This window comes from Nocardia sichangensis, from assembly GCF_047200615.1.
Lineage (GTDB): Bacteria > Actinomycetota > Actinomycetes > Mycobacteriales > Mycobacteriaceae > Nocardia > Nocardia sichangensis.
Genome location: NZ_JBJZOK010000010.1, coordinates 169,082 through 224,344 on the forward strand (window position 1 = coordinate 169,082; position 55,263 = coordinate 224,344).

The 55,263-nt window shown below is 69.6% G+C and carries 54 protein-coding genes (2 of these 54 only partly in view); 23 read left to right on the forward strand and 31 right to left on the reverse strand.

All coding sequences use genetic code 11. The features are described from left to right. Positions 1–102 carry the final stretch of a LysE/ArgO family amino acid transporter gene (locus ACL03I_RS16525; RefSeq protein ID WP_355080503.1) on the forward strand. It extends 522 nt beyond the left edge of the window, so 102 of the gene's 624 nt are visible here — the last part of the coding sequence; its start codon lies off the left edge, out of view; it ends in the stop codon at positions 100–102. A 9-nt stretch (positions 103–111) separates the two neighbouring features. On the opposite strand, the gene ACL03I_RS16530 is transcribed toward ACL03I_RS16525, so the two are convergent. Beyond that, the gene (locus tag ACL03I_RS16530; protein WP_412806372.1) at positions 112–918 is read right to left on the reverse strand and encodes an LLM class flavin-dependent oxidoreductase; all 807 of its coding nucleotides are present in this window, start codon (positions 916–918) and stop codon (positions 112–114) included. A gap of 469 nt (positions 919–1,387) precedes the next feature. On the opposite strand from ACL03I_RS16530, the gene ACL03I_RS16535 reads away from it, so the two are divergent. Further along, entirely contained in the window at positions 1,388–2,404 is a 1,017-nt protein-coding gene (locus ACL03I_RS16535; protein ID WP_412806373.1) for an NADP-dependent oxidoreductase, read from the forward strand. Here ACL03I_RS16535 and ACL03I_RS16540 read toward each other — a convergent pair whose 3' ends face one another. The 3 genes from ACL03I_RS16540 to ACL03I_RS16550 form a co-directional block, all read right to left on the reverse strand. Next, on the reverse strand, positions 2,405–2,758 hold the full coding sequence (locus ACL03I_RS16540) for a hypothetical protein (protein WP_355080497.1): 354 nt from the start codon (positions 2,756–2,758) through the stop codon (positions 2,405–2,407). It lies immediately after the preceding gene. A gap of 73 nt (positions 2,759–2,831) precedes the next feature. After that, the gene (locus ACL03I_RS16545; RefSeq protein WP_364433425.1) at positions 2,832–3,659 is read right to left on the reverse strand and encodes an SAM-dependent methyltransferase; all 828 of its coding nucleotides are present in this window, start codon (positions 3,657–3,659) and stop codon (positions 2,832–2,834) included. A gap of 145 nt (positions 3,660–3,804) precedes the next feature. Continuing rightward, positions 3,805–4,554 (reverse strand): IclR family transcriptional regulator, encoded by a 750-nt coding sequence (locus tag ACL03I_RS16550; protein WP_355080493.1) that lies wholly within the window; start codon positions 4,552–4,554, stop codon positions 3,805–3,807. A 257-nt stretch (positions 4,555–4,811) separates the two neighbouring features. Between ACL03I_RS16550 and ACL03I_RS16555 the strand changes: the two genes are divergently transcribed. Genes ACL03I_RS16555 through ACL03I_RS16590 form a run of 8 tightly spaced genes read left to right on the forward strand, consistent with a single transcriptional unit; the run spans position 4,812 to position 12,444 of the window. Further along, positions 4,812–5,846 (forward strand): NrtA/SsuA/CpmA family ABC transporter substrate-binding protein, encoded by a 1,035-nt coding sequence (locus ACL03I_RS16555; protein ID WP_355080492.1) that lies wholly within the window; start codon positions 4,812–4,814, stop codon positions 5,844–5,846. Position 5,847: 1 nt separating this feature from the next. After that, positions 5,848–6,687: an ABC transporter permease gene (locus tag ACL03I_RS16560; RefSeq protein WP_355080490.1), complete on the forward strand. Its 840-nt coding sequence runs from the start codon at positions 5,848–5,850 to the stop codon at positions 6,685–6,687. Next, entirely contained in the window at positions 6,684–7,463 is a 780-nt protein-coding gene (locus tag ACL03I_RS16565) for an ABC transporter ATP-binding protein (RefSeq protein WP_356965291.1), read from the forward strand. The genes ACL03I_RS16560 and ACL03I_RS16565 overlap by 4 nt, the downstream gene beginning before the upstream one ends. Beyond that, positions 7,460–8,485 carry an ABC transporter substrate-binding protein gene (locus ACL03I_RS16570; protein WP_412806374.1) on the forward strand — a complete coding sequence of 342 codons (1,026 nt, stop codon included), beginning with the start codon at positions 7,460–7,462 and terminating at the stop codon, positions 8,483–8,485. The genes ACL03I_RS16565 and ACL03I_RS16570 overlap by 4 nt, the downstream gene beginning before the upstream one ends. Further along, entirely contained in the window at positions 8,482–9,582 is a 1,101-nt protein-coding gene (locus tag ACL03I_RS16575; RefSeq protein WP_412806375.1) for an LLM class flavin-dependent oxidoreductase, read from the forward strand. Before ACL03I_RS16570 ends, ACL03I_RS16575 begins: the two co-directional genes overlap by 4 nt. Continuing rightward, a complete protein-coding gene (locus tag ACL03I_RS16580) occupies positions 9,579–10,748 on the forward strand; it encodes an LLM class flavin-dependent oxidoreductase (RefSeq protein ID WP_355080483.1) in 1,170 nt (389 codons plus the stop codon). The genes ACL03I_RS16575 and ACL03I_RS16580 overlap by 4 nt, the downstream gene beginning before the upstream one ends. 14 nt (positions 10,749–10,762) lie before the next feature. Continuing rightward, positions 10,763–11,470, forward strand: coding sequence for a class II aldolase/adducin family protein (locus tag ACL03I_RS16585; protein WP_355080481.1), 708 nt, complete (start codon positions 10,763–10,765; stop codon positions 11,468–11,470). A gap of 32 nt (positions 11,471–11,502) precedes the next feature. Continuing rightward, positions 11,503–12,444, forward strand: a complete 942-nt coding sequence (locus tag ACL03I_RS16590; RefSeq protein WP_412806376.1) for an ABC transporter substrate-binding protein — start codon at positions 11,503–11,505, stop codon at positions 12,442–12,444. 65 nt (positions 12,445–12,509) lie between these two features. Here the strand turns inward: ACL03I_RS16590 and ACL03I_RS16595 are convergent, their stop codons facing one another. Beyond that, a complete protein-coding gene (locus ACL03I_RS16595) occupies positions 12,510–12,665 on the reverse strand; it encodes a hypothetical protein (RefSeq protein WP_355080477.1) in 156 nt (51 codons plus the stop codon). A 377-nt stretch (positions 12,666–13,042) separates the two neighbouring features. On the opposite strand from ACL03I_RS16595, the gene ACL03I_RS16600 reads away from it, so the two are divergent. Continuing rightward, entirely contained in the window at positions 13,043–13,324 is a 282-nt protein-coding gene (locus ACL03I_RS16600) for a hypothetical protein (protein WP_355080518.1), read from the forward strand. Here the strand turns inward: ACL03I_RS16600 and ACL03I_RS16605 are convergent. Continuing rightward, on the reverse strand, positions 13,302–16,532 hold the full coding sequence (locus tag ACL03I_RS16605; RefSeq protein WP_412806377.1) for a BTAD domain-containing putative transcriptional regulator: 3,231 nt from the start codon (positions 16,530–16,532) through the stop codon (positions 13,302–13,304). The two genes, ACL03I_RS16600 and ACL03I_RS16605, sit on opposite strands and share 23 nt — an antisense overlap. A gap of 299 nt (positions 16,533–16,831) precedes the next feature. Between ACL03I_RS16605 and ACL03I_RS16610 the strand changes: the two genes are divergently transcribed. Together ACL03I_RS16610 and ACL03I_RS16615 are read left to right on the forward strand one after the other, a co-directional pair. Next, positions 16,832–17,419 (forward strand): NADPH-dependent FMN reductase, encoded by a 588-nt coding sequence (locus tag ACL03I_RS16610; protein WP_412806378.1) that lies wholly within the window; start codon positions 16,832–16,834, stop codon positions 17,417–17,419. A 137-nt stretch (positions 17,420–17,556) separates the two neighbouring features. Beyond that, positions 17,557–18,108, forward strand: coding sequence for a dihydrofolate reductase family protein (locus ACL03I_RS16615; protein WP_412806379.1), 552 nt, complete (start codon positions 17,557–17,559; stop codon positions 18,106–18,108). Positions 18,109–18,172: 64 nt separating this feature from the next. On the opposite strand, the gene ACL03I_RS16620 is transcribed toward ACL03I_RS16615, so the two are convergent. The 8 genes from ACL03I_RS16620 to ACL03I_RS16655 all read right to left on the reverse strand — a co-directional run bounded on the left by ACL03I_RS16620 (position 18,173) and on the right by ACL03I_RS16655 (position 25,729). Further along, on the reverse strand, positions 18,173–18,436 hold the full coding sequence (locus ACL03I_RS16620) for a hypothetical protein (RefSeq protein ID WP_412806380.1): 264 nt from the start codon (positions 18,434–18,436) through the stop codon (positions 18,173–18,175). 280 nt (positions 18,437–18,716) lie between these two features. Beyond that, entirely contained in the window at positions 18,717–19,697 is a 981-nt protein-coding gene (locus tag ACL03I_RS16625; protein WP_412806381.1) for a DUF5996 family protein, read from the reverse strand. A 217-nt stretch (positions 19,698–19,914) separates the two neighbouring features. Beyond that, positions 19,915–20,109 carry a hypothetical protein gene (locus ACL03I_RS16630; protein ID WP_355080467.1) on the reverse strand — a complete coding sequence of 65 codons (195 nt, stop codon included), beginning with the start codon at positions 20,107–20,109 and terminating at the stop codon, positions 19,915–19,917. 249 nt (positions 20,110–20,358) lie between these two features. Further along, on the reverse strand, positions 20,359–21,486 hold the full coding sequence (locus ACL03I_RS16635) for a TIGR03364 family FAD-dependent oxidoreductase (RefSeq protein ID WP_412806382.1): 1,128 nt from the start codon (positions 21,484–21,486) through the stop codon (positions 20,359–20,361). A gap of 469 nt (positions 21,487–21,955) precedes the next feature. Further along, positions 21,956–22,591, reverse strand: coding sequence for a lipoyl(octanoyl) transferase LipB (gene lipB / locus ACL03I_RS16640; RefSeq protein WP_355080463.1), 636 nt, complete (start codon positions 22,589–22,591; stop codon positions 21,956–21,958). 72 nt (positions 22,592–22,663) lie between these two features. Then, positions 22,664–23,659, reverse strand: a complete 996-nt coding sequence (locus tag ACL03I_RS16645; protein ID WP_412806383.1) for a sigma-70 family RNA polymerase sigma factor — start codon at positions 23,657–23,659, stop codon at positions 22,664–22,666. Positions 23,660–23,668: 9 nt separating this feature from the next. After that, positions 23,669–25,075 carry an MFS transporter gene (locus ACL03I_RS16650; protein WP_412806384.1) on the reverse strand — a complete coding sequence of 469 codons (1,407 nt, stop codon included), beginning with the start codon at positions 25,073–25,075 and terminating at the stop codon, positions 23,669–23,671. 201 nt (positions 25,076–25,276) lie between these two features. Further along, positions 25,277–25,729, reverse strand: coding sequence for a hypothetical protein (locus tag ACL03I_RS16655; RefSeq protein WP_355080459.1), 453 nt, complete (start codon positions 25,727–25,729; stop codon positions 25,277–25,279). 151 nt (positions 25,730–25,880) lie between these two features. On the opposite strand from ACL03I_RS16655, the gene ACL03I_RS16660 reads away from it, so the two are divergent. Together ACL03I_RS16660 and ACL03I_RS16665 are read left to right on the forward strand one after the other, a co-directional pair. Next, on the forward strand, positions 25,881–26,399 hold the full coding sequence (locus ACL03I_RS16660; protein WP_364433376.1) for a MarR family winged helix-turn-helix transcriptional regulator: 519 nt from the start codon (positions 25,881–25,883) through the stop codon (positions 26,397–26,399). A 2-nt stretch (positions 26,400–26,401) separates the two neighbouring features. Then, complete coding sequence (locus tag ACL03I_RS16665; protein WP_412806385.1) at positions 26,402–27,253, forward strand: EamA family transporter; 852 nt, start codon at positions 26,402–26,404, stop codon at positions 27,251–27,253. Between the two features lie 89 nt (positions 27,254–27,342). Here ACL03I_RS16665 and ACL03I_RS16670 read toward each other — a convergent pair whose 3' ends face one another. Then, positions 27,343–28,629 (reverse strand): PucR family transcriptional regulator, encoded by a 1,287-nt coding sequence (locus ACL03I_RS16670; RefSeq protein WP_412806386.1) that lies wholly within the window; start codon positions 28,627–28,629, stop codon positions 27,343–27,345. Between the two features lie 168 nt (positions 28,630–28,797). On the opposite strand from ACL03I_RS16670, the gene ACL03I_RS16675 reads away from it, so the two are divergent. Continuing rightward, positions 28,798–29,724: a class I adenylate-forming enzyme family protein gene (locus ACL03I_RS16675; protein ID WP_412806387.1), complete on the forward strand. Its 927-nt coding sequence runs from the start codon at positions 28,798–28,800 to the stop codon at positions 29,722–29,724. Between the two features lie 36 nt (positions 29,725–29,760). Here ACL03I_RS16675 and ACL03I_RS16680 read toward each other — a convergent pair whose 3' ends face one another. After that, positions 29,761–30,471, reverse strand: coding sequence for an SDR family NAD(P)-dependent oxidoreductase (locus ACL03I_RS16680; RefSeq protein WP_412806388.1), 711 nt, complete (start codon positions 30,469–30,471; stop codon positions 29,761–29,763). A gap of 25 nt (positions 30,472–30,496) precedes the next feature. Here ACL03I_RS16680 and ACL03I_RS16685 point away from each other — a divergent pair, with 25 nt between their 5' ends. Further along, positions 30,497–30,952 carry a MerR family transcriptional regulator gene (locus ACL03I_RS16685; RefSeq protein ID WP_412806389.1) on the forward strand — a complete coding sequence of 152 codons (456 nt, stop codon included), beginning with the start codon at positions 30,497–30,499 and terminating at the stop codon, positions 30,950–30,952. A gap of 32 nt (positions 30,953–30,984) precedes the next feature. On the opposite strand, the gene ACL03I_RS16690 is transcribed toward ACL03I_RS16685, so the two are convergent. After that, positions 30,985–31,740: a ZIP family metal transporter gene (locus ACL03I_RS16690; RefSeq protein WP_355080446.1), complete on the reverse strand. Its 756-nt coding sequence runs from the start codon at positions 31,738–31,740 to the stop codon at positions 30,985–30,987. Between the two features lie 131 nt (positions 31,741–31,871). Continuing rightward, entirely contained in the window at positions 31,872–32,684 is an 813-nt protein-coding gene (locus ACL03I_RS16695; RefSeq protein WP_356965263.1) for a class I SAM-dependent methyltransferase, read from the reverse strand. 72 nt (positions 32,685–32,756) lie between these two features. On the opposite strand from ACL03I_RS16695, the gene ACL03I_RS16700 reads away from it, so the two are divergent. Further along, positions 32,757–33,347: a TetR/AcrR family transcriptional regulator gene (locus ACL03I_RS16700; RefSeq protein ID WP_412806390.1), complete on the forward strand. Its 591-nt coding sequence runs from the start codon at positions 32,757–32,759 to the stop codon at positions 33,345–33,347. A gap of 51 nt (positions 33,348–33,398) precedes the next feature. On the opposite strand, the gene ACL03I_RS16705 is transcribed toward ACL03I_RS16700, so the two are convergent. Then, positions 33,399–34,325: an alpha/beta hydrolase gene (locus ACL03I_RS16705; RefSeq protein ID WP_355080442.1), complete on the reverse strand. Its 927-nt coding sequence runs from the start codon at positions 34,323–34,325 to the stop codon at positions 33,399–33,401. Positions 34,326–34,817: 492 nt separating this feature from the next. Between ACL03I_RS16705 and ACL03I_RS16710 the strand changes: the two genes are divergently transcribed. Beyond that, positions 34,818–35,222, forward strand: a complete 405-nt coding sequence (locus tag ACL03I_RS16710) for a GlcG/HbpS family heme-binding protein (protein WP_355080440.1) — start codon at positions 34,818–34,820, stop codon at positions 35,220–35,222. A gap of 126 nt (positions 35,223–35,348) precedes the next feature. Here ACL03I_RS16710 and ACL03I_RS16715 read toward each other — a convergent pair whose 3' ends face one another. Beyond that, a complete protein-coding gene (locus ACL03I_RS16715; RefSeq protein ID WP_355080438.1) occupies positions 35,349–35,855 on the reverse strand; it encodes a phosphoribosyltransferase in 507 nt (168 codons plus the stop codon). A gap of 159 nt (positions 35,856–36,014) precedes the next feature. Between ACL03I_RS16715 and ACL03I_RS16720 the strand changes: the two genes are divergently transcribed. The 3 genes from ACL03I_RS16720 (at position 36,015) to ACL03I_RS16730 (ending at position 39,166) form a co-directional block, all read left to right on the forward strand. Then, entirely contained in the window at positions 36,015–37,712 is a 1,698-nt protein-coding gene (locus ACL03I_RS16720; RefSeq protein WP_412806391.1) for a GMC family oxidoreductase N-terminal domain-containing protein, read from the forward strand. A 51-nt stretch (positions 37,713–37,763) separates the two neighbouring features. Beyond that, entirely contained in the window at positions 37,764–38,252 is a 489-nt protein-coding gene (locus tag ACL03I_RS16725; RefSeq protein WP_412806392.1) for a GNAT family N-acetyltransferase, read from the forward strand. Positions 38,253–38,581: 329 nt separating this feature from the next. Beyond that, positions 38,582–39,166 (forward strand): NAD-dependent epimerase/dehydratase family protein, encoded by a 585-nt coding sequence (locus ACL03I_RS16730; RefSeq protein ID WP_355078878.1) that lies wholly within the window; start codon positions 38,582–38,584, stop codon positions 39,164–39,166. A 7-nt stretch (positions 39,167–39,173) separates the two neighbouring features. On the opposite strand, the gene ACL03I_RS16735 is transcribed toward ACL03I_RS16730, so the two are convergent. From ACL03I_RS16735 to ACL03I_RS16785, 11 genes are all read right to left on the reverse strand, one after another. Beyond that, positions 39,174–40,319: a MarP family serine protease gene (locus ACL03I_RS16735; RefSeq protein WP_412806393.1), complete on the reverse strand. Its 1,146-nt coding sequence runs from the start codon at positions 40,317–40,319 to the stop codon at positions 39,174–39,176. 142 nt (positions 40,320–40,461) lie between these two features. Further along, entirely contained in the window at positions 40,462–43,173 is a 2,712-nt protein-coding gene (locus ACL03I_RS16740) for a fumarate reductase/succinate dehydrogenase flavoprotein subunit (RefSeq protein WP_412806394.1), read from the reverse strand. Then, on the reverse strand, positions 43,170–43,910 hold the full coding sequence (locus ACL03I_RS16745; RefSeq protein ID WP_412806395.1) for an ABC transporter ATP-binding protein: 741 nt from the start codon (positions 43,908–43,910) through the stop codon (positions 43,170–43,172). Before ACL03I_RS16745 ends, ACL03I_RS16740 begins: the two co-directional genes overlap by 4 nt. Beyond that, complete coding sequence (locus ACL03I_RS16750) at positions 43,907–44,767, reverse strand: ABC transporter permease (RefSeq protein WP_412806396.1); 861 nt, start codon at positions 44,765–44,767, stop codon at positions 43,907–43,909. Before ACL03I_RS16750 ends, ACL03I_RS16745 begins: the two co-directional genes overlap by 4 nt. Beyond that, entirely contained in the window at positions 44,764–46,191 is a 1,428-nt protein-coding gene (locus ACL03I_RS16755; protein WP_412806397.1) for an ABC transporter substrate-binding protein, read from the reverse strand. The genes ACL03I_RS16750 and ACL03I_RS16755 overlap by 4 nt, the downstream gene beginning before the upstream one ends. A 12-nt stretch (positions 46,192–46,203) precedes the next feature. Next, complete coding sequence (locus ACL03I_RS16760; protein ID WP_039797742.1) at positions 46,204–46,431, reverse strand: 4Fe-4S dicluster domain-containing protein; 228 nt, start codon at positions 46,429–46,431, stop codon at positions 46,204–46,206. Further along, on the reverse strand, positions 46,432–47,187 hold the full coding sequence (locus ACL03I_RS16765; protein ID WP_379256255.1) for a GntR family transcriptional regulator: 756 nt from the start codon (positions 47,185–47,187) through the stop codon (positions 46,432–46,434). Positions 47,188–47,423: 236 nt separating this feature from the next. After that, positions 47,424–48,419: a 1-aminocyclopropane-1-carboxylate deaminase/D-cysteine desulfhydrase gene (locus tag ACL03I_RS16770; protein ID WP_355078885.1), complete on the reverse strand. Its 996-nt coding sequence runs from the start codon at positions 48,417–48,419 to the stop codon at positions 47,424–47,426. Continuing rightward, positions 48,416–49,027: a QsdR family transcriptional regulator gene (locus ACL03I_RS16775; RefSeq protein ID WP_356969632.1), complete on the reverse strand. Its 612-nt coding sequence runs from the start codon at positions 49,025–49,027 to the stop codon at positions 48,416–48,418. The genes ACL03I_RS16770 and ACL03I_RS16775 overlap by 4 nt, the downstream gene beginning before the upstream one ends. Positions 49,028–49,073: 46 nt before the next feature. Next, entirely contained in the window at positions 49,074–50,867 is a 1,794-nt protein-coding gene (locus tag ACL03I_RS16780) for an acyl-CoA dehydrogenase (protein WP_412806398.1), read from the reverse strand. A 185-nt stretch (positions 50,868–51,052) separates the two neighbouring features. Continuing rightward, positions 51,053–54,049, reverse strand: coding sequence for a helix-turn-helix transcriptional regulator (locus tag ACL03I_RS16785; RefSeq protein WP_412806399.1), 2,997 nt, complete (start codon positions 54,047–54,049; stop codon positions 51,053–51,055). Positions 54,050–54,313: 264 nt separating this feature from the next. On the opposite strand from ACL03I_RS16785, the gene ACL03I_RS16790 reads away from it, so the two are divergent. Next, on the forward strand, positions 54,314–55,263 hold the 5' portion of the coding sequence (locus tag ACL03I_RS16790) for an epoxide hydrolase family protein (RefSeq protein WP_412806400.1). The gene runs 196 nt beyond the window's last position; only the first 950 of its 1,146 coding nucleotides appear in the window; it begins with the start codon at positions 54,314–54,316; its stop codon lies off the right edge, out of view.

Sequence of the window (55,263 nt, forward strand, 5' to 3'; positions counted from 1 at the left end):
CTCGGCCCGCTGTTCGCCCGTCCGCGCGCGTGGCGCGTGCTGGATTCGGTGATCGCGGCGGTGCTGCTCGTCCTCGGGCTGGGACTGTTGTGCATCGGGTGAAGGCCGCGCTCACAACTGCTCCTTGATCTTCGCGGCGAACTCGTAGCCGGCCTGCCACTCCGGGCCGGGAAGGGCGAGGACGACGCGCGCCGCGCCCGCCTCCGCGTAGGCGGACAGTTGCTCGGCGGCCTGACCGGGATCGGTGGCCAGCGGGGGCGCGACGACCGTCACAGTGAGCGGCGGACGGCCGTATTCCGCAGCGAGTGCGGACAATTCGGCTACGTGCGCGCCGATCTCGCTCGGCTCGAGTCCGATGGCGACCCAGCCTTCGGCATAGGCGGCGGCGCGCCGCCGCGCCCGTTCGGCGTCGCCCGCGACGAGCACCGGCGGCATGGTCGCACCTGGCGCCAAGGCGACCTCGGTGCCGTCCGGAAGGACGACCGGCCGCCCGGCGACCAGATCGGGCAGCAGACTCAACGCCTCGTCCGTGCGGCGGCCGCGCTCGGCGAAGGACGCGCCCGCGGCACGCCACCCGACATCCCCGTGCGCCGGGTTGCCGGTGCCGACACCGAGGATCAGCCGGTCACCGGAGACGTACTGCAGCGTGGCGATCTGCTTCGCGGCCCAGGCGACCGGCCGCAAGGCCAGCAGCATCACGCCGTACCCGATGCGGATGCGATCGGTCGCGGCGGCGGCGGTGGCCAGCACCACGGTGCTGTCCAGGATCGGCGCGCTGGCCACGAGATGATCGGTGGACCATACCGAGTCGAGGCCGCTCGCTTCGGCCAGGCGAGCGGCGGCTCGCGCGTCGCCGAGGATGGGTTTCGCGGGGTCCGGCGTCGAGGTGGGCAGGATGATGCCGATTTCCAAGGTCATGCTTCCGACGCTACGAACACCTCGCGTCCGAGCCAATGTTCCGCTCGCTCGAGTCGATATCCCGGACGCTCACATCGATTCGGCTGCCGCGTAGCGAGTTTCGGCGACCGCCTCCGGTGCGGGCCGCAGGCGGGCACGGATGACGTGGGCCGACCGTATGTCGCGGACCGGCCGATGCGAGTCGGCGAGCAGTGTGGTCCGCGCGACATTCCGGATCGGTCGGACTCGCGGGAGGGCAGCGCATCGACCAGCGGTCGGGACCGTAGCCCGGCCGAACGCGGTGTCGTGGCCGATATCGGCGTGGTCGCGAGCGTAGCGGGCATGACCGCGCTCGAGCGCGCTGGATCTGGAGCCGGACACTGGAGGCGAACGGCGGCTTCTTCCTCCGGTCGGAATCGCTGCGGCGGTGGTCGTCGGACACGAACCGACATCGGCGGGTGGCGCCCGCGCTCGAGGCTAGGGTGGGCGCATGGTCGAGTCGACGCGAATCGTGCTTGCTTCCCGGCCGGTGGGTGCGCCCACCGCGCAGAATTTCCGGACCGAGACCGCGGAACTCCCCGCTCCGGGCGAAGGCGAAGTTCTGCTGCGCACCCTGTACCTGTCGCTCGATCCGTACATGCGGGGCCGGATGAGTTCGGCGAAGTCCTACGCCGACCCGGTCGAGATCGGCGCGGTGATGGTCGGCGCGACCGTGGCCGAAGTGGTCGAATCCCGCGACCCGTCGCTGACGAAAGGCGATGTGGTCTTGGCCTATTCGGGGTGGCAGTCCCATGACGTCGTCCCGGCGCGCGGACTGCGCAAGCTCGACCCCGGCAGGATTCCGGTCTCGACCGCCCTCGGCGTGCTCGGCATGCCCGGCTTCACCGCCTACGCCGGACTGCGCAAGATCGGCAGACCCCAGCCGGGCGAGACGCTCGTGGTCGCCGCGGCCACCGGACCGGTGGGCTCGGCCGTCGGCCAGATCGCCAAGATCGACGGCGCCCGCACGGTGGGGATCGCGGGCGGCCCGCGCAAGGTCGAATATCTGAACGAACTCGGATTCGATGTCGCACTCGACCACCGCGCTCCCGATTTCGCCGAGCAGCTCGCGGCGGCGGTCCCCGACGGCATCGATGTCTATTTCGAGAACGTCGGCGGCGCGGTGGCGGACGCGGTGTACCCGCTGCTGAACACCTACGCGCGTGTGCCCGTCTGCGGGCTGATCGCAAACTACAACGTCGCCGGCGCCCCGGAGGGCCCGGACCGGCTGCCCGCCTACTACAGCCGGATCCTGACCAAGAGCCTCACGGTGCGCGGGTTCATCCAGAGCGAATTCGTCCGTGAGCTGTATCCGGAATTCTTGCGCGAGATGGGCGAGTGGGTCGCCGACGGACGCGTGCGGTACCGCGAGGACGTCGTGTCCGGCTTGGCCGCCGCACCCGAGGCGTTCATCGGCATGCTCGAGGGCCGCAACTTCGGCAAGCTGGTGGTGCGGGTCGCCGACTGATCAGCTCGCCACCGCGCCGCCGCCGATTCCGAGGTAGACCACCATCAGCACGAACAGGAACCAACCCGCGCCCTGCCAGATGGGCCAGGTCCGGCCGCGGCGCCACTGCACGTAGGTTTCGACGAAGGCGCCGATGCCGCCGATCAGCAGCACCACCGACGGCCCGAGCACCACGGCGACCTGCGCGGCGGTATCGCACAGCAGGTTGTCCGCGTCCGCGCACTCGCGCTGCGCGGCCCACAGCACGGCCAGCAGGAAGACCAGCGCGGCGGTGGCGAGCACCGAAGCGACGTAGGTCGCGGCGCGCCGGAACCCGCGCGGATCGCGCCAGCGTTTCTCGACGTCTTCGACCATGTTCACCACCTCGCCGTCCCTGGCCGCCGGTTCCTCCGACGTGATTGCCGAACGGCGGCGGCTCAAACGCCGCTCAGGGTTTGCGTCCGACGCCGGCCAGGTACCAGGCGGACCGCGTCGCGGCCGGGGCGACATCCGTGTCCGGGCGCCACGCGTCCACCGGAACGATTCCCGGCTCGACGAGTTCCGTTCCGGCGAAGAAGGATTCGGTCTCCGCGTGGCTGCGCGGCTGGAACGCGATGCCGGCCTGCTGAGCGGCTGCCGCCGCGCGCGCCATCGGGCGCGGGTCGAAATCGCCGGTGAAGTGGGTGAGCACCAGATAGCTGCCGGACGGGGCCGCGTCCAGCAGTCGGCCGACGACACCGTACGGGTCGTCGCTGTCGCGGAAGAACATCATGACCGCGACCAGCAGGATCGCGATGGGCCGGTCCTGGTCGAAGGTATCGGCCAAGGCGGGTGCGTCCAGGATGGCGCTCGGATCGCGCAGATCCGCGTCCAGGAAGGCGATCCTGCCCTGCGGCGTGCTCGCCATCAGTGCTCTGGCGTGAGCGAGCACGAGCGGATCGTTGTCGACATAGACCACCCGCGCGGCCGGATCGGTGTGTTGGGCCACCTCGTGCGTGTTGCCCGCGGTGGGGAGACCGGGGCCGATGTCGAGGAACTGATCGATGCCCGCCTCGCAGGCCAGATGGCGCACCGCCCGGCCGAGGAACGCGCGGTTGGCGCGGGCCATGTCGCGGATACCGGGGATGTGCATGGCGACCGTGTCGCCGAGGGCGCGGTCGGCGGGGTAGTTGTCCTTGCCCCCGAGCCAGTAGTCGTACACCCGTGCCTCATGGGGGAGGCTCGTGTCGAGCTTGGTCGACGATCCGGCGCGCACTTGCGCGTGACCGTCCGGCATGGCGACTCCTTTCCCGGCGACGCAGGACCGGCGCCGCACCCCTGTCGCCTCCAAAGGCGACCTCGCGCTACGAATTACGCGTCAAGAATAGGGTGACGCATCCACAATGAGCGGTAATTCGGCCGATTGGTCCGTTTCCGGAGAGTCAGTCGGCGGCGGCGAATCTGGCCGCGATCTCCTGGGCGGTGACCTTCGCGAGTTCGACGAAGAACGGCACCCGTTCGGGAATCATCAGTGTCGTGGGGCCGCGCAGACCGAGTGCGAACCGGCAGCGGCCCGCCGGATCGAGGATGGGCAGGCCGATGGTGCGGAAGCCCGGATCGAGTTCCTCGTCGTTGTAGGCGTATCCGCGCTCCCGCGTGGTGACCAGCTCGGCGCGCAGTTCACCGGGGCCGGATACCGAGCGCTCGGTGCCCTCGTCGTAGGGGAGTTCGCGTAACTGCTCGTCGGTGGCCTCGGACCAGGCGAGCAGGGCCTTGCCGAGCGCGCTGGCGTGCAGGGGCAGCCGCACGCCCTGCAGTTTGTGCCCGTCGGTCTCCCGCCACCGGCTGGTGCCGAGCAGCACGGCGTGGATGCCGTGGCGGGTGGCGACCGAGCAGCTTGCCCCGGTGGTGCCCGCGAGCTGCTCCAGATACGGTTCGGCGAGGTAGATCCGGTGCTGGCGGTAGGCGATCTGCCCCCACTCGGCCAGCGCGCCGCCCATGCGGTATCGACTGGATTCGGCGTTCTTCTCCAGAAAACCCGCCTGCACCAGCGTGGTCAGCAGCCGGTGCGTGGTGCTGACCGCCAGACCCTGTTGCCGCGCGACCTCCGAGACGCCGCGCTCCCGGCCGTCACGGAAGCAGTCCAGCACGGAGAGGGCGCGGGTGACGGTCTGCACGCCGGAGGGTTCCACGACTGTGACGGTAACACAAGCATGCGGACCAGAGAGTTTGCTCTTTCCGTTATTTGGAAAACTCTCGTGTGAGCAGCGTGGACCGATCGGCGATGGCGGGGTCCGATCCACATTCACAGTCGCATTAAGTCCGGGCAGTACAGAGAGCTCGATATGTCAAGCTTTCCGATCTACGGAAAGCATTACCTCGTGACCCCGCGCTGCCGTCCCTACTCTCCGAGAGCATTGATCGACGATTCGGACAAGGAGTCCTCACGATGTGGCGGCAAGCCCTCATGCGCATCGCGCTGGCGATCGTTCCCCTAGTCGCACTCGTCGCCGCGTGTGGTTCGGACACCGACCGCGACACCGGCGCAGGCGCTTCCTTCGTGCTCAAGGTCGCCGACCCGGGGAACTCCGGGCCGCTGGCGGTCGGCAAGCGCGACGGCACCTTCGACGCCGCGCTGGCACCACTCGGCGCGAAGATCGAGTGGGTCAGCATCACCCCCGGCTTCAGCTCCAACCTGAAGTTGTTCAACACCAGAGAACTCGACGTCTCCGGCGCGGCGTTCAGCCCCGTCGTCGGCGCGCTGTCCAAGGACGTCGGTGTGCGGATCGTCGCGGTACAGGATCCAGCGGGCAAGGATCAGAGCGGCATCATCGTCACTCCGGAATCGGGCGTGCACTCGGTCGCCGAGTTGGTCGGCAGGCGCGTGGCGGTGAACCCGGCGGCCAAGGGCGAATACATCCTGCTCAAGGCGCTCGCGCAGGCAGGCGTCCCGGCCGACAAGGTGACCAGGGTTCCGTTGCAGCAGAAGGACGCCGCCTCGGCGTTCGCGACCGGCAAGGTGGACGGCTGGTCGTCGTTCCTGGTGCCCTACCAGGAGGCCAAGGCCAACGGCGGCGTCGAGATCGCCACGGAGAAGAGCATCGGCTCCAACGACAACTCGGTGGTGGTGTTCCGCACCGAGGTGCTCGATCAGCGTCCGGACATCGCGGCGAAATACCTCGAAGTGCTGCAGGACCTCACGGCGAAGCAGCGCGCCAACCCCGCCGAGTTCGAGAACGTCTTCGAGAAGACCGGCCCGCGCGCCCTGTCGGGCCAGCGGCTGTCGGACGCCTACCGGGTGGGGGCGGAGGCCACCGTGCCGCACCTGCCGAACGAGACCGACGCCACCGCGCTGGCCGACGTGGTGAACACCTTCTTCGACAACGGCGTCGTCACCCGCAAGGTCACCGCCGCCGACATCTTCTACGACCTGAAGTCGAAGCTGACGCCCGAGCAGCTGGCATCGGTGAAGGCGGGCAGCTGAGATGGCGGTCGTCGTGGCGGCCGGGCTGGGGCCGACGGAGCTCGCCCCGCCCCGCACGCGCGTCGGCAAGCGCAGGCCCGCATGGTTTTCCGTGCCGCTGCGGTTCCTGCTCCCGGCAGTGATCGTGGCAGCTTGGTGGGCGGGTTCCGCGAGCGGAGCGATCTCCGAGCGCGTGCTGGCGGGACCGCCCGCGGTGTGGACGGCGTTCACCGAATTGCTCGGCACCGGCCAGTTGTTCGACTTCGCGGTGGCGTCGTTCACCCGCGCCGCGTTCGGCGTCGGGATCGGCGTGGCCATCGGGCTGGCGCTGGGGTTGGTCTCCGGGTTGTCCGGTCTCGGTGAGGAACTGGTCGATTCGACCATGCAGATCCTGCGCGCGGTGCCGTTCCTTGCGCTGGTGCCGCTGTTCATCGCCTGGTTCGGCATCGACGAGCTGTACAAGGTGCTGCTCATCGCCGTAGCGACGGTCGCGCCGATGTACGCCTACACCTATCTCGGCGTGCGCAACGTCGATCGCAAGATGGTCGAGGCCGCCCGCAGTTTCGGTCTGATCGGGCCGCGGCTGGTGCTGGAGGTCATCCTCCCCTCAGCGCTGCCCGGCGTGCTGATGGCGCTGCGCGTGTGCCTGTCGATCAGCATCACCGGTCTCATCGCGGCCGAGCAGGTCGGCACCAAGGAGGGCGTCGGCTACCTGGTCACCTTGGCCCAGGAGTACAACCGCACCGACTACATGGTGCTGTGCGTGGTGTTGTACGCACTGCTCGGCCTGGTCTTCGACGGGTTGGTGCGGCTGGCGGAGCGCTTCGCTATGCCATGGCGCGGACAGGTGGCGATCCGATGACCACCATTACCGAACCTGGAGCCGAGGTGGTCACCGCACCCGCCGGGGAGGAGCCGGTCGCCGTCTCGATCACCGGCCTGCGCAAGTCGTTCGGCGCCAAGACCGTGCTCGACGGCGTCGACCTCACCATCCGGCGCGGCGAGTTCGTCGTCCTGCTCGGGCCCAGCGGCACCGGCAAGACCACACTGCTGCGCCTGCTCACCGGACTGGAGGCGCCGGACGCGGGACAGGTGCTCGTCCCGGCGCGGCGCACCACCGTCTACCAGGAGCCGCGGCTGATCCCCTCGAAACGGGTGCTGGCGAACGTGATCGTCGGACAGCGGCGTTCCCGGCACAACCGCGAAGCCGGGTTACGCGCACTGGCCGAGGTCAACCTCGACGGCAAAGCCAGGCAATGGCCCGCCACGCTCTCCGGCGGCGAGGCGCAGCGCGCGGCGCTGGCACGCGCCCTGGTTCGCGAACCGGAACTGCTGCTGCTCGACGAGCCGTTCGCGGCGCTGGACGCGCTGACCCGCCTGCAGATGCAGGATCTGGTGGGCGATCTGGTGGCCCGGCACCGTCCCGCGGTGCTCATGGTGACCCACGACGTCGACGAGGCGATCCGCCTGGCCGACCGGGTACTGATCCTGGACAAAGGGCGCTTCGCCGTGGACGTCGACATCGACGTGGCCCGTCCGCGCGACCGCGCCGACCCCGAAACCCTGCATTTCCGATCACTTTTCCTCAGCCGGCTCGGCGTGGGTAGCACCACGTCCGCTCCAAGGAGTGCCTCATGACCGACACCCTCTGGTACACCCGCTGCCCGGTGCCCACCGCGAGCGGGCTCGCGCACAGCCTCGGCTGGCTCGGCGACGCCGCCGCCCGGGCCGGGCTCGAGTTCGGCGTCCTGCAGGACGCCGGGCCGGAATTGGCCGGCCACCATTTCCTGCACGACCTGTCCGGGCTGATCCGCGAGGGCGGCAACGTTCCGGCCCTGGCTGCGCGCGCCCAGGGCTCGCCGACCCGGTTGATCGGACTGACCTGGATCGATGAGGCGCAAGCCATTCTGGTCGGTCCGGAATCCACTGTCGGGGGCCCCGCCGAGCTGGCCGGTCTGCGCATCGGCGTCCCGGCGTGGGCGCAGGACCAGCCGCGCAGCTTTCCCCGCGCGATGGCCTTGCACGGTTTCGCGAACGCGCTGCGTCTCGGTGGACATACGCTCGCCGACGTCCGCGTGACCGAGATCGGCGTCGAGCGGAACCCGCAGGTGCGCACGGAGGTCCAGGCGAATCGCCGCGTGGTCACCTGGGGCGTCGAGGAGTTGCTGCGCGGCGAGGTGGACGCCATCTATGTCAAGGGGGCCCGCGCGCAAGAGGTCGCCAGGGAGCACGGCCTGCGCGTCGCGGTGGACCTGGACGCCACCGAGGCCAAACGCTTCCGGGTCAACAACGGCACGCCCCGCCCCATCACCGTGCACGAGGAGCTACTCCAGGCGCGTCCGGAGGTGGTCGTCGAGTTCCTCGCGCAGAGCCTGCGCGCGGCGGACTGGGCCGCGGGCAATCTGACGGGAGTGCGGGACGTGCTCCAGCGGGAAACACTGTCCGGTCCGGAGGGGGTCGTCGCGGCGTACGGCGAGAACTTCCACCGGGATCTGCACCCCTCGTTGTCGGACGAGCGGATCGAGCTGATCGGCGTGCAGAAGCAATTCCTCTACACGCATGGATTCCTCGCCGCCGACTTCGACCTGGATTCCTGGGTCGCGCCCGAGCCGCTGGCCCGGGCCAGGGAGATCGTCGAGTCCGGGAAGGTCCCCGCATGACGGAGTTCCTGTGGCGCCTGCCTTCCCGCGGAGACGGCCGCCACGCCCGCCGAGATCGACGCAACCGCGGCGGATTCGGCGGGCCCGCGCCGGTGACGCCCGTGACCGACCTGCGGCCGGGGCGGTTCGGTCCGTTCGACGACCTCGCCCAGATCATCGACGCCGCCGAATTGGCCGGGCTCGACGGCGTGCTCGCGCCCTATGATCCGCACGGCGAGGAATCGTGGATCGTGGCGGGCGGCGCGCTGCGCGGCACGCGGTACTCGCGCGTCGTCGTCGAATTCCAGCCCGCTTTCGGCACTCCGGTCTATGCCGCGAAGATGTCGGCTACCCTGCAACGCATTTCGGGTGGTCGCCTGGCTTGGCAGCTGGCCATGGACACCGATACCGAGGACGCGCGAGCACGCGGTGATCGCGTCACCGGTGACGACCGCTACGCCAGGGCCGCGGAGTTCCTGACCGTCGCCCGTGGCGTATGGAACGACGCTCCGGTGCCGTCGGCGGGATTCGCCGGTACCGGATTCCACTACGAAGGCACGTACTACGACGTGATCGACGGCGGTTTCCGCGGCATCCTCTCCGGGCTGCCGTTTCCGGCGGTCTACTTGTCCGGCGATTCCGCGGCGGCGCTCGAGCTGTCGGCCCAGCACGGGGACGTGCACGTCTTCACCGAGACCGCGGCGGGCGTGGATACCGCGATCGCCGCCCTGCGCGAACGCGCGACGGCGGCGGGACGTGCGGTGCGCGCCGGACTGGAGCTGCCGGTCGTCGCGCGGGAAACCGAGGACGAGGCGTGGGCCCGCGTCGAACGTCAGTGGCGCGAGGTGCGCCCGGACGGCACCGGCGCGCGGCAACACGATCTGGGCGACGGCCGCTGGGCGGGGTTCGCCGAACTCGGATACGCCGCGAACATCGGCCTCGTCGGCAGCTATGAGCAAGTAGCGCACCGTCTTTCGTCCTATGTGACGGCGGGCGTCGACAGCGTGGTGCTCTCGGGACACCCGCACATCGAGGAACTGCACCGCGCGGGCGAACACCTGTTGTTCCTCGCCGACCCGGCCGGCCGCACGCTGACCGCGCAGGAGGCAACCGCATGACCATCGACATCTACTGGCGCATCGGCATGGAAGGCGACCACGCGTCGCTGCGCACGCCGCGCCGCTACAACCGCGGCCACGCCAACGGTTACGGGCCGGGCAATATCGCACCGGCCATCCGCGACGGCGCGCTCGACGGCTACGGCTACATCGACCACATGGCCGCGGTCGCGAAGGCTTCCGAATCGGCCGGATTCCTCGGCGGCCTGCTGCCGTCGTTCCCCGTGACCGACGACCCGTGGGCGGTCGCGGCGGCCCTGGCCAGGGAGACCACCACCTACCGGTTCATGGTCGCCTTCCAGCCCGGCTTCCTGCATCCGGTGCAGGCCGCGCGGATGTCGGCGAGCCTGCAGCGCGCGACCGGCGGCCGGTTGGTCTACAACATCATCAGCGGCGGCGGTGGTCCCGCCCAGCTGTGGTGGGGCGACAAGGTCGCCCACGACGACCGCTACGCCCGCACCAGCGAATTCCTCGACGTGCTGCGCGGCGTGTGGGACGGCGAGCCCTACGACCACGACGGCCGGTTCTTCCGCACCGAGAGTGCGGCGCTCGCGCCGGGCATCGCCGGTCAGCCTTTCCCCGAGGTGTACTTCTCGGGGTCGTCCGCCGCCGCGGTGCACGCCGCGGGCAGACACGCCGACTACTACCTGTCCTGGCTGGAGCCGTTCGCCGATCTGCGCGCCAAGTTCGACGGCGTCCGCGCGAACGCCGAAACCATCGGCCGTACACCGAAATTCGCCGTCCGCATCGACGTCCTGGCCCGCCACACCGAGGAAGCGGCCTGGGCGGAGATCGAGAAGGGCTGGGCTTTCGTCGACCGTGGCGCGGCCGAGCGCGCCGCCAAGGGCGATTCGGTCGGGGCCGCCCGCATCCAGGGCTGGGTGCCCGAGACCATCACCGGCTACCGGGACCTCGAGGTCGAACCCAACGTCTGGTGCGGATTCAGCCTGATCCGAGGCGGTCCCGCGTTCGGCCTGGTCGGCAGTTACGAACAGGTGGCGCAGCGGCTCGACGAGCTGATCGATCTCGGCGTCGACGCGTTCATCCTCGCGGGCAACCCGCATCTCGAGGAGGCCTACCGCGTCGGCGAAGAGGTGCTCCCGCTGCTCGGCCGATCCCGGCTCACCGCGTCCGCCGCCGCGGCATCCCTTTCCCCCGCTCGATAGATTCAGGAGAGACCATGACCACCACCGAGACCCGGTTGCCGGAGTCCGTCACCGCTTTCGTCGCCGCCGCTGTTCGCGACGCCGAGAAGGCATTCCGGGTGTTCCGGGAGACCGGCACCGTCGCGGGCAACGGCACCGTCAATTTCGTGGAGCGAGTGCCCGGCGAGGAGATCGCCGTCGCTCTGAACGAACCGGGCCCGTGGGCCGATGACCGCACCGTCGCGCCGGTGGTCGCCACCTTCGACGGCGAGGTGCTGTCCGGCACCGGCTCCGCGGGATTCGTCACCGGGTACGCGAAGGTGTTCCGCGCGCATCCGGAGATCACCTCCGTGGTGCACATCCACACACCGTGGCTCGGTGGATGGGCGCAGACCCATCGCACGCTGCCGATCCGCTACGCGGCCGCGCAGCGGCTGACCCTGTCCCGGGCCGTTCCGCCGCACATCGACCGCAGCATCGGCGCGGGCGATTTCATCCTGTCCAAGCTGGTCGACGACCCGGATCTGGTCGCGATCTTCGAGGCCAACGGCGGCGCGAACGTCATCGGACGCTCGGGACTGCTGGAGCTGGCGAAGTTCGTGGTGCTGCTGGAGGAGGGCGCGCAATATCAGGCGATCGCCGAAACCCTCGGCGGCTCGGTCGAATTCGACCCGTCAAATCTCGCGGTGCAGTGGGGCCGCACCGGTCTCGCCGACGAGGCGCGCCGCCGCGGCTTGATCTGACCGGCCCCGCACATCGAGATCGAGGAGCGATCATGACCATTCGTGTCGGCTACTTCCCGCACAACAACTCCCTGTTCGTCCTGCGCCACCGTGGCATCCTGGAAAACCTGCTGCCCGACGTGGAATGGGTCGACCTGCGCGAGCTGCCGCGCCCGGCTCCGGTCGACCCCGAGCGCGGACTGCCGTCGCTGCATTCGGATCATCTGTTCGACGGCGGCTACGACTTCATCGGCACCGGCTTCACGCCGCCGGTGACCGCGCTCGCCAACGGCCGCGACATCGTCTACGTCGGTATCTCCGGGCCGCGGGTGGAGAACGGCCGCCTGGTCGCCAAGGCCGATTCCGGCATCGAGACGGTGCTGGATCTGAAGGGCAAGCGGGTCGGCATCGCCCACGGTTCCTGGCAGACCACGCTCGCGCTGTTCGCGCTGGACCAGGCGGGCCTGGCCTGGAAGGACATCGAGCCGGTGGACGTCGACGTGCACGACGGCGGCGCGGCTCTGCTGCGCGGCGACCTCGACGCGTGGGTCGGCGCGTATCCGGGTCTGGCCGCGGTCGAGGCGGCCGCCGACCTGCGCACTCTCGTCGACACCGAATCGCTGTTCAGCCACCCCTCGCTGTGGTTCACCCGCCGGGACTTCGCCGAAGGCAACCGCGAGGCGCTGACGGCGATCATCACGGCTCTGCAACAGTCGGACGCGTGGATCAAGGCGAACCCGCGCGCGGCCGCCCAGTACTTCGTGGACGACGTGGTGGCTCGCGGCGGGACGGCGAGCCTGGACGCGTGGGAAGCCGCGCTGCGTGGCAGGCCCTTCGGTGTCGAACCCGTTTCCGAGGACTTCCTGGACGAACAGCAGCATGCGGCCGATCTCCTGGCCGCCAACGGCCTGCTGCCGCGGACGGTGCGGGTCCGGGACGCGGTCGTGCCGTGGATCGGCGACGCGGTGCGCGCCGAATCCGGCGTAACGGCGTAAATCGGAGGAAACGGGCGGGCCGGGGTGTCGCAGCGATCCCCGGCCCATTCGGCTGTCCGGGAAGGTCAGCGCGGCGAGATATCCGGACGGCCGCCGTGCCTTTCGGTGGAGCGCAGCTCGAACCAATAGGCTGCGACGACGGTGGCGTAACCGGCCACAACGGCCGTCGCCGTGACGATCAATAGTGTGATGAGCAGTGGAATCAAGAAAGCGGTGTGCATTGTGCCCTCCCCGCGGTCACGGTGATCTCAGCGGAAGGTTCGGCGCCGCACTGCACCGATGTCATATCAGCCCCTGCACCTAATGAAATCCTAGAGGTCGCAGCCTTGTCCGGCACGGGGAAGGGCTGTGAGTTGAATCATGCGCACGACGGTGTGTCGCGCGGAACACCCCTTCGCAATGCGGTCTAATCGATCTTGTCGCGCGTTTTCCGGCAATTATCCGGCAAACGGGATACGATCACGACGCGGAACCGCCGGAACGGCGGCCGTGGGCCTCGCAGTGCCCGTGGCGCGCCGAACGTCTCGGTAGCGCAGCTCTTTCTCTCGAATTGTCTCCGGCATCACCTCGGCATGCGAAAAGGAGCACGAACGTGAGCATGATTCTCGCCGCGCTGCACGACACAGTGATCGCGCAGCAATTCGATAATCCGACCGCCGAAGAGCCGCCGCTGGCGGACAAACTGATGCAGATGGGCCGCTACTTCACCTGGTTGGTGCAGCTGTCCGGCATCACGGCGATCACTTACGGCGGGGGCAGATTCGCGTGGGAGAAATGGAACGGCGGCACCCTGCAGTCGCCGAAGATGGTCGCCAGCGCGATGGCCGGTGGCGCGGTGGCCACGAGCGCGGGCACGATCATGAACTCGATCGTCGGCTGACCCCAACCGCGCGGGCCGCGAGGTCGCGCGCCTCGAGTGGCGTCGACCGCGTTCCCGCGGCGTGGCGCTCGGTGAAGGCGTGCTCGCCGAGCGCCACGGTGGCGCGGTTCGCCGGACGGTCGATGTCGGGGCGTTCGGCCGGAAGCAGCGCGATGCCGTTGGCCTCGCGCACCGCCGCCGCCGAGCCGAGCAGCTGTGCCGCGATCTCCGGCAGGCCCAGCTCGGTGAGCGCCGAGGCGAGCGCGGCCAGGGCGAAGGCGGTGTCGCGTGGTGCGCCGATGCGTTGCGCGCCGTCGAACGCGGTCAGATAGAGGTCGAACGCGGTGCTCGGTTCGCCGCGCTGTTCCAGGATGTAGCCCAGCTCGACTTGCAGCATCGGCAGGAACAGCGGCGTCTCCTCACCCGCGGCCAGCGGGAGGGCGAGTAGTTCGCGCAGAATTCGCTCGGCGGCAGCGGTTCGGCCGTCGCGGCGCGCGGTGAAAGCGAGCACGAGCGCGGCGAACAACCGGCCCGGCTCGTACCCGTGTTCGGCCGCGATGCGCTGTGCCTGTTCGCCGAGCGCCCGCGCCCGGCCGAAATCGGTGTGCTGCATGGCGATCCAGCCCAGCCAGCACAGATGGGTGCACGCCTGCCCCCACAGCTCCAGCTCCTGCGCCAAGCCGAGTGCTTCGGCGTGGATATCGGCGGCTGAGGTCAGATCGCCGGTGAGTTCGGCCAGGCCGCCGAGCCATTCGGCGGCCTGGAGCCTGCCCCAGCGGTCGTCGAGTTCGGCGAACAGCCGGGCGGCCGTGCGGGCGTGCCGCTCCAGCGCCGGGAGATCGACCCGATTGTGGGCTGCCTTGGCCAGCGCGACGTGCGCGGCGGCCACACCCCAGCGGTCGCCGAGATCGGTGCAGACCGGAAGAGCTTTGCGCAGCAGCGCTTCCAACTCCTGCACGTCACCGGAGTCCAGTGCGGAGAAGCCGAGGAAGAGTTCCGCGCGCGCCCGCCCGGCCGGATCGTCGACCATGTCGTACAGATCGAACACGGCGGCGCGCTTGGCCGAACCGTCCTCGAAATCGCCTTGCTGGAAAGCGAATCCGACGCTCCACGCCAGCGCTCGCGCCCGGTGCCGTGGCGAGCCGCCGAGCGCCAGCGCGGCGTCGAGCCAGCGCCGCGCCTCGGTCGGCCTGCCACGCAGCTGCCAGTACCAGGCGAGCGCGTTCACCAGCCGCAGGGCCTGATCCGCGTCGCCCGCGCGCACGAAACCGTCCAGCGCCGCGCGTAGATCGGCCGATTCGTCGTCCAGCCGACGCAACCAGCGACGCTGGTCGGCGCCGTACAGCTCGGGCTCGGCGCGCTCGGCCTGACCCAGGTGATACCGATGGTGGGCGAGGTGCACCGCGTCGAACTCGCCCGCATCGGCCAGCCGGTCGAGGCTGAACGCGGCCACCGATTCCAGCAAGCGGTAGCGCTGTCCCGCCGGGTGCACCAACGACCGGTCGACCAGCCTGCCGATCACGTCGGCGACGAGCGACGCGTCCACCGCGGGCTCGGCGCCCGCCGAGCACACCGTCTCCGCGGCCGCCAGGGTGCAGCCGCCCGTGTGCACCGCGAGCCTGCGCAACACCGCCTGCTCGGTCGCGTCGAGCAGTCCCCAGCTCCAGTCGATCATCGCCGCCAGCGTCTGCTGCCGCGGCGGCACGCCGCGATGCCCGGTGGCCAGCAGCTTGAAGCGGTCGTCGAGCCGGGCGACGATCTCGTGCACGCCCAGCGCGCGTACTCGGGTGGCGGCGAGTTCCAATGCCAGCGGTATGCCGTCGAGCCTGCGGCACAGCGTCGCGACCGAGGTCGCGGCGTCGGCGTCGAGCGCGAAATCACGGGCGCCCGCGCGCGCTCGGGCTACGAACAGCCGCACCGCTCCCGCTCGGGCGATCTCGTCGAACGCCGCGTCCCGCGCGGGCACATCGAGGGGTCGCAGCGCGACGACGTCCTCACCGGGCAGCCGCAGCGGTTCCCGGCTGGTGGCCAGGATGCGCAGCCGGGGAGCCGCGCCGAGCAGCGTCTCGGCCAGATCGGCGGCGCGATCCACCACGTGCTCGCAATTGTCCAGGACGAGCAGCAGTTCCTGTTCGGCCAGCGCCTCGCACAACGACGCGGTGATGTCGGCGCCGTCGGCGGCACGGATGCCGAGCACACCGGCCACGGCGTCGGCGAGGAAGGTGGCGGCATCGGTCGCGGTCGGTTGCAGCGCGGCCAGTTCCACCAGCCAGGTGCCGTTGGCGAATCGCTGGGGCAGCACCGCCGCGGCGGCGAGCGACAAGCGCGTCTTGCCCACGCCGCCGGGCCCGGTGAGCGTGACCAGCCTGGCGTTCTCGACGGCGTCGCACAACTGCGCGAGGTCGCTGTCGCGGCCGATCAGCTCGGTGCGCTGCGCCGGAATGTTCGAGCTGCGCCGACGGGCGACCACGATCTCCGGCGGCGCGGCCTGCGGCAGATCCTGGGCCAGGAGCGCGCGCTGCAGCGCGACCAGCTCCGGGCTCGGATCGATGCCGAGTTCGTCGGCGAGGTGCCTGCGCAGATCCTCGTAACCGTCGAGCGCCTCGGCCTGCCTTCCCGCGCCGTACAACGCGCGCAGGTGGGCCGCGCGCAGCCGCTCGCGCAGCGGATGCGCCGTCACGACTTCGCTGAGCTCGCCGGCCACTTCGCGGTACTCGCCCAGCGTCAGCCGCGCCTCCGCCAGTTCCTCCACCGCCACCAAGCGCTGCTCTTCGAGTTGCGCGATGGCGGGCTGGGCGAATGCCGCGTCCCGGAAATCGGCGAACGCGGGCCCGCGCCAGAGAGCGACCGCCGCGGCGAGCGCCCGGGCCCGCTCGGCGGTGTCGGTCGTCGCTCGCGCGGACGCCACCAGTGCGCGGAACTCCTGCGCGTCGGTGTCGGAGGCGGCCAGCCGATACCCGGGCGGCGGGGACACCACGAGGTCCCGGCCGCCGGGTTCGGCGTCTTCCAACGCCCTGCGCAGTTGCGAGGCCTTCGCCGCCAGCGTGCCCGCCGGATTGCCGGGCGGGTCGTCGGTCCAGATGTCGTCGATCAGCCGGTCGCCCGATACCGGTTGGCCGGGCGTGACCAGCAGGTCGGCCAGCAGTGCCCGCACCTTGGCCCCCGGAATCGGCACTACGGCGCCCGCATCCGTCCAGACCGTCAAGGGACCCAGCACCCCGAAACGCATTGGGGCAGCCTATGCGAGCGGCGGCGGAAGGCGACCGCAAACAAATCGGAAGATGGCGCGCCCACGATGAGAACGCCGAAGGCGGAACTCGTGGAAGGAAAGCACGATATGCCACTCATCGCGACTATCGCACGTCGAATCAGCGGTGGTGAGAGTCCTATCGAGGAGGCGTCTGCCTGTCTGAACAGACCGCGCGGGGACCGCAGGGCGCACCCGGTACCCGGACAGCGACGGGTGCCGGGCGACGCCGATCGACACACGAGGCCGGGAGCCGATGCGCCACCGGTGCGTGACGTGCGATGAAGGGACCCCGCCGGGTACGGGTGGCGCTGATCGTGGGCAGCACCCGCACAGGTCGCTTCGGCCCCACGGTGGCGGAGTGGTTCGCCGGGCGGCTGGGCCGCCGCCGCGATATCGACGTGGACCGGATCGATCTCGCGGAGACCGGGTTGCCCGATCGATTACCCGATCCCGACGAGCCGCTACCGCCCGCCGTCCGCGCGCTCGGCGAACGGCTGGCCGCCGCGGACGCGTTCGTCCTGGTCACTCCGGAGTACAACCGGAGCTTTCCGGCCGCGGTGAAGAATGCCGTCGACTGGTTCGACGCGGAGTGGGCCGGCAAACCGGTGACTGTGGTGGGATACGGCGGCGACGCCGACGGCGGTCACGCCGCCGCCCAGTTGCGTCCCGTCTTCGGCGAACTGAACGCGGTCCCCATCCGCCGCACGGTCACCGTGACCAAGGTCTGGCAGCGCTTCGCGAGCGACGGCAGCTGGCCGCGCCGCGACGCGGAACTCGACGAGGCCGTCGACGCCACGCTGGACCAGCTCATGTGGTGGGCCCGCGCCTTGCGCCAGGCGCGGGCCGAAACGCCGTTCGTGCGGTAGAAAGCAACCTCGAACACCGGTTCGCCCGAAACGACGGACCGACCGTAAACAAACCGTAAGGCGCGGCCAGCAGAGTCGTTGTCGACAGCGGCACCGGGCCGCACCCGGCGACCGCCGCACCCGATGAAAGGAAAAACATGGGAACCATCGCAGTCCACGAGTTCATCGCCCTCGACGGCGTGTACGAGGATCCGTCCTGGACCTTCGAGTACGGGTTCGACCCGAAGATGGGGGAGACCCTCGCGGCGATCACCTCGGCGTCCAAGGCGATCCTGTTGGGCCGCACCACTTTCGAGATGTTCGCACCGGCTTGGTCGACCCGCACCGTCGAGGACGACCCGGGGGCGCCGTTCTTCAACGACACGACGAAATACGTCGTCGGTGCGAGCGAGCCGCAGGTGGAGTGGGCCAACAGCACCCGCGTCGGCGCCTACGACCCGGAGGTCATCCGCAAGCTGAAGGACGAGATCGACGGCGTCATCTACATCAGCGGCAGCGGCACACTGGTGCGGGCGTTGCTCGCCGACGGCTTGATCGATGATCTGCACCTGTTCGTCTACCCGATCGCACTCGGGACGGGCAAGCGCTTGTGGAGCGACGGCGTCGACGCGACCAAGCTCGCGCTCAAAGAGCACGAGGTCTACGCCAATGGCGTCGTCCACCTGTCCTACGGTCCGGCCGAGGGCTGATCGCACGCGGACGGGCGGCCCGTTCGGGCCGCCCGGGCGATCCGGCTCGCCGCCGGTATGGGTATCAACGCCCTCCGGTGCAGTAGCCCTCTGGGGTGTACTGGCACGGGCGCTCGTTGCGTCCTTGGTATCCGCCGTGGTTGCTGCTCCGGGCGCGCTCGCCCACTCCGGAACCGCGCTTGTCGGCGGGGTTGTGGGAGTACCGGTCGGCTGTGGTGGTCACCGTGGATTCGGGCGAAGCGACTGCCGCCGCCATAACGACCGCTCCGCCGATCAGCGCCGAGGCCACCACTCGACGCACTGTCACGCGCTTGCTGGTGTTGTCCATTAGTTCATCCCGTCGATTAACGTGCCGTCATATAACGATACATTCATCGGTGATCCACCGGATAGCGCGTTCCCATCGGTGGGAAGCTATGTGTCGCGAAACGGGCTGCGAACTGCGGCTTTGATCAAGTTGCCCTCGCGGTTGAGGAAATCTCTACCCTGACCAACGTGCCGTTGTACGGGTCACTCAACGGTGGATCCATGCTGTCCTCGCGGACCGTAGAAGGCGGGCGTCACGCCCTCGCCCCGAAGGAATCGGCGACGGGCGGCGCCATGCCGGATCACTCGCCCGGCGGCCGTGGCGTGCCCATCTCGTGCGCTCGGCGCTTGTGCTTCCAGCGGTGCGGGTCGGCTTCCAGGGCGGCGCGGTCCCAGTGGCCCAGATCGGCGGCGGCCTCGTAGGTCGTCTCGAGGAATTCGAGCAGCGCGCGTTCCGGGGTGGGGGCGGTGCGAACGGCCTCGTACGGCAGGAGGAACTGGCCGTTCTCCCGGCTGTAGAAGGCTTCTCGCGGGCCGACCGGGTGTTCGGCGAATCCCGCGGGCTCCGGGTACGCGTAGGCGTAGAAGGCGCCCTCCGACCCGCCGCCAGGCCAGAAGCCGCAACTGCTCAGTTCGTGTGAGTAACCCTCGATCATGACCCAGTCGCCACAGTTCGGCGCGCCACCCGGGTGTCGCGGAGCCGCCCGCCCTGAGAAACGGGTGCACGCCAAGTCCATCGCGCCCCAGAAGAAGTGCACCGGACTCACTTTCCCGATGAAGCGCGCGCGGAACTCGTGCATGACCCGGTCGGCGGCCAGCAGTTGCCGCCAGAACAAGGTGGCGGCCGCGGCGTCGTAGGAGCGATGTTCGTAGTCGTCGGCGAACGGGATGGCGAGTTCGACCTCGTTGGGCTTGGCCTCGATTCGCACCGGAATCCCGAGTTCCTCTAGCGCCGCGACGGTTTCGGCGTAGAAGACGGCTACCGGTTTGGGTTCCAGCGCGACCTGCCTGCTACGGCCGTCGCTGGACCGGATGTGCAGTCGATGATCGAGGAAATCGAATTCGATGTCGAAGCATCCTGCCGGGTGCGGAATGGCGGAGGTGGTCAGCCCTCTCGGGCTGACGTAGAAGGTGACCTGCCACCAATGGTTGACCAGCGGGGTGTGTGAGAGCCTGATCTTGCCGATGATCTGCGTCCACATGTGCAGCGTCTCCCGTGTGGGAGTCCAGTCATCGACGCGCAACACCGGCCACGGCTCGGGCGCGGTTTCTGAGCCTGTCACTGCCGCACCTCCGTCGTCTCGGGATTCTCGGTGCCAGTGCCGCACGCGGACGCCTGCGAAGGCGCAGCGCAGCGCCCACCGTACCCGGTGCGCCTACGTCGTGAAGCAGAACATGCCAAACGGTTGGCAACTGTTTGGCAACATCGCGGACTGTGGCGGCAGCTCGGACCGATCGGCTCGGCGGACCAGAAGGAACGGCTCGCGGCGGGGCGAAGCGTCAAGATCGCCGGGGCCACCTGTCGTGCGGCGATGGCATGCCCGCCAACGGCAGCGCTGCGCTCCGATCGGTCGCCCGGGCTTTCCGGCGGGGATTCGGATCCCACACCATCGCCGCGGCCGCACCGCCGAGCAGGACCACGACGATGGCAACGATCACCACCCACAGCAGTACCACCGCTATTTCTCCAGTCATCCCCGTCCGCTCCATATGGCGCGTTATCCCCAGGCGGACAATTACTTTCGTGATTGCGAGCATTCTTCACACGTCGCGTGCGCCTGCGCGAATCGACGCGCGGATTTCGTGGTGTGCCAGCACCCGGGCACACGGAATTTGGGATACGTCTGGTAACGCATAATTGCGCGACCGGACGCGCCCTCCCGCACCGCTCACCGCGGCGCGGCCCGGCCTCGAAACCGTCCCGGCAGAACCAGAATCCGTTCCTCAGAGTTCCAGTAGGTCGGCGGTTTCCTCGCCGAGGACGGGGCCGAGGGTCATGCCGCGACCGCCGGGTCCGGTGATCACCCAGACATGGCGTTCGGCTCGTACGCGGGTGACCGCGGCGCCGGGATCGGCGCTCTGGCTGTACACGCCTGCCCAGCGACGCACCACGGGTGGCAGTCTGCGACCCAGCAACTCCTCGGTCACCGACGTCAGGTGCTCGTAAGGAGCGTCGTCCAGGTCGAATGCGAACGGCTCGGTGTACTCGTGGGTGTCGCCGATGGTCAATCCGCCGTCCAGGCGCTGGACGCACAGCAGTTGCATCGCATGCTCTGCGGCGGTCGCGGTCTGCGATTGCTCCCGGTTCAGCGCGTCGACCTCGGGACCGGCGAAGCCGGGGTGGTAGCGGAAAGTGTCGCCGTCGGCGACGGCCGTGGGAAGCGGCTCACCCAGCGGAGCGGTTTGCATCATCTGTAGCCGGACCCGCCGCACGGGCAGCGCTCCGGCCAGTTCCCTGACCAGGCCCGTGTGCGCGGCGCCGGGGCAGACGAGCGCGAGGTCGGCATCGAAGAAACGACTACGGTCGTCGCGCACCCGCACGCCGGAACCGGTGTCGGCGACTTCCCTGGCTTCCGTGCCGGAATGAAAGGTGTAGCGCCCGCTCGCGGTGAGATAGGCGCGCAACGCGGGCAGCGCCTGGCGCGACTCTACGGCCGCGTCGGTCGAACAATGCAGTCCGGCAAGGAATTTGCCCCGCAGAGCGGGATTGACGGCGCGGACGCGTTCGGGGTCGAGCAAGGCGAAGCCACGTGCCTCGGCTCCGGGGCCGGCCGCCGCGGCCTCGGCGACGGCCAATTCCTCCGGGGCGCGCACCAAGGTGAGCGAGCCCGAGGGCCGGAAACCGACGCCGGGCACTTTCCCGCCGATCTCCTCCCACAGCCTCCGCGCACGCAGAGCGAGATCCAGTTCCGCGGCCGACCGGCCCGACACCCAGACCAGGCCGAAGTTGCGCACGGTCGCACCGCGCGCTTCGAGTTCCCGTTCCAGCTGCACGACCTCGTGCCCGCGGCGGATCGCGGCCATGGCGTGTGCGGTGCCGAGGATGCCGCCCCCGATGATCGCCAATCGCATGGACCGAGGATGGCAAATGGTCTGGACCGATCGGTGTGGTCCGCGCGAACGTGAGGTTAACCACCGCGAGCCCGTCGAGCGCGTCCGGTCGCTCGCCCGTGGTGACGGGATCGCCTTCGAGGCCCGCCTCGCCAACTGATCGGCATGCGCCGATCCTGGTCGTAATCGTCTGTGTCGGGGCTACTTTCGTTGCGGCGTTCGGCGGTCCGCCTGCGCCGGGTCCGGTGTGCGGATGGATGCGGGTAGCTCTCTGTCGATCCGGTCGCGTCGCCGTTTCGTGACTCCCCAACGGAGTTCGTGGTTCTGGAACAAATCCGGCAGCATCTCGGCAGCAGCAGGCCGCGCGCAGCTGGGTAGCCTGCTCGGCGGACTGGTGGAGCGCCGCTCCGAGGTGGCGCGGCTGTCGACCACGAGCGCGATCAGCCGTCGAGGTCGCCGCCGCGAGCGGCGGATCGTTCGCGGGCGGAGTTCAGCTCGCCTCGAAAGCGGTGGCGACCATGGAGCGCACCTGCTCCATGGTGGCCGCGCCGGATTCCCTGGCCACGGAGGACATATCGACGTCGGGGAGCCCGCACGCGACGGCCCAGTGCCATGGCTCGAGGTCGCCGTTCACATTGAGGGCGAAGCCGTGACTGGTGATCCCTCGGCTCTGGCGCATGCCGATGGAGACGATCTTGCGGCCGGTGTGTCGGGTCCACACGCCGGTGAGCAGTTCGGAGCCGGGCGGAGTGTCGCGGCGTTCGGCGGGCACGCCCAACCGGCCGAGTGCCTCGATCAGGCGGAACTCGACCTCGCGGATGTAGTCCACCACCCCTTCGCCGGAATCGAGCCGGACGATGAGATAGCCGACCAGCTGGCCGGGACCGTGATAGGTGAGCTGGCCCCCGCGGGTGGTCCGCACGACCGGGATGTCGTGTGCCGGGTCCGGCAGGTGCTCCTGCGGCGTCTTCCGCCCGATGGTGTAGACCGGCGGATGGCTCAGCAGCCACAGGGTGTCCGGCCGCGCGCCGCTGTGGCGTTCTTCGACCAGCTCTCCCATGCGTTCCATGGCCTTGTCGTAGTCGACGAGGTCGTCCTGGATCAAAGTCAACGGCCGGGCTCGCATGCTCCGACGATAGCGCTCCCCGCCGCACCGGGAATTCGACCCCATCGCCTGTGCAGTCGTCCGCACCGAGCATCACTCCGGTATGGAGTTCTCGTTCGGCCGTCGAAGCACCGTCGGCAACCCGAACGGCCGGAACAATTCGTCGCCGAGGAAGACGGTGATGCGTTCTATGGCGGTATCCCTGGTGCCGAGAACGTGGATGGAGTGCGCGCGGTGGGTCCCGTCCGCGTCGCGCAGGTAATAGGCGACGGCGGGCTGGGTGTTGGCGGCTGTCGGCACGGCGCGCCAGGTGTCGCCGTCCCGGGCCGCCTTGGCCGCGAAGAAACCCACTACGTGGGCGCGGCCCGCGAACCACAGCAGGGCGGGCGGCATTTCGAGCACCACGTCGTCGCGCAGCAGCTTGCTCAACTCGTCCATATCACCGTTGCCGAAAGCGGTGACGTAGCGGTCGATCATCGCGCGCTCACCGGGGCTCAACGACTCGGACGTCCGATCGATCATGGGGGTGGCCTTCTCGAGCTGGGCGCGGGCGCGTTGCAGCGCGCTGTTGACCGCGGCGGGGGAGGTGCCGAGCAGGTCGGCGACCTCTGCGGCGGACCAGGCGAGCACGTCGCGCAGGATGAGCACCGCGCGCTGGCGGGCGGGCAGATATTGCAGCGCGGCGATGAAGGCCAGGCGGATGCCGCTGCGCGCGGCCACCACGGTCGCCGGATCATCGGCCGAGCCGCCGAGCAGCGCGTCGGGAATCGGTTCCAGCCAGGACACTTCGGGATGCCGGGCCGGCCGGGTCCGGAGAGTGGCGGCCGGTCCGTTCAGATCGGTGGGCAAGGCCCGCCTGCCACGCTGTTCGAGCGCGGTCAGGCAGGCATTGGTGGCGATCCGGTACAGCCAGGTGCGCAGCGAAGCCCGCTGCTCGTCGAACCGGTCGGCGGCACGCCAGGCCCGCACCAAGGTCTCCTGCACCAGGTCCTCGGCATCGTGGACGGACCCGAGCATGCGGTAGCAGTGCGCGAGCAACTCCGGCCGGTAGGCCATCGTCTCGGCCGTGAAGTCGGCGCCGATCGTCATGGCCGCAACCTACCGAGCCGCGACCGGCTGCGCGTCGGAGCGTGCCGCGACGGGCGCGCCCGCGGGTAGCAGCAGCCCGAGCGCGGCGCCGATCAGCGCCAGCAGCGCCGCCGTGCCGATCGCCGCGGCGAATCCGGCACTGAACGCAGCGGTGGATCCGAGTCCACCGAATGTCGCGAAAACCGCTGCGGGCAAGGCGATCCCGAACGTGCTGCCGAGCTGGCGCAAGGTGTTGAACGTGCCCGACGCCGCACCGACCGCCGCCAAGGGCACCGAACGCAGCACGGCGCTCTGGGCGGCGGGAATGGCCATCGAGACGCCGACACCGCAGAGCGCGAACGGCGCGACCATGGCCGGGTAGGACAACTGCGGCCCGGCCGTCAGCGCGAGCCAGCCGTAGCCCGCGGCCTGCATCAGCAGTCCCACGACCACCAGCGGCCGTTCCCCGAAGCGGTTGACCTGCTTGCCCGCCGCGGGAGCGACGAGGAACAAGGTGATCGTCCAGGGCGCCAGCCGCACTCCCGCGCCGAGCGGGCCGTGGTGCTGGACCGTCTGCAGGAACTGTGCGAAGAAGAACGCCCCGCTGAAGATCGATCCGAACAGCAGGAAGCCCACCGCGTTGCCGACCGAGAAGCCGCGCGCGGCGAACAGCCGCATCGGGATCAGCGGGGTCGCGGTGCGCAGCTCCCAGCGTACGAACGCGACCAGCGCGATCGCCGCGAGCAGGAACGCGGCGACGACTTCGCCGCTGCCCCAGCCCGCTTCGTCGCCGCGCAGCAGGCCCCACACCGAGCCCAGCGCGGCGGCGCAGGCCAGCCCGATGCCCAGGTGATCGAGTCCGCGTGCCTCGCCACGGCTCTCCGGCAGCCGGGTCAGCATCAGCGGCACGAGCAAGGCGGCGATCGGCAGGTTCAGCCAGAAGATCCACTGCCAGGTCGAGCCCTCCACCACCGCGCCACCGAGGAGCGGGCCGCCGAGCGTGGCCAGGCCGGTCACCGCCGCGAAAAGCCCGAGCGCGCGGGTGCGCTGCGCGGGCGGGAAGGCGGCCGACAGCAGCGCCATACCGACCGGCATGACGGCCGCCGAGCCGGCACCTTGCACCGCCCGGGCGGCGACCAGCCAGCCCAGGTTCGGCGCCGAGGCGCACGCGGCCGAGGCCGCCGAGAACAGCAGCACCCCCGCGACCAGTACGCGGCGCCGTCCATATCGCTCGCCGAGCGCCGCGCCCGCCATCAGCAGCACCGCGAAGCTCAAGGTGTAGGCGTTGACGGTCCACTCCAGTTCGGCCAGCGAGGCGCGCAGGTCGAGCTGGATCGCATGCAGGGCAGTGGTGACGACCAGCGCGTCCAGCATGATCATCAACGCGGCCACCGATGTCAGCGCGAGTACCCAGCGCTGTCCCGTGGTCGTTCTCATGGGCGAAAGTCCTCCTCCGATGGGTTCGCCGGTACATACCGGCGCCGCCGCCCCGATTCATCGCAGGTTCGGAGAAAACTTTGTTTCGTGCCGATCGCGGACGTACGAGCGGCCGGCAGGAGCCCCGCTTCGGAAGCGTCGTCCGGAGTTGCCGCCCCGGGTTCCACCGGGCTCGGCGGCGCCCGCGTCCGCCCCGGCCGACTAGGACGTGGCGAGGCGACCGGCGCGCCGACGTCGCACGGCAAGCGGCAACACCAGCATGTAGAGGCCGGAGAACAGCAGCAGAGCGAGCGGCAGCAGCGGCAGGTAGGACACCCAGACGATCGGTTCCTCCTGCGCCAAGGCGACGAAAGTGGCGAGAACGGTCGCGACGAAGCCGATACCCGACCAGCGATGCAGCTGCCGGACCCGCGGTGCGGGCACGACCCGCCGCGGCGAGGTGTTCCCGGCCGCCCGGCCGCGCCGCTCGGCGGACCACGACAGTCCGAATACGCCGAGACCGGAGAAGAGAAGCAAGGCGAGCGGAGGCAGAGGCACGTAGGAGACCCACACGGGCCCCTTCAGCGCCAAGGCGACGACCGTGACGACGACGGTCGCCGTGAATATGACGGCCAGCCACCGGTGCGTCTGCCTTATCCGTCTGTCCCAGTTCATGAGTCCTCCTCTGCGTGTGAACGGCTCGCGTCCCAACGCTAACGGCAGCGCGCTGACCAGCGCTTCTCGATTCCTGATCGTCTCACTCCGCACACCGCGCGGCCGGGTGAAGGGTTGACAGCGACCCGTCGGCGGATGTTATGCATGAGTCATGCATGATGCTCGCCTGGAGAACCTGCTCGGAGCAGCGGCGCTTGCGATCAACGACGTGATGCTCGCCGACGTGCACGGCGCCGGTGCGGTGAGCGGCAGTAGCGCGGCCGCCTTGGTGACGCTCATGGAATCGCCGGGCATCAGCGTCACCGACCTGGGCAAACGGGTCAGGCTGACGCAATCCGCGGCCGTTCGCATGGTCGATTCGCTCGCGGCCGCCGGACTGGTCGGCCGCTCTCCCGGCGCCGGACGGCTGGTCAGCGTGAACCTGACGCCGTCCGGCCGGGACACCGCGGACCGAATCCTCGCGGCCCGCGCCCGGTCGTTGGCCGAGCTGGTATCCGCACTCGACGACGCGGAGCGCGAAGCCATGACGAGCCTGCTTGCGAAACTGCTGGCCCGGCTGTACGGGGAGATCGGCGATTCGAATGTGCTGTGCAGACTGTGCGACCGCGCGGGCTGTACGCGATCCGCGGTGTGTCCGGTGGGACAGGCCGAGCGCGACCGGAAGGCCTGATCATGGGGACGCTTCTGGCGCTGATGTCCGCGTTGGGCTATGGCCTGTCGGATTTCTGGGGTGGAACCGCGTCCCGCCGAGTCGGATTCGCACGCGTGGCGCTACTCGGTCAACTCGGCGGGCTCGCCGTCACCGCGCTCGCAGGCCTGCTGGTATTTCCCGCCGGGCCCCATCCCGCCGATCTCGGCTGGGGAGCGCTGTCCGGAGTGGGCACCGGTATCGCGATGACCTTCCTGTTCCGCGGAATCAGCCGCGGCGCGATGTCCGTGGTCGTACCGATCAGCGCCGTGGGCGGCGCCGCACTGCCGGTTCTGCTCGGAACCGCTCTGCTCGGTGAGCGTCCGGCGGCGTCGGTATGGGCGGGTATCGCGATGGCTGTGCCCGCGCTCTGGCTCGTCGCGGGCGGTGCGACCGGCGCCGGTCCGAATGCTAGGGCCGCTGTCGGCGACGGGTTGATCGCCGGTGTCGGCATCGCCGTGCAATACCTCGCACTGGCTCGCGCCGCCCCGGCCTCCGGTATCTGGCCGGTGACCGCGGGCCGGGCGGCGGCCGTCGTTCTCGTCGCTGCGTTCGCATGGACGCTGGCATCCGGATCCTCGGATACCGCGCCAGGCCCTGGACATCGGGCCGATCTCACAGCCGTGTTCTCCGGCATCCTCGCTGCCGCCGCGCTCGTGTCCTATCTCTTCGCCACGCGGACCGAGTACCTGGCCGTGGCGGTCGTGTTGTCCTCGCTCTACCCGATCGTCCCCGTGGTACTCGGCGTGACCGCGCTGCGGGAGCGATTGCACAGCAGCCAGATCATCGGGTTGGTCGCCGCCTCGGCCGCCAGCATTGTCATCGCCACATCGTGACGACGGACTCGCAACCTGGCTCTACGCCGTGCGCGGTTCCGTGGAGCTGTCCCGCATAGCGCTGCGCCGCTGAGTTCCGGGCAGCCGGGTCACGCCGTACCGGGTCGCAGTATCGCCGGTCCGTACCAGTGACAGACGAGCAGTGCGAGCTCGACGTCCAGCCGGTCTTCGGCGATGGGCTTGCCGCGTCGCGAAACCGCCCGGCCCACCCGGTATTTCACTGAGTTCGAGTGGAGGTCGAGCTCCGCGGCGGCTGCCTTGTAGCTCGATCCGGTGCGCAGGAAGACCTGGAGCGTGTCGCGCAGCCGCGCGTCGCTGTCGGTGTCGGAGGCCAGGTCGCCCAGCACGTCGCCGACCCATTCCCGGACTTCCGCGATGCTCTCACCGAGCAGGGCCGCGACCGACAATCCGGGGTCTTCGGCCGCGACCACCCGGTGTTCGGTGTCCGCCCCCGCCAGCGCTACGGTGCGTGCGTCCTGAGCCAGGCGATGAGATCGGCGGAACCCGGACAGGCCCGGGACCATCGTGCCGATCGCCACGTTCGGGGCGTCGCGTTGCGCGGCCGCGAATGCACGGATATCGGCGACGGCATCGGGTCGCGCCGAACGGTAGGGCAGCCACGCCCAGCCGCTCAGCTGATCGTCGGCGACGAAGAGGGGCTGCCCGGAGGTTCCCGTGGTCTCGGCCGACCCACGAACGAACCGTTGCAGCTCGGCCAGTTCGTCACCGTGGGCTTCCGTGTCGGGATACCAGACGATGAGCGCCAGGTGATGCCAACGCAGGGGATAACGGATCTGCTCGGTGGCGCTGTCGACGTCGACGGACTCCTTCCCCTTCAGTAGCTCGCGCACACAGAGCGCTCGCACACTGTTGCGGGTGTCCAACCACTGCTCCCGCTCTCCTTCATAGACCGCGACGACCTCCTGGATCACCTGGTCGAGGTAGGTGAAGAGCCGGGTGGCGATGGCCCGGCCGACGACGAATCGATCGACCGGCCCGACGTCGGCGGCCTGCAACTCGGCGAAGATCAGTTCGGTCGCCCGCCGTTGTCCGATGTGATAGGCGCGCACCAGGGCGTTGAGCGGGACGTCGCGCTGCGCCAGACGCTTCGTGTACTCCGTGCCCGCCGACGGCAGGTGGATGCGGGTGGCGGGGATGTCGTGACGCAGCGCGTACAGCAGGGTGTCGACGTTTCCCTGCACACTGGCCCCGAGCAGTTCGACGGTGTGGACATCCGCGCGCAGCTCGGGTATCTCTTCCTCGAGCGCGCAATGGATGCTCGCGCTGACGTCCGTCACCCGCTCGTTCATGCGGGCGGCGATCGTCGCGATACAACGGTCGACCTCCGCTTCACCGTTGCGACGAGAACTCGTCACGAGCCGATCGTATTACCTCGCCGTGCGCGCGGCGGCGGATCTCGCGGGTCGATATTGTCTCCCGGCGACAAGACAGACGACGAATTTGATCCTTGCGCGACGGTGGCGAGAGGAGCTCCGCTTCCTATCGTTGTTATCGAACAACTACGCCGTTGCCGAGGACATCGCATGATGCTTTCCACTCTTCCGGACCGTCGCGCCGCAGCCGCCCCGCAGGCACCAGCACTTGCCGCTGGCGGCATCGAACTGAACAACAGCGAATTCCTGTCCGCCGTCCAGCGTGCCGCGTCCCGCCTGCGTGCCGCGGGCGTCACGACCGGCGACGTCGTCGCGACCATGCTGCCCGGCGCCGTCGACCTGGTGGTGTCGCTGTTCGCGATCTGGCGCCTGGGCGCCACGGCCGCCGTGATCGACCCGACGGCGTCCGACGAGGAGGTGAGTCAGCGGATAATCGACGCGCACCCCGAGGTCCTCATCGTCATCGAGCATCCGTCGCCGATCGACGCTCCGGTCCGGGTCCTGCCCGCCGCGGCGCTCGGCGCGGCGGAACGCGACCCGACACCGGCGGCGCGGCCCGGCGGGGAGGCGCTGGCGCTGATCACCTACGGCGGCGGCATCCGGGCGATGCTCGATCACCGGAACCTGGAGGCCATGTGCCGATTCGTGATCGAGGTCTTCGCCCTCACCGATGCCGACCACAGCCTGTCGACGCTGCCGATGCGGCAGCTCTGCGGCATCTTGCTCGGCGCCCTGTCGCCGTTGGTCGCGGGAGGTCGCACTACCTTGGCAGGCCCGCTGGACCCGGAATCGTTCCTGGAACGGGTCGAGCGAATCCGGCCCACCTACTCCTCCGCCTTCCCGAGCCTGTACGCGGCACTGACCGATCTGCCCGGCCGGGCGCGGTGGGACACCTCGTCGGTGCGTTTCGCCCTGTGCTGTGCGGCACCGGCCGGAAGTGAACTACGAAGCAGGTTCGAACACCGCTTTGGTGTACCCATCGTCAACGGATACGGGCTGAAGGAGGTCATCGCGCGGGCCCACGCGATCCGTTCACCGGCGGCAGGGGAGTCGAACCGCGCGTCCGTCGTGTCTTGACCCGCCACGGGTGAGCACCGCACGACCGACGTTCGGCTACCAGGGCAGGGCGCCGTCGGCGTCGAAGTATCCCCCCGTGGGACCGTCCTGGCCCAGCCGCGCCATCCGCACGATGATCTCGGCGCCTTGCTCGACGCTCTGCAGGCCGGTGTTCCCGTTCAGATCGGTCTGGGTGAAGCCGGGCTCCACCGCGTTGATCCGGATGTTCGGAAACGCTTTCGCATACTGCACGGTGATCGCGTTGACCGCGGTTTTCGATGCCGGGTATGCGACGCCCGGGTAGGCGTACGCCCGGCTGCCGGGATCGCTGACCCGGGTCAGCGAGGCCAGCCCGCTGCTGACGTTCACCACGACCGGGGCGGTGGAACGTTGTAGCAGGGGCAGGAACGCGTGCAGGACGCGCACCGTGCCGAATACGTTCGTCTCGAAGGTCCGGCGCATGAGGTCCGCGGTCACGTCCGCGGCGCCGATCACGGTGTTGGTCGCGGTCCATTCCGTGGCGATACCCGCGTTGTTGACCAGCACGTCCAGGCCGCCGTCGGCTTCGATGGCCGCGACGGCGGCCGCTACGGACACGTCATCGGTGATGTCGAGCTGGACTGTCCGTCCCCCCAACTGTTCGGCGGCCCGGCGTCCGCGCTCGACGTCCCGGCTTCCGAGGTAGACGGTGTGGCCCGCGGCGATGAGCCGGCGGGCGGCCTCGAAACCGAGACCTTTGTTCGCTCCGGTGATCAATGTTGTCGTCATGATCACGGACGCTAAATTCTAGAGCGTGCTCGAAGTCAAGCCGCAGCCGGAATCCGGTCCGCCACAGCAAGGTATGAGCATCGCCGAGGCCGCCAGGCGGACGGGGGTCAGCGTGCACACCTTGCGCTACTACGAACGCGCGGGCCTGGTCGTCACCCCGGTCGATCGCGCGGCCGGTGGCTGGCGGCGCTACCAGCAGTTGGACCTGGACTGGATCACCGTCTGCACCAAGCTGCGCGCCACCGGCATGCCCATCAAAACCATCCGCCGCTACGCCGAACTCGTCGCCGCCGGGCGCGGCAACGAACCCGAACGGCTCGCCCTCATGGAGGCGCATCGCGCCGAGGTGGCAGCCAAGATCGCCGAGTTGCACGAGAACCTCGAACTCATCGACCACAAGATCGACGTCTACCGCGGCAGGCTCGCCGTTGGCGACGCCGATCGGTTGTGGGCGCCCGACCGCCGAGCCGACGCACGCTGAGCAAGCGGCTCCGAAATGCTTGCACCACAGGGCTAGTGGTCGAGCTGGGACAGGGCGAAGGCGGTGAGGAACCCGGCCACCGTGATCATTCCGACCCACAGATGGGCGTCCTCGAAGGCCTCCGGGATCATCGTGTCGGTGATCATGGCCAGGATCGCGCCCGCGGCCAGTGCGGTGATCGCGGCCAGCGCGGCGGGCGCGGCGTCACCGAGCAGTCCGTAGCCCGCCATGGCGGCCACACCGCTGATCACCGCTATCCCAGCCCACAAGCTGAACACGTAGCGCGGGCTGCGGTTCGCGCGGCGCATACCGGCCGCGCTGGACAGCCCCTCGGGAATATTGCTGATGAACACCGCGGCCACGGTGACCGCGCTGACGGTTTCGCCGCCGAGCAAACTCGCCCCGATGACGATGGACTCCGGTACACCGTCGAGCAGCGCGCCCAACGCGATGGCCGTGCCCGAGCCGGACTGCTCGGATTCGCTGGGTTGCTGGTCTCCCGAGCGCTTGCGGTGGCGGGCCCCGCGGCGGGCGAGGGCGACATTCGCCAGGGTGTAGATCCCCGCGCCGCCCACCGCGCCGAGGGCGGTGGGCGGCAGTCCGGCCTTCTCGTGCGCCTCGGCGATCAACTCGAACGACACCGCCGAAAGCAGTACTCCGCTGCCGAATCCCATCACGCTGGCCACGATCTTCGTGGGAACGCGCGCCCAGAATCCCACGAGAGCGCCTATCAGCAGGGCGGATCCGGCCAGTAATCCCCATCCGCCCGCAGCCCACAACCCCGACACTCAACCGTCTCCTCACCGCTCGGAACGCGTCGACCAGCGCGGATCATCGCCGGCCACCTGTCCGAGCTACCCGCACCCGCCGGGACGGAAACGAAGCCCAGGAACAGCGGGGGAAGGGGCGGCGCATCGGGTCAGGGTGTGGCGGTGCGCGTCGCGGTGATCGCCACCGTCGTGTAGGGCAGGGTGAAACTCCCGCCCATCGCATCGATCGCCGCGCCGACACCGTCGAGCACTTGTGTCAGTTTGTCCTCTGGGAGGCGGGTCATGGAGCCGTGCGTCGGAAGTTGATCGAGCCACTCGTCGCGGGTGTAGGTGCGCTCCCACTGGAAACTCGATTCCAGTGGATCTTCGAATCGACCGGTCTCCCGGATGCCTTCGGCCGCTTTGTCCAGCATCTGCCGGTACACCTCCAAGGCTCGCGTGCCCGGCTGGAGGGTGAACGGCGAGTCGGGCGCCACCCGCCGGTACACCACGCCATACGCTTCCGCCACCTCGGTCGGGAGATGGAACACATGCCAGAATGCGGAGAGCACGCCTCGGGGACGCAGAACCTCCGCCGCTTTCGCCGCCCCCGCGACCGGATCGACCCAGTGCCAAGCCGTTCCCGCGATGACCGCATCGAAGACGCGGCCTGCGCTGTCCCAGGTTTCGAAGGTCGCCACGTCGACCTCCAACCCTCGGCCCCGTGCGAATTCCGCCATCCGCGGATCCGGTTCGACCCCCAGCACCGTGCAACCGGCCGCCTGGAACTGCCGGGCTTCGACACCGGTGCCGCAGCCGACATCCAGGACCGCGCGCCCGGGACTGATGGAAACGATGTGCTCTATCAGGGCTTCGGGATAGCTGGGCCTGGTCCGGTCGTAGCGTTCGGCATTCACCCCGAAGGACTCCGCGATCTGCCGGTGCCGGTGCGGCGTTTCCTCCGGCGAAGGTATAGTGGGCATGCGCCCACTTTAAATGGGCATGCGCCCACTCGGCAACGGGTGGGCTCGATCCGAACAGAAAGAGGCACCCGTATGCCCACCGGAGTCGCCCTCCGCGACGTGCGCGAGCAGTTGTTCGACGCCGCCGACCGGATCCTGCTCCGCCACGGGCCGAGCGCGCTGACCAGCCGGGCGGTCACCGCGGAGGCGGGCTGCGCCAAAGGCGTTCTGCACCGGCACTTCACCGACTTCGACGACTTCCTCGCCGAACTGGTGACCGCCCGTATCGTCGAGATCGAGCGACGGGCTGCCGCTCTGCGGGAATCCGCCGGGAGCGGCGCCGTGGTCGAGCACCTCACCACCGCGCTGACGGACGTGTTCGGCCCGGTCACCACGGCCATCGTCGGCTTGATCACGTTCCGGGACGAATTGCGCGCACGCCTGCGCCGCGACCGGCCGACCGGCGTCCCCGTCCTCGCGGAAGCGACCGCCATGATCGCCGGGTACCTCACCGCCGAACGCGACCTCGGCCGGATCGCCGCGACCGCCGACGTCGACTCGCTCGCCCCCATGCTGATCGGGACCGCGCACCTGTTGTTCGCCGATCGGGACGCCGGTCCGCCCTCGCGTGAGGCGGTCGGCGGTGCGGTGAGCGCGGTCGTCGCGGGAGTACTGTCCGGCTAGTGCGAGCGCCGAGGTGAAGTCTCCGGCCCGGTGCTCGGCGTCGGGGCTCGGTCAGTGCGCGCCGAGCGCGTCGAGGATCATCGGACGCGCGGTCGCGAGTGCTTGCTGCCAGTAGGGCCAGGTGTGTGTCCCGTCGACGGTGTCGACGCGGGCGGTCATCCCGAGTTCCGCGAGCCGATCACGGAACATCTGGGCGGCGATCGTCGTCATCGACTCGAGGCCCATCGCGTTGACCGTGTTCCCGACTCCGAACGGCACGTCGAGCGGGCCGGGCAGCCCGTTGCCGGTCGAGACGTATATCGGCAGTCCGCGCAGCAATTCGGCCTGTTCGGTGGCGTCGTTGCGGCTCCAGGCGGGGTCCCCGACCGGCCCCCACATGTCGTCCACATTGAAATTGCCTTCGTCCCGCATGGCGGCGCGCATCGCTTCGTTCCAGAGCGGGAACGTCGGGTGCAGGAACCCGGAGAACGATCCGGCGAACTTGAACTGGTTGCGATGGTATCCGGCCAGGATCAGCGCGGCGTTGCCGCCCATGGAGGCGCCGACGACGGCATCGTTGGTTCGCGACACGCCGAACCGCTGGAGGTAGGCGGGCAGTTCCTGGGTGAGGAAGGTCTCCCATTTGTACGTCGTCTCTTGGCCGTTCGTGCTGCTCGGCTGGTACCAGTCGGTGTAGAAGCTCGAGTGGCCACCGACCGGCAACACCAGGGTGACGTTGTCGTCCGCGAATTGGGCCAAGGCGTCGGTATCGGTCGTCCACTGACTGTGGTCGGCGGGCGCGCGCAGGCCGTCGAGCAGGTAGAGCGCCGCGCTTCCGCCGCGGGCCGCCCATTGGACCTGGACTTTGATCGGTCCCATGCTGGACGGCACGGAGAGCTCGCTGAAACCGCGCGCCGGTGCGCGCAATATCGGCGCGTGGATCGGCGCGGCGGTAGCGACGGCTCCGCCGAGGGACGACATGAGCACGGCTGTTGCCATGACAGCGCCGGTCTTCCGCATTCGACCGCGAATACCCCGCTGCTTTCCAGACCGCGCCGCTGCGCCCACCCGCATACCTCCTACCCGTTCCTCGCTCGAAAACGAGATCCAATTCATTTGTAGTTCAGTACGATTCGCTTTCCCGGCATGCGCCTCCGCGCCCATGATCGCGAATTCATCCTACGTTGCGCCGTATTGGCTACCGGATCCATTCCAGTCAAACCTGGGAAGTCCGGGCTGCCCACCGGTGCGAGTGGTGTGGGCAGCGCACCGACGTCGGCCGGCTGCTGTGGCCCGGTCGGGCGACGAATCGCCGGTCGGGGAAACGCTGGTGAGCGCCTCGCTCTGATGGTAGCTCGACAGTTGCTATGCGACGGACCTTCGGCGTGTTCGAAATGCGGCGTGTCGCGACCGGGAGCCCAGTCGTCGGGATCCCGCAGTAGGACCGGGCCGTTACGCGCTGCCGATCCGGTGCGGGGCGAGAATGGTCGCATGGCGATCTCGCTCGACCAGGCAGACTCGGTCCTCGCCGCGGCCCGCGAGGCGGCGACCGGACTCGGCGAGGCCGTGTCGCTGGCAGTGGTGGAACCCGGCGGAATCGTGGTGGCCGTCGCGCGGATGGACGGTGCGCCTGCGCGGGCGAGCGAAATCGCGAAACACAAGGCGGAGGCGGCCATCGCGCTGGGGTTCGACACCGTGCACGTGACCACCGCGCCGCGAGAGCAGTCGCTGTTCGGCGAACCTCGGCGACCGGACGCCCACGCATTGGTGCCCAACGGCGGTGGCGTCCTCATCCGGATCCGCGGTACGGTCCTCGGTGCGCTGGGAGTATCCGGCGCGGCCTCCTCGATCACCGATCACAAGATCGGCGCAATCGCTGTCGCTCAACTGAATTGATCGCTCACTGCCCTCCATCCGGTGACACGGGCGCGTTCTTCGGCGGCAGCCCACCGGAAGCGACCGGGCGGGGCTTGTCCTGCGCGCCTTCGAGGCCGCTGCGACCGAAGCGGGCATGCCCAGCGGTCAGGCGTCGAGCGCGCGCGGCTGCCGTCGCACCACCGGTGGCTCGGTGGACCACGGGAAATTGATCCACCGGTCGGTGCGCCGCCACACGTATTCGCTGTCGACTTCCGACCACGGCTTCTGGTAGATCACCGCACAGCGCACCTCGGCGACCTTGCCGGAACAGAAGTCGCGCACCAGTTTCAGGGTGGCGCCGGTGTCGGCGACGTCATCGGCGACCAGCACGGTGGCGCCTGCCAGATCCACCGCCTGCGGCACCGGCGGCAGCATCACCGGCAACTCCAGGCGCTGGTCGACGCCGGTGTAGAACTCGACGTTCATCACGTGCAGGTTCTTCACGTCCAGGGCGTAGCCGAGTGCGCCCGCCACGAACAGCCCGCCCCGCGCGATCGAGAGGATCAGATCGGGCTCGAAGCCGTCAGCGGCGATGGTCGCGGCGAGTTCCCGGCTCGCGGAACCGAACGACTCCCAGGTCAGTACTTCGCGATCCGTCACAGGCTCTCCCATCTCGCTGGACGCGACGCAGCGAGCATACGAGTGGCCGCGCAGGTTTCCCGGGCGGTTGCTCACTGCCATGGGAAGCCGGAGGCAAGATGGCCGGAAATCTCGATATCACGTCCGTATCTCTCGTCCGGCCTGTGTGTTCGCCGCCATACGCTCGAGCGCATGGACAGCCACTACGACGTGCTCGTCATCGGTTCCGGCTTCGGCGGCAGCGTCACCGCGCTGCGCGCGACCGAGAAGGGATACCGGGTGGGCGTGCTCGAGGCGGGCCGGCGGTTCGCCGACCACGAGTACGCGAAGAACTCCTGGCATCTGCGCGAGTACCTCTGGGCGCCGAAACTCGGCTGCTACGGCATCCAGCGGATGACCCTGCTCAACGACACGTTCATCATGAGCGGGTCGGGAGTCGGCGGCGGGTCGCTGGTGTACGCCAACACGCTGTACGAGCCGCCGGAGAAGTTCTACCGCGACCAGCAGTGGGCGCACATCACCGACTGGCGTTCCGAGCTGGCGCCGTACTACGACCAGGCGAGGCGAATGCTCGGTGTGACCGAGAATCCGGCGACCACTCCGACCGATCGAATCCTGCGCGAAGTCGCGCAGGACATGGGCATCGGCGACACTTATCGCCGCACGCCGGTAGGGGTTCTGTTCGCGGACAACGGTTCTCGGCCGGGAAAGCAGGTCGCCGACCCGTTCTTCGGCGGCGTCGGACCGGCGCGCTCGACCTGCACCCACTGCGGCGAGTGCATGACCGGCTGTCGGCACGGCGCGAAGAACACACTGGTGAAGAATTATCTCTACCTGGCCGAAAAGGCCGGAGCCACGGTGCATCCGCTGACGACGGTGACGGACGTTCGGCCGCGACCGGAGGGCGGCTACGAAGTGCGGACGGTGCGGACCGGGCGGTGGGCGCGCAAGGGCGAGCGGACGTTCATCGCGGACCAGGTGATCTTCGCGGCCGCCGCGCTCGGCACCCAGAAACTGCTGCACCGGTTACGCGAGAACGGCAGTCTGCCGCACGTCTCGTCGCGGTTGGGGCATCTGGCCCGCACCAATTCCGAAGCCGTGCTGGCCGCGCGGTCGCTGCGCAAGGGCACCGACTTCACCAAGGGCGTGGCGATCACCTCGTCCATCCACCCCAACGAGTACACCCACATCGAGCCGGTCCGCTACGGCAAGGGCAGCAATGCGATGAGTTTGCTGGCCACCGTGCTCGTGGACGGGCATGCGGGCAGGGCGCGCTGGTGGCTGGGCGTGCGGGAATTGATCGCGCACCGCCGCCACCTCGTCCGGCTGCACAACCCCCGCCGCTGGTCCGAGCGCAGCATCGGCGTGCTCGTCATGCAGAACGTCGACAACTCGATCGTCACCTACACCAAGCGCGGCTTGTTCGGCAGGCGCATGACGACCAAGCCGGGCGACGGCGCCGCACCGCCGACCTGGATTCCGGAAGGACACGAGGTGACCAGGCGCATCGCGGAGAAGATCGGAGGCCTGCCGCAGGGTGGCTGGACCGAACTGATGAACATCCCGATCACCGGCCATTTCATCGGCGGCTGCGCCATCGGCGACTCGGCCGAGTCGGGCGTCGTCGACGCCTACCACCGGGTCTACGGACACCCCGGCCTGCACATCACCGACGGCTCCACCATCTCGGCGAACCTGGGCGTGAATCCATCCCTGACCATCACCGCCCAAGCCGAACGCGCCATGTCGTTGTGGCCGAACAAAGGCGAGGACGACCTGCGTCCACCTCTCGGCACGGCCTACCGCAGGCTCGCGCCGATCGAGCCGAAGAACCCGGTGGTTCCGGTCGCCGCGCCCGGCGCGTTGCGCCTGCCGATCACCCCGGTCTGAGCGGGCGGTAAACCGGTCGCGTGCGGCCGGTCCCGGTGCCAGGATCGGCGCATGCCCCGCCATGTCGTCCTCGAACCGCTCGACGAAGCGTTGCTCACCGATCTGCTGCACACCGCGGTGGCCGACGCGCATCCTGGCGAGGTCATGCCGGTGGAAGCGCCGGACGCGAGCTGGAATGCCGACCGAGAGGCGGATTTCCGAGCCTTCCACCGCGGCCGCGCGCTGGCGGAGCAGCCCGTCGAGTCGACCTACGGCATACGGGTGGACGGCGAGGTGGTCGGCGCGGCACGACTGTGCCGGTTGCCCGCCTCGGACGGCGCAGCCGAGGCGGGAGTCTGGCTCGGCCGCTCCCGCCGAGGCACGGGAATCGGCACCGCCGTGTTCGCCGCATTGATCGAGCGGGCAACCGCCGAGGGCTACTCGGGGCTGTTCGTGAGCACGACGCCGGACAACATTCCCGTACTCCACCTGTTGACCGCACGCGGAATCGACTACGTCCTGAACGGCAACGAGGCCACCGCTTGGATTCGCTGCGGCTGAAGCCAGTGTCTCCGCGACTGAGTGAAGCGAGACCGAGCATGCGCCGTTCGCGGCCCGGCTCGCGTCCGAGATGCGACTGCATGAGCGGCAACCACGCGCAGCCCGGTCACTTCAACCGCGCGCGACGTCGCAGCATTGATACCGACGCGCCCCGCGCACCTCCACCACGTCTTTCGAGCGAAGCGAGACCGAGCACCCGCCGTTCGCGGCCCGGCTCGCGTCCGAGCGGCCGCCGCGTCCGCGACGAAGTCGCCAGCGGCGGTTGCTCGGACGCGAGCCATGAGGGGGCCGCGAACACGCAGCGCCGCAGGCGCTGCAAAATAAACACCGTGCGCATCTTCTTGGCCGGTGCGACCGGCGTTATCGGAGTCCGCTTGCTTCCGCTGTTGGTCGAAGCGGGGCACGAGGTCGCGGGGATGACCCGATCGGCGGGGAAGGCCGATCCTTTGCGGGCGCTGGGGGCCGAGCCGGTGGTGTGCGATGTGTACGACGCCGACGCCCTGTCCGCCGCCGTGGTCGGGTTCGGGCCCGACATGGTGATGCATCAGCTCACGGACCTGCCGGACGACGCGGCGCTGCTGCCGGAGCGGGCCGAGGCGAACGCGCGCATCCGTACCGAGGGCACCCGTAACTTGATCGCCGCCGCGCGGGCGGCCGGGGCGAAACGCTTTCTCGCCCAGAGTATCGCGTGGGAGCCGCCCGCGGGCCGGGGCGCGGTGATCCAGGAGCACGAAGCGGCTGTGCTGGACTTCGACGGCGTGGTGGTGAAGTACGGCCAGTTCTACGGTCCTGGCACCTACTACGAGACCGAGCTGCCCGCGCACCCGCGCGTGCATGTCGACGATGCCGCGGAGCGGACCATTCCGCTGCTGGATGCCTCGAGCGGTGTGGTGATCATCGCCGACGCGTCCTGACCGGCGGTCAGGACGCGCAGGGGCCGGTGTCGACCGGGCGGTCGGAGCGCCACCCGTGGTCGAGCCGGTCGAGGACTTCCGGCAGGCTCGTGGCGAATCCGACATTGCTGTTGTTCTCGTCGACACCGAACACGATGCCCAGCACCCGGCCGTCGCGGTCGACCAGTGGCCCGCCGGAATTGCCGTGCTGGATCGAACCGTCCAAGGTGTAGATCTCGCGTTCCCCGACACCGGTGCGGTAGATGTCGCGCACCTGGCGTTCGGCCCGGCCGCGCACCCGCGTGGCGGACGCGGTGTAGGACCCGCCCCTGGGGTAGCCGAGCGCGATCGCGTCGTCGCCGGGATCGGCCGGTTCGGGCGCGACGGTCAGGGCGGGCGCGGTGAGCCCGGGGACGGCGAGCACCGCGATGTCCATGGTCGGATCGAACCGCACCACAGTCGCGGTGAGCGATCCGGCCGCGGTGTCGACGGAGACTTTGCTGGAGCCCGCGACGACGTGCGCGTTGGTCAGCACGCGCTCCGGCGCGATGACGAATCCGGAGCCGGACTGGCGCACGCCGCAGGTCGGCGCGAGATCCTGGACGCGAAGCACACTCTGGCGCAGTGCGGCGGGCATCGGTCCCGCGACGATGCCCGGATCGGGCGGCGCGAGCGGGCGGCTGAGCCCGGCGTCCACGATCGGTCCGGTGAGCACCTCCGACAGTCCGGACAGCCAGAACGGCGCGACGTCGTCGACGGTCCGCACGGTCGTCGAATCACGCACCAGGGCGGACGATTCCAGCGGTGCGGCGAACAGCCACACCACCAGCGGCACCGCGAGCGCGTAGGCGAGACATCCGCAGACGGCGTCGGCGCGTTGCGCGACGGGATCGGACACCGTCGCGCGTGCGGCTCGTCCGGCCCGGTGCCCGGCGACCGCGCCGAACGCGACCAACCCGGCGACCACCGTCAGCGCGAGCAGGAGCCGCACGGCGCCGGGAGCCAGCTGACCGAACACCGTGGCCGAGAGCGCCGCGCCGAGAATCGCTCCTGCCAAGGCGCCCGCGAAACCGGGCAGCCCCACGATCGCGCCGCGACGCCAGCCGAGCACCGCGGCCACCACGACGGTGGTGAGCACGGCGAGATCCAGCCAGTTCGGCAAGGTCAACGCCATACTCCCGTCGCTGCTGGTGGACAACGGCGACGGATTCGTCGTCGGCCGCCCCGTCGCCGTCCGGCTGTGTCACGGCCGACGAGTCGGCAACGGTCGAGCCGCTAATCTAATCAGCGATTCGAGCTGCGGCAACCACGCCGCGCTAGGCGGTCGGCTGGGTGGCCAGCGCTCGCCGGGCATACGCGCGCACGTCGGCATCGGTGTCGTCGATCGCGGCGCGCAGCGCGTCGTGCGCGGCGGGCAGGTCCGGCCACGCCGACAGCGACAGCACCGCCGCCTTGCGGACGTCGAGATGCGGATCGTGCAGTGCCGCAGCCAGGATCGGCACCGCGAGATCCGGGTCGCCACCCGCGAGCCCGCGCGCCGCACCTACCCGGATCTGCCAGGCCGAGTGACGCAGCGCGGCCGCCAGCGCGGTGACGTCGGCGGGCTCGGCGCCCAGCTGCGCGAACGCGGTCAGGGCCGCGGCGCGGACCAGCGGGTCTTGGTCGTCGGCGAGGCGGCGGATCACCTCGGCCCCGCCGTCGCCGATGGCGGCCAGGCCTTGGGCGACCGCGATCCGCACTTCCCGGTTGCCGTCGGCGGCCAGGGTGGCGACGCCGTCCCGATCGTTCAGCGAGACCAGCGCGCGGACCGCCTCGATGCGGACGCGATGATCCTCGTCCGCCAACGCCGCGCGGTAGTGCGCGGGTTCGCCTGCCCGCAGGGCGCGCAACAGATCGATCACCGTGGACCGCACGACGGGGTCGGCCGAGCCGAGCCGGTCGGAAAGTCCTGCCGCCGAGGGCAACACCTCGACGAGTTCGCGCAGGCTGGCCGCGGCGGCGCGCCGGACCGAGGCCGCCGTGTCGTCCAGCGCGTCGCCGAGGGCGGTCGCGAAGCCCTCCGGGGTGTGCTCGGTCAGCACCGAGATCGCCGCGGCCCGCACGCCCGCGTCGGCATCGGTCAGATAGCTGGACAATTGCTCCACGGTGGGCTCGTCGAGCGCGAGCAGCGCGACGATCCGGGGAGACGGGGGAGTGGCGGGCTGCGCCGGCGAACCGGCCGCGGTGCGATCGTGCTCAGCGCCGCCGCCGGTATGCGGCGCACGGCCGACGACCTGGTGCGGCTGGTGCACCGGCACCACCTCGGCATCGGCCGAGGGCAGGTCGTCGAGCCCGGGCACCGGAACCAGGTACGGCGCCACCGGCCGCTTCAGGAACGCCATGGTTCCGTCGGGGTTCTTGCGCAGGTTGAGGTGGTATCGCCATTCGGCATCGTCGCGTTCGGGTAGGTCGGCGCGCTCGTGGTAGAGGCCCCAACGGGATTCGGTCCTGGTCAGTGAGCTGCGGGCGGCCATCTCGGCGCAATCGCGGATGAACGACACCTCCGCCGCGCGCATCAGCTCGTGCGGGGTGCGCGCGCCGATGCCCTCGACCTCCCCGCGCATCCGGTCGAAGGTCTCCACCGCGATGGCCAGCTTGGTCGCCGTCTTGGGCGGCGCGACATAGTCGTTCACGAAACGTCGCAGCTTGTATTCCACCTGCGGTTGCGGCGGCCCCTCCGGCTGGCGCAGCGGCCGGTAGATCAGCTCATGGGCGGCGGCCAGCTGGTCCTCGGGCAACTCTGCGGGCGCGGCGACCTCGTCCAGGGTGGACGCGGCGTGCGCACCGGCGAGATCGCCGAAGACGAACGCGCCGATCATGTAGTTGTGCGGCACGCACGCCAGATCGCCCGCCGCGTACAAGCCGGGCACCGTGGTGCGCGCGTGCTCGTCGACCCACACTCCGGAGGCGGAATGGCCACTGCACAAGCCGATTTCGGAGATGTGCATCTCGATGTCGTGGGTGCGATAGTCGTGGCCGCGGTTGGCGTGGAAGGTGCCTCGGGTGGGTCGCTCGGTGGTGTGCAGGATTCCTTCGAGCGTGCTCAGCGTCTCGTCGGGCAGGTGCGACACCTTCAGGTAGATGGGACCGCGCGCGGATTCGATCTCGCGCTTGACCTCGGCCATCATCTGGCCGGACCAGTAGTCGGAGTCGACGAAGCGTTCGCCTTCGGCGTTGACCTGGTAGCCGCCGAACGGATTGGCGACGTAGGCGCAGGCCGGGCCGTTGTAGTCCTTGATCAGCGGGTTGATCTGGAAGCATTCGATGCCGCTGAGTTCGGCCCCGGCGTGGTAGGCCATCGAGTAGCCGTCGCCCGCGTTGGTCGGGTTCTCGTAGGTGCCGTACAGGTATCCGCTGGCGGGCAGCCCGAGCCTGCCGCACGGCCCGGTGGCCAGGATCACGGCTTTCGCACCGACGGCAACGAATTCGCCGGTGCGGGTGTGCAGGGCGGCGGCGCCGACGGCGCGTCCGTTGTCGGTGAGCACGCGCACCGGCATGAGCCGGTTCTCGATGCGGATCTTCTCGCGCATCTTGCGCTGGCGCAGGACGCGATACAGCGCTTTCTTGACATCCTTGCCCTCGGGCATCGGCAGCACGTACGAGCCGGACCGGTGCACTCGGCGCACGGCGTACTCGCCGTACTCGTCCTTCTCGAACTTCACGCCGTAGCGTTCCAGCCGCTGCACCATGGCGAAGCCGCGCGTCGCGGTCTGGTAGATCGTGCGCTGGTCGACGATGCCGTCGTTGGCGCGGGTGATCTCGGCGACGTAGTCCTCCGGCTCGGCCTTGCCCGGGATCACGGCGTTGTTCACGCCGTCCATGCCCATGGCCAGCGCGCCGGAGTGCCGCACGTGCGCCTTCTCCAGCAGCAGCACGTTCGCGCCCTGCTCGGCGGCGGTGAGCGCGGCCATCGTGCCCGCCGTGCCGCCGCCGATGACGAGCACGTCGCAGTCCAGCCGAATCCGTTCCGATAGCGGCGGAATGTTCACAGTTTCTCCAGGATCTCGGCCTTCGTCGCGGTCCGGTCGATCGCGTCCCTCGGGCTGGGCACCGGCACCAGCGCCCGCAGCGTGCCGCCGCCGAGCACGGCGATGCGGTCGCCGAGCAGCAGGGCCTCGTCGAGGTCGTGGGTGACGAAGACGATGGTGGTGGGGTGGGCGCGCCAGGTCTGGATCAGCAGGCGCTGCATGGTTTCCCTGGTCTGGGTGTCCAGTGCGCCGAAGGGCTCGTCCATCAGCACGGCGCGCGGCGCGGCGGCCAGGCTGCGCGCGAGCTGGACGCGCTGGCGCATGCCGCCGGACAGGTCGCGCGGCAGGTAGTCGGCGTAGCCGGTGAGCCCGACCTCGTCCACCCAGTGCAGGGCGGTGGCCCGCCGCTGGGCTCGCGGTGTGCCGCGCAGGCGCAAGGCGAGTTCGATGTTCTGCCGCACGGTGCGCCACGGCAGCAGGGCGTCGTCCTGGAACACCAAGGCACGGTCGGCCGCGGGCCCGGTGACGTGGTCGCCGTCGGCCAGGATGGCTCCGTCCTCCGGCCTCCGCAGTCCGGCGACCGCGCGCAGCAACGTCGACTTGCCGCAGCCGGATTTGCCGACCACGACGAGAATTTCGCCCGGCGCGATGGACAGGTTCAGCCCGTCGAGCACCGGCTCGCCGCTATAGGCGATGCGGACACCGCTGAGACTCAGGGCCATTCCGGTCGATGCCGGTGCGTCGATCACTGTGGTCATGCTTCGACCTCCCTGGGCAGCCAGCGGGTTATGCGGCGGCCGGCCAGCTCGACCAGCCCCGATGTCGCGAAACCGAGGACGCCGATGGTGATCATGCCGACGAACACCGCCGGATAGTCCACGATGGTGTAGGCCTGCCAGGTGCGGTAGCCGACGCCGAGGCGTCCGGAGATCATCTCCGCGGAGATGAGACAGATCCACGCCACGCCGACGCCGACCGACAGCCCGCTGAAGACGCCGGGCAGGATGCCGGGGAACACCACGCGGGTGAGCACGTCCAGCCGGGACGCGCCCAGCGTGCGCACCGCGTCCTCCCAGATCGTGGGCAGTGCGCGCACCGCGTGCCTGGTGCTGACCAGCACCGGGAACAGCGACGCGGTGAACGTGATGAACACGATGCCGGACTCGTCGTTGGGGAACAGCAAGATCGCGACCGGCACCAGGGCGATGGCCGGGATCGGGCGGACGAGTTCGGCCAGCGGGCCGAAGGTGTCGGCGAGCAACCGCGACCGGCCCAGTCCGATGCCCGCGATCACGCCGATGCCCGCGGCCAGCCCGAAGCCGGTGACGATCCGGATCAGCGACTGCGCGATGTCCAGGTAGTACTGGTCGGAGCGCAACTGCGTGCCGAATTCGGCGACGATCTCGGTGACGGTCGGCAGCGTGTCGAACCGCAGGCCCGCCGCCCGCACGTTGTTGACCGTGAGCAGCTGCCACAGTCCGACCGCGGCGGCGACCGAGCCCACCCGCAGCAGGCGCGAGCGCCAGGCCGATCGCAACGCCGGCGTGGCCGCCGATCGGGCGGCGGCGGGTTCGGCCGCGGCCCGCACCGCCGGTGCGGCCAGTTCGCTGGTCATCCGCGTACTTCCGTGACGGCCTGGTCGTAGCCGACCGGCGTGGCGGACGGGTGCGCCTGCCGGTAGCGCTGCGCGGCCGCGGTGGTGGTGAAGGGCAGGTAGGCGGCGCCGTCGCGCAACCAGATCGACTTGTCGGCGAACCAGCGGGTGCCGAGTTCGGTGTCCGGGACGTAGGCGGCGCGGATCGTCCGGCCCTGCGCTTTCGCGGCCTGGACAGCGCGCAGCAGGCAGGTCGGGTCCGCGGCCGGTTGCGGCTTCGCCGCGCCGTCCACCCACAGTTCGCCGGCCAGCGCGGGGTTCTCCGCCGCTTTGCCGCAGATCGGGTCGGCGCCGGTGACCCGGGTCGGGTTGGCGGTGGCGGCCAGGTCGCGGTCGTAGTCGCCGCGTCCGGTCTCCGTGTACGCCTTGCGCAGCGGCCCGTCGTCGACGAACCGATCGATGTCGAGGTCGGCGAAGTCGCCGATCGACTTCAGGTAGGCCACATCACCTTTGAGCGCGTTGACCAGGCTCGACTTGAGCGTGGTGTCGAAACTCGTTCCGCCGGGACCGTTGTAGAGGTACACCACCTCCTGCGGCAGCCCGGACCCGTCGGCGACGATCTTGGCGGCTTCGAACGGCTTCTCCTGCAGGAATTGGGTGGCATCCAACTGCGCGGCCAGGAACGCCTGCAGGACCTCAGGGTGATCGGCGGCGTACGCGCGTCGGGCCACCACGCCGTGGAAGGTCGGCACGCCGAGTTCGGCGCCGTCGTAGAGCAGCTTGGCCTTGTTCTGGAAGACGACCAGACCGGGCCACGCGACGAATTGGGACAGCGCGCCCACTTGGTGGGATTCCAGGGCGGTCGCGCCGACCTGCGGCTGCTGGTTGAGCACTTCAACGCCCTTGGCCGGATCGATGCCCGCCCGGGACAGCGCCTGCACCAGCGTACCGTGCCCGGCCGAGCCCACGCTGGCCGAGATCTTCTGGCCCGCCAGGTCGCCGATGCTGGTGGCCGCCGAATCGTTCGGTACGACGACCATGTTCAGCGCGCCCTTGGGGTTGTACCCGGTGACCGACACCAGTTCGGTCCGCGCGCGCTCGTTGACCTGGGTGCGAGAGCCGTTGATCAGCAACGGGTAGTCGCCCATGGAGCCGATGTCGATCTTCTCGGCCACCATCTGCGCGGTGATCGGCGCGCCGGTGTCGTAGTCCTGCCACTCGACCTGGTACTTCGCCCCACCGTTGTCGGTGATCTTCTGTAGCCGCTGCTCGAGGTAGCCCTGCGCGCGCAGCAAGGTGCCCGCGGTGACGGTGTTGATGGTCTTGGACTGGTAGCCGACGACCACCTTGACGGTGCCGGCGGGGGTGTCGTCGGACTGCTCCAGCGAGCACCCGGTCAACGCGAGCGCGGCGGCGAGCAGGACGGGGGCGAGTTTCACTTTCATCGGTCTTCCAGATCAGCGGAGCAGGTAGGGCATGTTGACGGTGACGGCGCCGGTGGGGCAGCGGGCCGCGCAGGGACCGCAGTACCAGCACTCGTCCACGTGCATGAAGGCTTTGCCGTTCTCGGGGTTGATGGCCAGCGAGTCGAGCGGGCAGATCTCGACGCACAGCGTGCACCCCTGGATGCACAGCGACTCGTCGATGGTGACGGGGATGTCGGCGCGCTGGTTGACGAGTGCCATCTAGAGGACCTTCCATTCGGGTGTGCTGCGGGTCAGGCTGCCGCGCATGGTGATGCGGTCACCGCGCATGCGGATGTACTCCAGATCGACCGGACGGCCGTCGTCGAGCCGGGTCAGTCGTTCCAGCATCAGCAGCGGCGCGCCGCCGGGGACGTCGAGGGTGGAGGCGGTGTGCGGGTCGGCGGGCACCGCTTCCAGGGCGAGGTCGGCCGAGCCGAGCGACTGGCCGCTGATGCGTTCCAGCAGCACGAAGACGTCGGTGTGCTCGAGGTCGTGGCCGAGCACCTCGGTGCCGATGTCGGGCACGAGGTAGGTGAGGTCGAGGCTCAGCGGCAGATCCGCCAGGTAGCGCAGGCGCTCCAGATAGACCACGCGCTCGCCGGGCGCGAGACCGAGCCTGCGCGCGACGGCGGGCGGCGCGGCGACGTGCATCGCCGCGCGCACCTCGTTGCGCACGGTGCCGTGGCCCTTGAAGGTCTCCTGCAGCCCGAGCAGAGCGTCGAGCCCGTGGTCGTACTTGCGGGTGGCCACCCGGGTGCCCACTTTCGGCGCCCGGTCGATCAAGCCCTCGTCCTTCAACAGCGCCAAGGCGTCGCGCACGGTGTTGCGGGAGGCGCCGTACTCGGCGGCGAGTTCCTGTTCGCTCGGCAGCGCGTTCTCGAACGCGCCCGCGTGCAACTGGTGGCGCAAGATGTCGGCCACCCGCCGCGCTTGATCGGCGCGCAACTGCCGCACCGGCGTGGGTTCCGCTGCCACCGTCTCCGCCTTTCTATCGCTGACCTGCACGAATAGCGACGATAGTGTGGTTGTGGTCGCGCGCTTTCCCGCGTCGCCGCCGGGAGAAATCAGAGGATGTTATTGCGCCGGGAGCCTCGCGGCCCGACCTGGCGATATGCGCGGCCGTACGGCTAATACGCCACGTCGGGTTACGGCGGCCGAATTCGGATCACAGCGATTCGAAAGCGACGTCCCGCGGGCCGCGTCGCGCGAATCTACGGTCGCGGACCGTAGGTATTGAGGAACAGCGCCGGCCCGGCGCCGAAGAAGCCCGCGCGATCCAGAGCGAGCAGGGCCGCGAGCGCTTTGGCGGTGTAGACGGTCTCCAGGTGCAGCCCGGCGCGTTCGGCGCGCTGTGCGGCATCCACGGCGGCGGGCGTGGTGTGGCCGTAGCCGGGGCCGAGCCATTCGATGGTCAGCGTGAGGTCCTCCGGCCGCAGCCCGGTCGGCGCGAAGCGCGCTCCGCGGGCGCGGAGCAGACGCTCGGTCCGTCCGGCGAGCCGGACGATGTGCTTCGCGTCGAGGGGGAGCGTGTCGTTGACGACGACTCCGACCACGCGCGTGCGCAGCCCGGCCAGGCGCAGGCCGAGTGCGAGGCCCGCGGCGGTGCCGCCGGATCCGACCGCGGTGACGATGTGCCCCGGCTCGGGCAGCTCACCCGCCGCGATCTGTGCCGCGAGTTCGCACGCCACCTCGACGTAACCCAAGGCTCCGACCGGCGACGATCCGCCCGCAGGCAGGAAGTACGGACGCGTGCCGCCCCGCACGCGTCGCAGATACAGCCAGGGCGCCGCGAGGATCGTGCGCAGTTTGGTGTGCGTGAAATGCAGAGCGGCGCCTGATTTCTCCAGCCGCCGCAGTTGCGCGCGCACGTGGTCGTCGACCGGCTGGTCCACCAAGGCGAGCTCGGTATCGATGCCCTGGGCACGGCCGTACAGGGCGGTGGCGAGCCCCCAGTTTGTTCCGGTGCCGCCAACGGTGAGGATGGTGCGCGCGCCCCGTCGCCGTGCCTCCGGCAGCAGCCACTCCAGCTTGCGGACCTTGTTGCCGCCCCATTCGCCGTCGCCGTATCCGCTTTCGTCCTTGCACCACAGCTGGGCCGTGGTGCCGAGGTCGCACCGGCCGACGGGCGTCGGAGCGGTGCCGAGGCGGACGAACGGCAAGGTGTCGGCCACCTCGGGAAAACGCTGGTGCAGCAGCGCCCCGGTCACGGTGTGATCGCGTCGGGGATGCCCAGCAGCGCCGCCTGGACCTCGTGCAGCCGGTCGATGTCGCCGCGAATGCCCGCGACGTTGTCGTTGTACAGGAACGCCTCACCGAGCCGGACGAGCGCGTAGGCCAGCAGCGCGGGTTCCAGCGGCGGATCGTATCCGTCCTCTTCGGCGGCGCGCGCGATCAACTCCTGGACGGTGCCCACGACCAGCGGCTGTACCGGCCCGTCGCTCGCGGTGAGGATGCGCAGGCCGGACAGCGGCTCGTTCTCGAAGTAGCGCCGGAACGGCTCGTTGTCGGTCATCCAGCGGTTGACCCGGTAGAGCACGTCCAGGATGCGCCGCGCGCCGGTGGAGCGGCGACGGGCGTCGGCGCGGGTGAGCAGCGCCTCGAACTCGCCGGCCAGAACGGCACCGAGCACTCCGTCGCGGGAGCCGAACCAGCGGTAGACCGAGGCGCGGCTGAGTCCGAGCTGCCCGGCGATCGCCTGGATGTCCACGCGCTCGCCGGACAGGAACGCCCTGCGAGCATGCTCGATGACCTGTTCCCTGGTCGCGGAGGCCGGGCGGCCGGGAGGACGGGTGGTCCGCTGACTGGAATCGATCACCGCGGAATGGTACATCTTTTAGAACATGTATCGAAACGCGCCGTGCTCAGAACCACTCGTCCCGCATCTGCAAGGTGGTCGTATCCAAGGTGGCGAGCAGATCCAGCGCCGGTGCGGTCTTGGGTAATTCGAAACGATAGAAGAACCGGGCCGCGTGCCGCTTGCCATCGTAGAAATCACCGGATCGGTCCGCGGTGGCGAGGAACTGCTCCAGCCAGATCCAGGCCAGTACGGTGTGCCCGAACGCTTCCAGGTGCACCGAGCTGTTGGCCAGCGCGGCTTCGATGTCGCCGGAGGCGAACAGTCCCGCGGTCACCTCGACCAGACGCCGCCATGCCGAATCGAGTTGAGCGGCAAGCTCGGCGGCCTCGCCGCCGGCCGCGCGCGCGGCGGTGATGGTCGCGTCCACCCGGGCCCCGAGCGCGAGCAGGCTCGCGCCACCCTGCTGGGTCACCTTGCGTCCCAGCAGGTCCAGGCCTTGGATGCCGTGCGTGCCCTCGTGGATCGGGTTGAGCCGGTTGTCCCGGTAGTGCTGCTCGACGTTGTATTCGCGGGTATAGCCGTAGCCGCCGAGTACCTGGATGGCGAGGCTGTTGGCCTCGAGGCACCACTGCGAAGGCCAGCTCTTGGCGATCGGGGTCAGGATGTCCAGCAGCAGGGTGACCGCGCGGCGTTCGTCCTCGGATTCGGCGGTGCGCTGCTCGTCGACCAACTGCGCGCAGTAGAGCACCAGCGCCAACGCGCCTTCGGCATAGGACTTCTGGGCCAGCAGCATCCGCTTCACGTCGGCGTGCTCGATGATCGGCCGCTGCGGCGCGGACGGGTCGGCGGGGAGCTTGGCCCGGCCCTGGGTGCGCGTGCGGGCGTAGTCGAGCGACTCGAGGTATCCGGTGTAGCCGAGGGCGGTGGCGACCAGGCCGACGCCGATGCGCGCCTCGTTCATCATGTGGAACATGTAGGTCAGTCCGCGTTGCGGCTCGCCGACCAGGTAGCCGATCGCGCCGGGCGCGCCACCGGGCGTCCAGCGGCCCTCGCCGAAGTTCAGCACGGTGTTGACCGTGCCGCGGTAGCCCATCTTGTGGTTGAGCCCGGCCAGAGCGACGTCGTTGCGCTCACCGATCGCGCCGTCGTCGCCGACCAGGAACCGGGGCACCACGAACAGCGAGATGCCCTTCGTGCCCGCGGGGCCGCCGGGGATCTTGGCCAGCACCAGGTGCACGATGTTCTCGCCGAGTTCGTGATCGCCGCCCGAGATCCACATCTTGGTGCCGAACAGGCGATACGTGCCGTCGCCCTGCGGTTCGGCGCGGGTGACGATGTCGGCGAGCGAGGAACCGGCCTGCGGCTCCGACAGGCACATGGTGCCGAAGAAGCGGCCCGCGAGCATGGGCTTCACGAACTTCTCGACGTGTTCCGGGCCGTGGGCGAGAAGCAGATTCGCGTTGGCCACCGTGAGGAACGGGTAGCCCGCGGTACCCGGGTTGGCCGCCTGGAACCAGGCGTAGCTCGCCTGCGCGACGGTCGCGGGCAGTTGGGCGCCGCCCAGTTCGTAATCCATTGCGGCCGAAGGCAGACCGGCCTTCGCGAAGGCGGCCAGCGCCTGGCCGACCTCCGGGATGATGGTCACGCGCTCGCCGTCGAAGGTGGGTTCGTTGGCGTCGTTGAGCTTGTTGTGCGGCGCGAAATACTTGGTGGCCAGCTGCTCGCTGAGCTCGAGCACGGCGTCGAAGGTCTCCCGCGAGTGCTCGGCGTACCGCTCGCGCTTGGTGAGCGCTTCGACGTCCAGCCACTCGTAGAGCAGGAACTCGAGATCGCGCCGGGACAACAAGGTCGACCGCATCAGCCAGTCCTTTCGAGACATGTTCGACTTATTGTATCTTACGGGCCAGTGTGCGGGTGCGGGACCGGTAGTCCCTGCCGAATGCGTATCCGGGTGCGCCGCCGGACCGGCTGTCGTGGACGATGTCCTCCCCGACGCTCCCACCAGGCTGGTCGTCCTCCAGTTCGGTCGTCCGCCGGTGGTCATCATCCGCAGCCGAGCAATCCGCGTTCTCGCGCGATCGCGGCCGCCTCGGTGCGGCTGGACGCTCCGAGCTTGGTGAGGATCCGCGAGACATGCACACCCGCGGTATTGGCGCTGATGAACAACTCGGCCGCGATCTGTCGGTTGCTCGCGCCCGTAGCCACCAGGCGTAGGACGTCGAGTTCGCGCGGGGTCAGGCCCGAGATGCTCGCTGGCCGGGCCGTGGCGGGCCGGTTCCCGGCTTCGGCCAGGTCGATCCCGGCGCGGTGGGCCAGCTGTCCGGCTTGCTCGGCGAGTGGCGCCGCCGCCAACTCGTCCGCCAGCCCGAGGACCGCCCGCAGTGCGTCGCGTGTCGCCGCGCGATCACCCGCGGCCAATTCCGCGCGGCCGGATTCGAGCAGGCCGCGCGCCAGCTCGTACGGCCGACCCAGGGCTCGCCAGGAGGAAGCCGCCGCGGCCCAGTCGGCGGGACGGCCGCTGCGCACCGCGTGGCAGGAATTCCGGTACGCGGCGTCGACCGCGGTGGTCACCGGCAGCTTGGCGACAGCGGAGTCGAGGACCATCGGCGCGCAGCGGGTCCGGGCGATGGCCTCGGCCAGTGCCCATGCCTCGTGCGGGTGCGCGACCAGATCGTCCGCGGTCAGCGTCGCTGCGCCGATCTCGGCGGCGCGCTGCGGATTGCCCGCCGCGTGCGCGATCTCGGTCTGCACGGTGTGCAGCTGGATCTGATATTGCCTGGCCCAGCGCCGATTCCCGAGCAAGGGTCGCGCGGTCGCCGCGCTCGCCGCCGCGGCCTGGTCGTCCCCACGCGCCAGCATGATCCGCGCGTGACACAGCAGCAGCGCCGCGGTGCTCAACGGGGGCAACTGCTCGGTGAGCGATTCGTCGATCAGATCCAACGCTTCGTTCCAGCGGCCCAGCGCTGTGAGCGCCTGCGCCCACTTGACCAGCAGGATCGGCGCGGCCTCGGCGAATCGGTAACTCTCGTGCGCGGCGCGCAGCCCCTGCTGGATCGCCGTGATGGCCGCTTCGTCGGCGCCTGCCGAGACCAGCAGCGCCGTCTCCCACAGCACCACGGTCAGCAAGGTGCCCGGATCTCCCGCGGCCTCAGCGGCGGCATGCGCCCGCTCGAAATGGGTCATGGCGGCGTCGGGACGGTTCGCGGTGGCCAGCCCGAGATAGGCGTGGGCACGCGCGGCCAGCGACGCGGCGCTCCGGTCCTCGCGAGGGTCGCTCGAATGCCGCCGGTGCCTCGCGGCGTCCGCACCAGCCGTGTCCTCTGCTTCGACGCCCCCGCCCGGGTTCGTTGCGACCGCGCCCGGCGCGCGGAGCGACGATGCCGTGACCGGCGAGGTGTCGTTGACGGGCGGGTCACCACGTAACTGTTCGGCTACCTCGACGGCGGCGCGCGCGTCGTTCTCGGCCGCTGTCGCGCCGCTGAACACCCGCACCGCGGCGAGTTCGGCGAGGGCTTCACCGCGTAGCAGGGTCGGCTGGTCCGAAGGAAGATAGGTCAGCGCCGCGAGCAGGTCGTCTTCGCCGCCGCCGCTGCTCTGATTGCGCAGTCCGGCGCGGTAGTAATGCAGGCGCGCGGCACGCTCCGGGTCGGTCCCCGCATCGGTGGCGGCCAGCGCCTCGTCGGCCGCCGCGATGCCGCGCTCGACGACGCCGCCGCGATGACACGCGGCCACGAGCGCTGCCAAGACGTCGAGCCGATCGGCGTCCACCCGTCGCGCCGCTTCCGGTACGCGGTCCCACGAATCGAGCACCCGGTCCAGGTGGTGCACCTGATCGCGATGCGCGCTCACCCTTTCCGCCTCCGCTGCGGCGTCCCACGCGGCTTCGAATGCCAGCGGCAGCTCTCCGGCGGCATGCGCGTGGTAGGCCAGTTCGGCGGCCGGGCATCGGTCCGCGCCCGGCTTCCTTCGCCGGGTAGCCAGGGCTTGGGAAAGGCTGCTGTGCAGCGCTTTTCGCTCCGCCGGTAGGAGGTGTTCGTAGACGGCGTCGCGGATGAGAACGTGCCGGAACTGGTAGCCGGTGTCGGTGGAAAGCAGGAGCCGCTGGTCGACCAGCTGACGCAGTGCTGTGGCGAGCGCTCCCTCGGGGAGGTCGGAGGCGGCCGCCAGCAGGGTGTGCCGGACCGGTGACCCGGCCACCGCCGCGAGCTGCAGCACCGACGCGGCCTGATCGGGTAGGTCGGACAGGTGATCGAGCAACAGCTCCGACAGCTGGGCGGGCGTGTCCTCCGGTGCGGGATCGAGTGCCTCGACGTACAGCGGAATTCCCCTGCTGCGCTGGAAGATCCGCCCGATGGTCCCTGGCTCGGGCTCCCTGCCGCGCAGCGCGGCCAATTGCCTGCCGACCTCGTGCCTGGTCAGCGGTGCTGGATTCAGCAAGCGGACACTCGGGTCTCGGCGCAGGCTCGCGATCAGCTTGCGCAACGGCTCGGAATCGGCAGGCCGGTGGGTGCCGACCAAGAACAGATCGCCTTCGGCGATGTTGGCCACCAGGAAGGCGAGCAATTCCAGGCTGGCGTCGTCGGCCCAGTGCAAGTCTTCCAGCACCACCACCAGCGGTTTGGTCATCGAGAACTGTTCCAGCACGGTGAGGATCTCACCGAACAACCGGATCCTGTCGGTGTCGGCCTCCGCCGCGCCCGACCGCGCCGCCAGTTCCGGAAGCCAGCGCGCCAGCGCCGGGCGCACTGGAAGCAGCGTCGCGAGCGCCTCCACGCCCTGGTCACGCAGCAGTGTGCGCATGACCGCGACGAACGGCGTGAACGGCACCCCTTTAGCGCCGAATTCCGGGCACCTTCCGTACGCCACTACCGTACGAGCCCCGAGCCGCGTCCGGAACTCCGCGACCAACCGCGACTTGCCGAGACCCGCTTCACCCCCGACCAGCACGGTATGCACCGCCGGGTCCCGATAGGCATCCTGCAACGCCGCGAGCTCAGCGGCCCGCCCCACAAACGCGCCGCACACCGGAAGGATGACCACGGCGCGATCATGCCCGCACCGCGCGCTCGACGCCAGTTCGCGAGTGGCACACCATCGAGAGGTCTTCTCGGCCGATGCCGCAGTGGTGTGCCACTCGCGAACTCGAGACCGGGGGCGGCCTCGGCGCGACCAGCGCGCCGCCGGGTTCGTGGCCGATAGTGGTACGGCCCGGGTCCGGCGTTACTCGTCGGTGGGCTGGGCGAGTGCGGAAATAGTGATTTCTCGTGATTCGGCGGCCACCTCGTTACGCGAAGTATCAATGGCATGACGAACATCGAGATCCGCCCCTTCCGTATCGATATTCCGCAGGCCGACCTGGACGAGCTTCGGCTGCGGCTGGCGCGTACCCGTTGGATCGATGAGCTGCCCGGCGCCGGCTGGGAGCGCGGTGTGCCGACGGCGTACCTGAAGGAGCTGGCCGGGTACTGGGCCGAGAAATTCGACTGGCGTGCGGCCGAGTCGGAGCTGAACGCCTACCCGCAGTTCACCACCACCATCGACGGCCAGAACGTCCACTTCCTGCACGTGCGCTCGGCGCGGGAGGACGCCACACCGTTGCTGTTGCTGCACGGCTGGCCCAGTTCGGTGGCCGACTTCCGCGACGTGATCGGCCCGCTCACCGACCCGGACTCGGACGCGCCCGCGTTCCACCTGGTCATTCCGTCGCTGCCCGGCCACGGTTTCTCCGGCCCGCTCACCGAGCGAGGCTGGAACGACGGCCGGATCGCGGCGGCGCTCGCCGAACTCATGGCTCGCGTCGGCTACGACCGCTACGGCGTGCAGGGCGGCGACCACGGCGCGTTCATCGCCCCGGCCCTGGCGCGGATCGACACCGACCACGTGCTCGGTGTGCACGTCAACGCACTGGTCACCTTCCCGACCGGCGACCCCGCCGACCTTGCCGCCCTCACCGACGCGGAAAAGGCGCGGCTCGCCGCGATGAAGAAATTCCAGGACGACGGCTCGGCCTACATGAACCTGCAAGGTTCCCGCCCCGACACCATCGCCCAGTTGCTCGCCGACTCCCCGGCCGGACTGCTCGGCTGGATCGCGGAGAAATACCGCGAGTGGACCGACAGCGCCAACGACCTGCCCGAACAAGCCGTCGATATCGACCGCCTACTCACCACCGTGAGCATTTACTGGCTCACCGACACCGCCCGCAGCGTCGCGAACCTGTACTACGAACGCTTCCACGACGCCACCATGTTCGC

Excerpts from the sequence above, each read along its gene's own strand:
- ACL03I_RS16530 (WP_412806372.1), bottom strand. The coding sequence starts at position 918 with ATGACCTTGGAAATCGGCATCATCCTGCCCACCTCGACGCCGGACCCC.
- ACL03I_RS16535 (WP_412806373.1), top strand. The coding sequence starts at position 1,388 with ATGGTCGAGTCGACGCGAATCGTGCTTGCTTCCCGGCCGGTGGGTGCG.
- ACL03I_RS16540 (WP_355080497.1), bottom strand. The coding sequence starts at position 2,758 with ATGGTCGAAGACGTCGAGAAACGCTGGCGCGATCCGCGCGGGTTCCGG.
- ACL03I_RS16545 (WP_364433425.1), bottom strand. The coding sequence starts at position 3,659 with ATGCCGGACGGTCACGCGCAAGTGCGCGCCGGATCGTCGACCAAGCTC.
- ACL03I_RS16555 (WP_355080492.1), top strand. The coding sequence starts at position 4,812 with ATGTGGCGGCAAGCCCTCATGCGCATCGCGCTGGCGATCGTTCCCCTA.
- ACL03I_RS16560 (WP_355080490.1), top strand. The coding sequence starts at position 5,848 with ATGGCGGTCGTCGTGGCGGCCGGGCTGGGGCCGACGGAGCTCGCCCCG.
- ACL03I_RS16565 (WP_356965291.1), top strand. The coding sequence starts at position 6,684 with ATGACCACCATTACCGAACCTGGAGCCGAGGTGGTCACCGCACCCGCC.
- ACL03I_RS16570 (WP_412806374.1), top strand. The coding sequence starts at position 7,460 with ATGACCGACACCCTCTGGTACACCCGCTGCCCGGTGCCCACCGCGAGC.
- ACL03I_RS16575 (WP_412806375.1), top strand. The coding sequence starts at position 8,482 with ATGACGGAGTTCCTGTGGCGCCTGCCTTCCCGCGGAGACGGCCGCCAC.
- ACL03I_RS16580 (WP_355080483.1), top strand. The coding sequence starts at position 9,579 with ATGACCATCGACATCTACTGGCGCATCGGCATGGAAGGCGACCACGCG.
- ACL03I_RS16585 (WP_355080481.1), top strand. The coding sequence starts at position 10,763 with ATGACCACCACCGAGACCCGGTTGCCGGAGTCCGTCACCGCTTTCGTC.
- ACL03I_RS16590 (WP_412806376.1), top strand. The coding sequence starts at position 11,503 with ATGACCATTCGTGTCGGCTACTTCCCGCACAACAACTCCCTGTTCGTC.
- ACL03I_RS16595 (WP_355080477.1), bottom strand. The coding sequence starts at position 12,665 with ATGCACACCGCTTTCTTGATTCCACTGCTCATCACACTATTGATCGTC.
- ACL03I_RS16600 (WP_355080518.1), top strand. The coding sequence starts at position 13,043 with ATGATTCTCGCCGCGCTGCACGACACAGTGATCGCGCAGCAATTCGAT.
- ACL03I_RS16605 (WP_412806377.1), bottom strand. The coding sequence starts at position 16,532 with ATGCGTTTCGGGGTGCTGGGTCCCTTGACGGTCTGGACGGATGCGGGC.
- ACL03I_RS16610 (WP_412806378.1), top strand. The coding sequence starts at position 16,832 with ATGAAGGGACCCCGCCGGGTACGGGTGGCGCTGATCGTGGGCAGCACC.
- ACL03I_RS16615 (WP_412806379.1), top strand. The coding sequence starts at position 17,557 with ATGGGAACCATCGCAGTCCACGAGTTCATCGCCCTCGACGGCGTGTAC.
- ACL03I_RS16620 (WP_412806380.1), bottom strand. The coding sequence starts at position 18,436 with ATGGACAACACCAGCAAGCGCGTGACAGTGCGTCGAGTGGTGGCCTCG.
- ACL03I_RS16630 (WP_355080467.1), bottom strand. The coding sequence starts at position 20,109 with ATGACTGGAGAAATAGCGGTGGTACTGCTGTGGGTGGTGATCGTTGCC.
- ACL03I_RS16635 (WP_412806382.1), bottom strand. The coding sequence starts at position 21,486 with ATGCGATTGGCGATCATCGGGGGCGGCATCCTCGGCACCGCACACGCC.
- lipB (WP_355080463.1), bottom strand. The coding sequence starts at position 22,591 with ATGCGAGCCCGGCCGTTGACTTTGATCCAGGACGACCTCGTCGACTAC.
- ACL03I_RS16645 (WP_412806383.1), bottom strand. The coding sequence starts at position 23,659 with ATGACGATCGGCGCCGACTTCACGGCCGAGACGATGGCCTACCGGCCG.
- ACL03I_RS16650 (WP_412806384.1), bottom strand. The coding sequence starts at position 25,075 with ATGAGAACGACCACGGGACAGCGCTGGGTACTCGCGCTGACATCGGTG.
- ACL03I_RS16655 (WP_355080459.1), bottom strand. The coding sequence starts at position 25,729 with ATGAACTGGGACAGACGGATAAGGCAGACGCACCGGTGGCTGGCCGTC.
- ACL03I_RS16660 (WP_364433376.1), top strand. The coding sequence starts at position 25,881 with ATGCATGATGCTCGCCTGGAGAACCTGCTCGGAGCAGCGGCGCTTGCG.
- ACL03I_RS16665 (WP_412806385.1), top strand. The coding sequence starts at position 26,402 with ATGGGGACGCTTCTGGCGCTGATGTCCGCGTTGGGCTATGGCCTGTCG.
- ACL03I_RS16675 (WP_412806387.1), top strand. The coding sequence starts at position 28,798 with ATGATGCTTTCCACTCTTCCGGACCGTCGCGCCGCAGCCGCCCCGCAG.
- ACL03I_RS16680 (WP_412806388.1), bottom strand. The coding sequence starts at position 30,471 with ATGACGACAACATTGATCACCGGAGCGAACAAAGGTCTCGGTTTCGAG.
- ACL03I_RS16695 (WP_356965263.1), bottom strand. The coding sequence starts at position 32,684 with ATGCCCACTATACCTTCGCCGGAGGAAACGCCGCACCGGCACCGGCAG.
- ACL03I_RS16700 (WP_412806390.1), top strand. The coding sequence starts at position 32,757 with ATGCCCACCGGAGTCGCCCTCCGCGACGTGCGCGAGCAGTTGTTCGAC.
- ACL03I_RS16705 (WP_355080442.1), bottom strand. The coding sequence starts at position 34,325 with ATGGCAACAGCCGTGCTCATGTCGTCCCTCGGCGGAGCCGTCGCTACC.
- ACL03I_RS16710 (WP_355080440.1), top strand. The coding sequence starts at position 34,818 with ATGGCGATCTCGCTCGACCAGGCAGACTCGGTCCTCGCCGCGGCCCGC.
- ACL03I_RS16715 (WP_355080438.1), bottom strand. The coding sequence starts at position 35,855 with ATGGGAGAGCCTGTGACGGATCGCGAAGTACTGACCTGGGAGTCGTTC.
- ACL03I_RS16720 (WP_412806391.1), top strand. The coding sequence starts at position 36,015 with ATGGACAGCCACTACGACGTGCTCGTCATCGGTTCCGGCTTCGGCGGC.
- ACL03I_RS16725 (WP_412806392.1), top strand. The coding sequence starts at position 37,764 with ATGCCCCGCCATGTCGTCCTCGAACCGCTCGACGAAGCGTTGCTCACC.
- ACL03I_RS16735 (WP_412806393.1), bottom strand. The coding sequence starts at position 40,319 with ATGGCGTTGACCTTGCCGAACTGGCTGGATCTCGCCGTGCTCACCACC.
- ACL03I_RS16745 (WP_412806395.1), bottom strand. The coding sequence starts at position 43,910 with ATGACCACAGTGATCGACGCACCGGCATCGACCGGAATGGCCCTGAGT.
- ACL03I_RS16750 (WP_412806396.1), bottom strand. The coding sequence starts at position 44,767 with ATGACCAGCGAACTGGCCGCACCGGCGGTGCGGGCCGCGGCCGAACCC.
- ACL03I_RS16755 (WP_412806397.1), bottom strand. The coding sequence starts at position 46,191 with ATGAAAGTGAAACTCGCCCCCGTCCTGCTCGCCGCCGCGCTCGCGTTG.
- ACL03I_RS16760 (WP_039797742.1), bottom strand. The coding sequence starts at position 46,431 with ATGGCACTCGTCAACCAGCGCGCCGACATCCCCGTCACCATCGACGAG.
- ACL03I_RS16780 (WP_412806398.1), bottom strand. The coding sequence starts at position 50,867 with ATGCGGTCGACCTTGTTGTCCCGGCGCGATCTCGAGTTCCTGCTCTAC.